This window comes from Bradyrhizobium sp. AZCC 1588, from assembly GCF_036924735.1.
In the GTDB taxonomy this organism is placed as follows: domain Bacteria; phylum Pseudomonadota; class Alphaproteobacteria; order Rhizobiales; family Xanthobacteraceae; genus Bradyrhizobium.
The window spans coordinates 4309445-4365953 of record NZ_JAZHSC010000001.1 but is presented as its reverse complement, the minus strand read 5'-3'; the positions used below and the strand labels follow the sequence as shown (position 1 = coordinate 4365953).

52 protein-coding genes and 1 pseudogene (1 of these 53 only partly in view) are annotated in these 56509 nt (G+C 64.1%); 28 read left to right on the top strand and 25 right to left on the bottom strand.

Features of this window, described 5'->3' with window-relative positions:
• Both V1277_RS20450 and V1277_RS20445 read left to right on the top strand, forming a co-directional pair.
• On the top strand, nucleotides 1–1217 hold the 3' portion of the coding sequence (locus tag V1277_RS20450; protein ID WP_334417840.1) for an EAL domain-containing protein. 256 nt of this gene lie to the left of the window's left edge; the window shows 1217 of its 1473 coding nt (coding positions 257–1473); the start codon falls outside the window, past its left edge; its stop codon occupies nucleotides 1215–1217.
• Between the two features lie 15 nt (nucleotides 1218–1232).
• The gene (locus V1277_RS20445; protein ID WP_334417839.1) at nucleotides 1233–2087 is read left to right on the top strand and encodes a TIGR01459 family HAD-type hydrolase; all 855 of its coding nucleotides are present in this window, start codon (nucleotides 1233–1235) and stop codon (nucleotides 2085–2087) included.
• 167 nt (nucleotides 2088–2254) lie between these two features.
• Here V1277_RS20445 and V1277_RS20440 read toward each other — a convergent pair whose 3' ends face one another.
• Nucleotides 2255–2650, bottom strand: a complete 396-nt coding sequence (locus V1277_RS20440; RefSeq protein WP_028350718.1) for a response regulator — start codon at nucleotides 2648–2650, stop codon at nucleotides 2255–2257.
• A gap of 212 nt (nucleotides 2651–2862) precedes the next feature.
• Between V1277_RS20440 and V1277_RS20435 the strand changes: the two genes are divergently transcribed.
• From V1277_RS20435 to arfB, 8 genes and pseudogenes are all read left to right on the top strand, one after another.
• Nucleotides 2863–3834 (top strand): bifunctional riboflavin kinase/FAD synthetase, encoded by a 972-nt coding sequence (locus V1277_RS20435; RefSeq protein WP_334417838.1) that lies wholly within the window; start codon nucleotides 2863–2865, stop codon nucleotides 3832–3834.
• Entirely contained in the window at nucleotides 3831–4385 is a 555-nt protein-coding gene (locus V1277_RS20430; RefSeq protein WP_334417837.1) for a sugar O-acetyltransferase, read from the top strand. The genes V1277_RS20435 and V1277_RS20430 overlap by 4 nt, the downstream gene beginning before the upstream one ends.
• Nucleotides 4386–4578: 193 nt before the next feature.
• Nucleotides 4579–7596, top strand: a pseudogene (gene ileS, locus V1277_RS20425) (isoleucine--tRNA ligase); the annotation flags it as partial.
• Nucleotides 7597–8130: 534 nt separating this feature from the next.
• The gene (lspA, locus tag V1277_RS20420; RefSeq protein WP_334420419.1) at nucleotides 8131–8628 is read left to right on the top strand and encodes a signal peptidase II; all 498 of its coding nucleotides are present in this window, start codon (nucleotides 8131–8133) and stop codon (nucleotides 8626–8628) included.
• A gap of 93 nt (nucleotides 8629–8721) precedes the next feature.
• Complete coding sequence (locus tag V1277_RS20415) at nucleotides 8722–9435, top strand: hypothetical protein (protein ID WP_334417836.1); 714 nt, start codon at nucleotides 8722–8724, stop codon at nucleotides 9433–9435.
• Between the two features lie 158 nt (nucleotides 9436–9593).
• Nucleotides 9594–10985 (top strand): M16 family metallopeptidase, encoded by a 1392-nt coding sequence (locus tag V1277_RS20410; RefSeq protein WP_442894504.1) that lies wholly within the window; start codon nucleotides 9594–9596, stop codon nucleotides 10983–10985.
• On the top strand, nucleotides 10907–12352 hold the full coding sequence (locus tag V1277_RS20405) for a M16 family metallopeptidase (protein ID WP_334417835.1): 1446 nt from the start codon (nucleotides 10907–10909) through the stop codon (nucleotides 12350–12352). The genes V1277_RS20410 and V1277_RS20405 overlap by 79 nt, the downstream gene beginning before the upstream one ends.
• 305 nt (nucleotides 12353–12657) lie before the next feature.
• Nucleotides 12658–13074 carry an alternative ribosome rescue aminoacyl-tRNA hydrolase ArfB gene (arfB, locus tag V1277_RS20400; RefSeq protein WP_334370203.1) on the top strand — a complete coding sequence of 139 codons (417 nt, stop codon included), beginning with the start codon at nucleotides 12658–12660 and terminating at the stop codon, nucleotides 13072–13074.
• 18 nt (nucleotides 13075–13092) lie between these two features.
• Here the strand turns inward: arfB and V1277_RS20395 are convergent, their stop codons facing one another.
• The 3 genes from V1277_RS20395 to V1277_RS20385 all read right to left on the bottom strand — a co-directional run bounded on the left by V1277_RS20395 (nucleotide 13093) and on the right by V1277_RS20385 (nucleotide 14311).
• Nucleotides 13093–13626 (bottom strand): RNA polymerase sigma factor, encoded by a 534-nt coding sequence (locus tag V1277_RS20395; RefSeq protein ID WP_334417834.1) that lies wholly within the window; start codon nucleotides 13624–13626, stop codon nucleotides 13093–13095.
• Nucleotides 13623–13847, bottom strand: coding sequence for a YgaP family membrane protein (locus V1277_RS20390; RefSeq protein WP_334417833.1), 225 nt, complete (start codon nucleotides 13845–13847; stop codon nucleotides 13623–13625). Before V1277_RS20390 ends, V1277_RS20395 begins: the two co-directional genes overlap by 4 nt.
• Before the next feature lie 176 nt (nucleotides 13848–14023).
• On the bottom strand, nucleotides 14024–14311 hold the full coding sequence (locus V1277_RS20385; protein WP_028350708.1) for a hypothetical protein: 288 nt from the start codon (nucleotides 14309–14311) through the stop codon (nucleotides 14024–14026).
• Nucleotides 14312–14614: 303 nt separating this feature from the next.
• On the opposite strand from V1277_RS20385, the gene mutL reads away from it, so the two are divergent.
• Nucleotides 14615–16420 carry a DNA mismatch repair endonuclease MutL gene (gene mutL / locus V1277_RS20380; protein WP_334417832.1) on the top strand — a complete coding sequence of 602 codons (1806 nt, stop codon included), beginning with the start codon at nucleotides 14615–14617 and terminating at the stop codon, nucleotides 16418–16420.
• Nucleotides 16421–16508: 88 nt separating this feature from the next.
• Here the strand turns inward: mutL and rsmD are convergent, their stop codons facing one another.
• Together rsmD and V1277_RS20370 are read right to left on the bottom strand one after the other, a co-directional pair.
• Nucleotides 16509–17069, bottom strand: a complete 561-nt coding sequence (gene rsmD, locus V1277_RS20375) for a 16S rRNA (guanine(966)-N(2))-methyltransferase RsmD (protein ID WP_334417831.1) — start codon at nucleotides 17067–17069, stop codon at nucleotides 16509–16511.
• 7 nt (nucleotides 17070–17076) lie between these two features.
• Nucleotides 17077–19131: a pseudouridine synthase gene (locus V1277_RS20370; protein WP_334417830.1), complete on the bottom strand. Its 2055-nt coding sequence runs from the start codon at nucleotides 19129–19131 to the stop codon at nucleotides 17077–17079.
• Nucleotides 19132–19296: 165 nt separating this feature from the next.
• Here V1277_RS20370 and V1277_RS20365 point away from each other — a divergent pair, with 165 nt between their 5' ends.
• Nucleotides 19297–19743 carry a nucleoside deaminase gene (locus tag V1277_RS20365; protein ID WP_334370209.1) on the top strand — a complete coding sequence of 149 codons (447 nt, stop codon included), beginning with the start codon at nucleotides 19297–19299 and terminating at the stop codon, nucleotides 19741–19743.
• A gap of 187 nt (nucleotides 19744–19930) precedes the next feature.
• Here the strand turns inward: V1277_RS20365 and V1277_RS20360 are convergent, their stop codons facing one another.
• Nucleotides 19931–20836, bottom strand: a complete 906-nt coding sequence (locus V1277_RS20360; protein WP_334417829.1) for an alpha/beta fold hydrolase — start codon at nucleotides 20834–20836, stop codon at nucleotides 19931–19933.
• A 153-nt stretch (nucleotides 20837–20989) separates the two neighbouring features.
• On the opposite strand from V1277_RS20360, the gene V1277_RS20355 reads away from it, so the two are divergent.
• Nucleotides 20990–22222 carry an acyl-CoA dehydrogenase family protein gene (locus V1277_RS20355; RefSeq protein ID WP_334417828.1) on the top strand — a complete coding sequence of 411 codons (1233 nt, stop codon included), beginning with the start codon at nucleotides 20990–20992 and terminating at the stop codon, nucleotides 22220–22222.
• A 100-nt stretch (nucleotides 22223–22322) separates the two neighbouring features.
• Here V1277_RS20355 and purD read toward each other — a convergent pair whose 3' ends face one another.
• A complete protein-coding gene (gene purD / locus V1277_RS20350; RefSeq protein ID WP_334417827.1) occupies nucleotides 22323–23606 on the bottom strand; it encodes a phosphoribosylamine--glycine ligase in 1284 nt (427 codons plus the stop codon).
• A gap of 169 nt (nucleotides 23607–23775) precedes the next feature.
• Between purD and xseA the strand changes: the two genes are divergently transcribed.
• A complete protein-coding gene (xseA, locus tag V1277_RS20345; RefSeq protein ID WP_334417826.1) occupies nucleotides 23776–25395 on the top strand; it encodes an exodeoxyribonuclease VII large subunit in 1620 nt (539 codons plus the stop codon).
• 1 nt (nucleotide 25396) lies between these two features.
• Here the strand turns inward: xseA and V1277_RS20340 are convergent, their stop codons facing one another.
• On the bottom strand, nucleotides 25397–26230 hold the full coding sequence (locus tag V1277_RS20340) for a dienelactone hydrolase family protein (RefSeq protein WP_334417825.1): 834 nt from the start codon (nucleotides 26228–26230) through the stop codon (nucleotides 25397–25399).
• 187 nt (nucleotides 26231–26417) lie between these two features.
• Between V1277_RS20340 and V1277_RS20335 the strand changes: the two genes are divergently transcribed.
• Nucleotides 26418–26645: a DUF2093 domain-containing protein gene (locus V1277_RS20335; RefSeq protein WP_057842324.1), complete on the top strand. Its 228-nt coding sequence runs from the start codon at nucleotides 26418–26420 to the stop codon at nucleotides 26643–26645.
• Between the two features lie 122 nt (nucleotides 26646–26767).
• On the opposite strand, the gene lpxK is transcribed toward V1277_RS20335, so the two are convergent.
• The 6 genes from lpxK to V1277_RS20305 all read right to left on the bottom strand — a co-directional run bounded on the left by lpxK (nucleotide 26768) and on the right by V1277_RS20305 (nucleotide 32301).
• Nucleotides 26768–27766 carry a tetraacyldisaccharide 4'-kinase gene (gene lpxK, locus V1277_RS20330; protein WP_334417824.1) on the bottom strand — a complete coding sequence of 333 codons (999 nt, stop codon included), beginning with the start codon at nucleotides 27764–27766 and terminating at the stop codon, nucleotides 26768–26770.
• Nucleotides 27759–29045, bottom strand: coding sequence for a 3-deoxy-D-manno-octulosonic acid transferase (locus tag V1277_RS20325; protein ID WP_334420418.1), 1287 nt, complete (start codon nucleotides 29043–29045; stop codon nucleotides 27759–27761). The genes lpxK and V1277_RS20325 overlap by 8 nt, the downstream gene beginning before the upstream one ends.
• Before the next feature lie 10 nt (nucleotides 29046–29055).
• Nucleotides 29056–29769: a lysophospholipid acyltransferase family protein gene (locus V1277_RS20320; protein WP_334370215.1), complete on the bottom strand. Its 714-nt coding sequence runs from the start codon at nucleotides 29767–29769 to the stop codon at nucleotides 29056–29058.
• Nucleotides 29766–30014 carry a DUF4170 domain-containing protein gene (locus V1277_RS20315; RefSeq protein WP_028351494.1) on the bottom strand — a complete coding sequence of 83 codons (249 nt, stop codon included), beginning with the start codon at nucleotides 30012–30014 and terminating at the stop codon, nucleotides 29766–29768. Before V1277_RS20315 ends, V1277_RS20320 begins: the two co-directional genes overlap by 4 nt.
• 93 nt (nucleotides 30015–30107) lie before the next feature.
• The gene (locus V1277_RS20310; protein ID WP_334417823.1) at nucleotides 30108–30914 is read right to left on the bottom strand and encodes an inositol monophosphatase family protein; all 807 of its coding nucleotides are present in this window, start codon (nucleotides 30912–30914) and stop codon (nucleotides 30108–30110) included.
• Nucleotides 30901–32301 carry a TldD/PmbA family protein gene (locus V1277_RS20305; protein WP_334417822.1) on the bottom strand — a complete coding sequence of 467 codons (1401 nt, stop codon included), beginning with the start codon at nucleotides 32299–32301 and terminating at the stop codon, nucleotides 30901–30903. Before V1277_RS20305 ends, V1277_RS20310 begins: the two co-directional genes overlap by 14 nt.
• Before the next feature lie 273 nt (nucleotides 32302–32574).
• On the opposite strand from V1277_RS20305, the gene V1277_RS20300 reads away from it, so the two are divergent.
• The gene (locus V1277_RS20300) at nucleotides 32575–33099 is read left to right on the top strand and encodes a DUF6101 family protein (protein WP_334417821.1); all 525 of its coding nucleotides are present in this window, start codon (nucleotides 32575–32577) and stop codon (nucleotides 33097–33099) included.
• A gap of 397 nt (nucleotides 33100–33496) precedes the next feature.
• Here V1277_RS20300 and ubiA read toward each other — a convergent pair whose 3' ends face one another.
• Both ubiA and V1277_RS20290 read right to left on the bottom strand, forming a co-directional pair.
• Nucleotides 33497–34432 (bottom strand): 4-hydroxybenzoate octaprenyltransferase, encoded by a 936-nt coding sequence (ubiA, locus tag V1277_RS20295; RefSeq protein ID WP_334417820.1) that lies wholly within the window; start codon nucleotides 34430–34432, stop codon nucleotides 33497–33499.
• Nucleotides 34433–34442: 10 nt separating this feature from the next.
• Entirely contained in the window at nucleotides 34443–35096 is a 654-nt protein-coding gene (locus tag V1277_RS20290; protein WP_334417819.1) for a hypothetical protein, read from the bottom strand.
• A gap of 209 nt (nucleotides 35097–35305) precedes the next feature.
• Here V1277_RS20290 and V1277_RS20285 point away from each other — a divergent pair, with 209 nt between their 5' ends.
• The 6 genes from V1277_RS20285 to V1277_RS20260 all read left to right on the top strand — a co-directional run bounded on the left by V1277_RS20285 (nucleotide 35306) and on the right by V1277_RS20260 (nucleotide 41495).
• Nucleotides 35306–36103 (top strand): 16S rRNA (uracil(1498)-N(3))-methyltransferase, encoded by a 798-nt coding sequence (locus V1277_RS20285; RefSeq protein WP_334417818.1) that lies wholly within the window; start codon nucleotides 35306–35308, stop codon nucleotides 36101–36103.
• Between the two features lie 344 nt (nucleotides 36104–36447).
• Nucleotides 36448–37614 carry an ATP phosphoribosyltransferase regulatory subunit gene (locus V1277_RS20280; RefSeq protein WP_334417817.1) on the top strand — a complete coding sequence of 389 codons (1167 nt, stop codon included), beginning with the start codon at nucleotides 36448–36450 and terminating at the stop codon, nucleotides 37612–37614.
• Nucleotides 37611–38588, top strand: a complete 978-nt coding sequence (hisG, locus tag V1277_RS20275; RefSeq protein WP_334417816.1) for an ATP phosphoribosyltransferase — start codon at nucleotides 37611–37613, stop codon at nucleotides 38586–38588. The genes V1277_RS20280 and hisG overlap by 4 nt, the downstream gene beginning before the upstream one ends.
• A 75-nt stretch (nucleotides 38589–38663) precedes the next feature.
• On the top strand, nucleotides 38664–39710 hold the full coding sequence (locus V1277_RS20270; RefSeq protein ID WP_334417815.1) for a glycosyltransferase family 2 protein: 1047 nt from the start codon (nucleotides 38664–38666) through the stop codon (nucleotides 39708–39710).
• Nucleotides 39707–40552: a ChbG/HpnK family deacetylase gene (locus V1277_RS20265; protein ID WP_334417814.1), complete on the top strand. Its 846-nt coding sequence runs from the start codon at nucleotides 39707–39709 to the stop codon at nucleotides 40550–40552. Before V1277_RS20270 ends, V1277_RS20265 begins: the two co-directional genes overlap by 4 nt.
• 145 nt (nucleotides 40553–40697) lie before the next feature.
• A complete protein-coding gene (locus tag V1277_RS20260) occupies nucleotides 40698–41495 on the top strand; it encodes a DUF2076 domain-containing protein (RefSeq protein WP_334417813.1) in 798 nt (265 codons plus the stop codon).
• A 230-nt stretch (nucleotides 41496–41725) separates the two neighbouring features.
• Here V1277_RS20260 and V1277_RS20255 read toward each other — a convergent pair whose 3' ends face one another.
• Both V1277_RS20255 and V1277_RS20250 read right to left on the bottom strand, forming a co-directional pair.
• Nucleotides 41726–43009 carry an IS4 family transposase gene (locus V1277_RS20255; RefSeq protein WP_334414870.1) on the bottom strand — a complete coding sequence of 428 codons (1284 nt, stop codon included), beginning with the start codon at nucleotides 43007–43009 and terminating at the stop codon, nucleotides 41726–41728.
• 232 nt (nucleotides 43010–43241) lie between these two features.
• Nucleotides 43242–44036: a L,D-transpeptidase gene (locus tag V1277_RS20250; protein WP_334417812.1), complete on the bottom strand. Its 795-nt coding sequence runs from the start codon at nucleotides 44034–44036 to the stop codon at nucleotides 43242–43244.
• Nucleotides 44037–44348: 312 nt separating this feature from the next.
• On the opposite strand from V1277_RS20250, the gene V1277_RS20245 reads away from it, so the two are divergent.
• Nucleotides 44349–45125, top strand: coding sequence for a protein phosphatase CheZ (locus V1277_RS20245; RefSeq protein ID WP_334370231.1), 777 nt, complete (start codon nucleotides 44349–44351; stop codon nucleotides 45123–45125).
• 160 nt (nucleotides 45126–45285) lie between these two features.
• On the opposite strand, the gene V1277_RS20240 is transcribed toward V1277_RS20245, so the two are convergent.
• Nucleotides 45286–45795: a hypothetical protein gene (locus V1277_RS20240; protein WP_334417811.1), complete on the bottom strand. Its 510-nt coding sequence runs from the start codon at nucleotides 45793–45795 to the stop codon at nucleotides 45286–45288.
• Nucleotides 45796–46136: 341 nt separating this feature from the next.
• Here V1277_RS20240 and V1277_RS20235 point away from each other — a divergent pair, with 341 nt between their 5' ends.
• The 3 genes from V1277_RS20235 to V1277_RS20225 all read left to right on the top strand — a co-directional run bounded on the left by V1277_RS20235 (nucleotide 46137) and on the right by V1277_RS20225 (nucleotide 49976).
• Entirely contained in the window at nucleotides 46137–46433 is a 297-nt protein-coding gene (locus V1277_RS20235; RefSeq protein WP_057842295.1) for a co-chaperone GroES, read from the top strand.
• A gap of 185 nt (nucleotides 46434–46618) precedes the next feature.
• Nucleotides 46619–48265 (top strand): chaperonin GroEL, encoded by a 1647-nt coding sequence (gene groL, locus V1277_RS20230; RefSeq protein WP_334417810.1) that lies wholly within the window; start codon nucleotides 46619–46621, stop codon nucleotides 48263–48265.
• 511 nt (nucleotides 48266–48776) lie between these two features.
• On the top strand, nucleotides 48777–49976 hold the full coding sequence (locus V1277_RS20225; protein WP_334417809.1) for a hypothetical protein: 1200 nt from the start codon (nucleotides 48777–48779) through the stop codon (nucleotides 49974–49976).
• Between the two features lie 114 nt (nucleotides 49977–50090).
• On the opposite strand, the gene V1277_RS20220 is transcribed toward V1277_RS20225, so the two are convergent.
• Both V1277_RS20220 and V1277_RS20215 read right to left on the bottom strand, forming a co-directional pair.
• Nucleotides 50091–50561: an SgcJ/EcaC family oxidoreductase gene (locus tag V1277_RS20220; protein WP_334417808.1), complete on the bottom strand. Its 471-nt coding sequence runs from the start codon at nucleotides 50559–50561 to the stop codon at nucleotides 50091–50093.
• A gap of 68 nt (nucleotides 50562–50629) precedes the next feature.
• Entirely contained in the window at nucleotides 50630–51088 is a 459-nt protein-coding gene (locus tag V1277_RS20215) for a cupin domain-containing protein (protein ID WP_334417807.1), read from the bottom strand.
• 341 nt (nucleotides 51089–51429) lie between these two features.
• On the opposite strand from V1277_RS20215, the gene V1277_RS20210 reads away from it, so the two are divergent.
• Entirely contained in the window at nucleotides 51430–52119 is a 690-nt protein-coding gene (locus V1277_RS20210; protein WP_334417806.1) for a hypothetical protein, read from the top strand.
• A 14-nt stretch (nucleotides 52120–52133) separates the two neighbouring features.
• Here V1277_RS20210 and V1277_RS20205 read toward each other — a convergent pair whose 3' ends face one another.
• Nucleotides 52134–52550 carry an META domain-containing protein gene (locus V1277_RS20205; protein ID WP_334417805.1) on the bottom strand — a complete coding sequence of 139 codons (417 nt, stop codon included), beginning with the start codon at nucleotides 52548–52550 and terminating at the stop codon, nucleotides 52134–52136.
• Nucleotides 52551–53042: 492 nt separating this feature from the next.
• On the opposite strand from V1277_RS20205, the gene V1277_RS20200 reads away from it, so the two are divergent.
• Nucleotides 53043–54785, top strand: coding sequence for an ABC transporter ATP-binding protein/permease (locus tag V1277_RS20200; protein ID WP_334417804.1), 1743 nt, complete (start codon nucleotides 53043–53045; stop codon nucleotides 54783–54785).
• Between the two features lie 16 nt (nucleotides 54786–54801).
• Here V1277_RS20200 and V1277_RS20195 read toward each other — a convergent pair whose 3' ends face one another.
• Both V1277_RS20195 and V1277_RS20190 read right to left on the bottom strand, forming a co-directional pair.
• Entirely contained in the window at nucleotides 54802–55314 is a 513-nt protein-coding gene (locus V1277_RS20195) for an HPP family protein (protein ID WP_334370239.1), read from the bottom strand.
• Between the two features lie 68 nt (nucleotides 55315–55382).
• A complete protein-coding gene (locus tag V1277_RS20190) occupies nucleotides 55383–56372 on the bottom strand; it encodes a TorF family putative porin (RefSeq protein ID WP_334417803.1) in 990 nt (329 codons plus the stop codon).
• Between the last annotated feature and the right edge of the window lie 137 nt (nucleotides 56373–56509).

The following is a 56509-nucleotide window of genomic DNA, read 5'->3' as shown; positions in this document are numbered from 1 at the left end:
GGCTCGCCGCCGTCGAGGGCCGCCTGGTGTCGGCGAACTCCGCAAGCTCCGATCGCATCCAGGCGGTGGTGGGCGAAATCAACGAGCTCGGCGTTCTGGTCAAGCAACTGGCCGTCTCGGTTGCGGGCCATGAGGACCTCTTGGCCCAGGGTGCGGTGGCCGCGGCCCCCGCCCCGGCGGGCCGCCCGGATCCCGAACCTCCGAGCGAACCGACGATTGCCGCGGAGCAAGCCGCGCCGATCGTCGCCAGGCCCGCACCGGCTGCTGCCGCAAGGCCGGCAGCGGCTGCGATTGCCGCGGAAGCCGCTCCGCCCTCGCGCAACCAGCCGCAACTGCTTGCCGCGGTGAAGAACGCCGTCGAGGAAAACCGGCTCGATATCTACCTGCAGCCGATGGTGACGCTGCCGCAGCGCAAGGTGCGCTTCTACGAGGCGGTGACGCGGCTGCGCGACGACAGGGATCAGATCCTCGCCGCCGATGATTTCATCCCCACCGCCGAAGCCGGCGGGCTGATCGGCAAGATCGATCACATGGTGATGCTGCGCTGTATCCAGGTGTTGCGCCGCCTGATGGTGCGCAACAAGGATGTCGGCGTATTCTGCAACGTCTCGGCGGCGACGCTCGGCAATGCCGCCAATTTCGCGCAATGCCTCGACTTCCTGGAGGCCAATCGGGCGCTGGCGCCCTCGTTCGTGCTCGAATTCAAGCAGGCGACGTTCCGCCAGCTCCGCCCGACCGAAATCGAGAATCTCGCGGCGCTGTCGCAGCGTGGTTACCGCTTCTCGATCGACCATGTCACCGACTTGCGGATCGAGCCGCGCGACCTCGCCGATCGCGGCGTCCGTTTCATCAAGGTGCCCGCGGCATTGCTGCTCGACCCCAAGCAGAGCTCGACCTCGGACATCCACCCTTCCGATCTTTCCGACCTGCTCGGCCGTTTCGGCATCGACCTGATCGCCGAGAAGATCGAGGGCGAGCGCGCGGTGGTGGACCTGCTCGACTACGACGTGCGGTTTGGACAGGGCTTTCTGTTTGCACCGCCGCGGCCGTTGCGGCCCGAGGGGGCATCTGCTACCGGCGGGGCGGTAGCGAACAAGGAATCCGGCAGCCCCAATGGCCCCAGCAACCCCGTCCCCATGGCCAGCCAGGCCGCAGAGCCCCCGATGCGCGCGACCGGCAATGCCGCGTTGGCGCGCCGTGCCGCGGGACCGGGCTAGCAGGCTTCCGACATCATGACCTCATTGCGGTTCGTCGAGCGGCTGCGCGACCTCGTGGACGGCGTCGAAGTCATCCTGTCCGACATCTGGGGCGTGGTGCACAATGGGCTGGAGTCCTTCCCCGAAGCCTGCGAGGCGCTGCACACCTGCCGCCAGCGCGGAGCTAGCGTCATCCTGATCACCAACGCGCCGCGGCCGGCCGATTCCGTGCAGCGCCAATTGCGCAAGCTCGGTGTCGCCGACGAAACCTACGACGCCATCGTCAGTTCCGGGGACCTGACCCGGAGTTTCGTCGCCGATCACCCCGGCAAGAAAATATTCTGGATCGGTCCGGAACGGGACTCCTCGATCCATCGCGGGCTGGACGCCGTGATGGCGCCGCTGGAGCAGGCTGACTACATCATCTGCACCGGCCTGTTCGACGACGAAACCGAATCGGCGGAAGACTATCGCGCGATGATGCTGCAGGCGCGCGAGCACAAGCTGCCGCTGATTTGCGCGAATCCCGACATCGTCGTCGAACGCGGCGACCGGTTGATCTATTGCGCGGGCGCGATCGCCGAACTTTATCGCGAGCTCGGCGGCGAGGCGATCTTCTACGGCAAGCCGCACCGGCCGATTTATGAACGCGCCATGGCGCTCGCCGCCGAGCGCCGCGGCCATTCGGCACCGCTCGACCGCGTGCTAGCCATCGGGGATTCGGTGCGGACCGATCTTACCGGCGCGCACGGCTTCGGAATCGATTGTCTTTTCCTCACCCGCGGCATCCATTCCGAGGAGTTCGAGGGCATCGACCAGCTCGACCCGGCCTCGGTGAAAGAGCTGTTCGGTCACCCGCCCCGCGCGCTGATGCGGGAGCTGCGGTGGTAGGTGCATCGCTGCACCGGACTCAAAATTGCGAAAACGACCCCATGCAAAGTAGGAATGGGCCTTACATCATCCGAAAACGCAAGACCTGGTAGGGTTCATGATAGCGCAGCATGCCCGGGATTGGGCCGGGCACCACGAGAATTGGAGCGAGCTGGAAACCAGGCGCCTTACGCCGTCGCCATGTCCGGGAAGACCGCTTCGATCTTGGTCTTCAGCGTCGCCGCATTGAACGGCTTGACGATGTAGTTGTTCACGCCGGCCTTCTTGGCAGCGATCACGTTCTCGGTCTTGGATTCCGCCGTGATCATGATGAAGGGGGTGGTGGCGAGATTGGGGTCGGCGCGGACTTCCTTGAGCAGGTCGTAGCCGGTCATCGGCTCCATGTTCCAGTCCGAGATCACCAGTCCGTATTTCTTGCTGCGCATCTTGTTCAGCGCGGCCGAGCCGTCGCTGGCGTCGTCGATGTTGTCGAAGCCGAGCTGCTTCAAAAGATTTCGGATGATGCGGATCATGGTGCTGTAGTCATCAACCACCAGAACCGGCATGGACAAATCAACCGCCATCTTTTCCCCCACTCGACGCGTTACGCCACAAAAAATCGACAGGCCTGCGGGACCCGCAGTCCTCCCCAAACCTCTAGCATCAGCCGTTAAACAGCCCGTTAACCGGACGACACCGGATTGCATCCGTTTTGATCCGCCCCGCCCGGCTTGACTTCGACGGCGGCGCCGCGTCACCGTCCGGCCGCCTTCACCGAGACCCACGAATCCCTGAAATGACAACTGGTTTTACCGTTATCCGAGACACCACCCCTGCCGCCGACATCCCCCGCGGGGCCGTGGTCGCCATGGGCAATTTCGACGGCGTCCATCTGGGCCACCGGGCCGTAATCGAGGCCGCCTTGCGGATGGGCCACGCCCACGGCAAGCCGGCGCTTGCCGTCACTTTCGAGCCGCATCCACGCAGCTTTTTCAGCCCGAACAGCCCCCAGTTCCGCCTCTCCGACGAGACCAACAAGCTTCGGCTGCTGGCCGGAACGGGGCTGAACGGCGCGGTCGTGATGACCTTCGACAAGACCCGCGCCGGAACCTCGGCGCAAGATTTCATTCACCATGATCTGATCGGGCGGCTCGGCGTCAGCGGCATTGCCGTCGGCTACGACTTTCATTTCGGCAAGGGCCGGGCCGGCTCGCCGAGCCTGTTGGTCAGCGAGGGGCCGCGGCTCGGCATCGAGGTCGACGTCCAGGCCCATGTCGATATCGAGGAGCGGCCGGTGTCCTCCAGCGCGATCCGCATGGCGCTGGCGGAGGGCCAGATCGACGAAGCCACCGCCATGCTGGGCGGGCCGTGGTTCGTCAGCGGCGCGGTGATCCATGGCGAGAAGCGCGGCCGCGATCTCGGATACCCCACCGCCAACATCCGCCTCGACAAGAATTGCAGCTTGAAACACGGCATCTATGCGGTGCGGGTAGGCCGCGGAGCCGAGCGCTTCGACGCCGTCGCAAGCTTCGGCCGCCGCCCGACTTTCGACAACGGCGCACCGCTGCTGGAAGTGTTCCTGTTCGATTTCAAGGGCGACCTCTATGGCATGGTGCTCGATGTCGCCTTCATCGGCTTCATCCGGGACGAACTTAAATTCGACTCGATCGACGCGTTGATCCGGCAGATGGACGACGACAGCGCGCGCGCCCGCGCGCGGCTGGCCGCCGCGCCCGATGCGTTTCCAAGGCTCGGAGTGATCGGTTGAGCAAGACCGAAAAAGAAAAGATGCTGGCGGGCGAACTCTATCGCCCCGGTGACCCCGAACTGCAGGCGGATGCCGCCGCCAACAAGGCCTGGCTCGCACGCTACAATGCGGCACTGGCTGCGCCTGTGTCCGAGCGGCATGCGCTGCTATCGGCCCATTTCGGCCATGTCGGCACCGGCGCCGTGATCCGGCCGCCGTTCTTTTGCGACTATGGCTACAACATCCGGCTCGGCGACGAGGTGTTTCTCAACTTCAATTGCGTCATCCTCGACGTGGTCGAAGTCACGATCGGCGACCGCACCCAGATCGGACCCGCGACACAAATCTACGCCGCCGATCACCCGCGCGACCCCGAGACGCGGCGAACCGGCCTCGAATTCGGCCGCCCGGTGCGGATCGGCAGCGACGTCTGGATCGGCGGCGGCGCCATCCTCCTGCCCGGTGTCACCATCGGCGATGGCGCGGTGATCGGCGCCGGCAGCGTGGTGACGCGGGACGTCGGCGCAGGCCAGACGGTCGCTGGAAACCCGGCGCGCCCGCGCCCGGGGTAAGCCGGCCCTGCATCCGCCGCCCTTTGCGATTTCCGCGGTTGGCTGCTATGGAAAGCCCATGTTTGCGCGGCGCACCATCAGCATTAGCGGCCCGGCTTCCGCCTGAGCTTTGGCTCGGCGCAAGACCGGGATTTCCCTGTTCACCCCGCGATATCCGCTTTTCAGCGCCGTCTTCGAGCCAACCAGAGCATTCATGTCCCAACAGCCGCAAAAGTCCGACGTATCAGATTATTCGAAAACCCTGTTCCTGCCGCAGACGGAATTCCCGATGCGCGCCGGTCTGCCGCAGCGCGAGCCGGAGATCCTCAAATACTGGAACGAGATCGACCTCTACGGAAAGCTGCGCGAGAGCGCGCAGGGCCGCGCCAAATTCGTGCTGCACGACGGGCCGCCCTACGCCAACGGCAACATCCATATCGGCCACGCGCTGAACAAGATCCTCAAGGACGTCGTGACCAAGAGCCAGCAGATGCTCGGCTTCGATTCCAACTACGTGCCGGGCTGGGACTGTCACGGCCTGCCGATCGAATGGAAGATCGAGGAAGAGAACTACCGCTCCAAGGGCAAGCCGAAGCCGGACTTCCGCGACTCCACCGCGATGGTGGCGTTCCGCAAGGAGTGCCGCGCCTATGCGACGCACTGGCTCAACGTACAGCGTGAGGAGTTCAAGCGGCTCGGCATCATCGGCGATTGGGACCACCCCTACGCCACCATGAGCTATCCGGCCGAAGCCCAGATCGCGCGCGAATTGATGAAGTTCGCTGCCAACGGCACGCTCTATCGCGGCTCCAAGCCCGTGATGTGGAGCGTGGTCGAGAAGACCGCTCTGGCCGAAGCCGAGGTCGAGTACGAGGACTACACCTCCGACATGGTGTGGGTGAAATTTCCGGTCACCTCGCCGGCGCATGGCGCGCTGGCCGAGGCTTCCGTCGTGATCTGGACCACGACGCCGTGGACGCTGCCCGGCAACCGCGCCGTCTCGTTCTCGCCGAAGATCGCCTACGGCCTCTACAAGGTCACCGATGCGCCTGCCGACAATTGGGCGAAGACCGGCGATCTTCTGATCCTCGCCGATGCGCTCGCAGCAGACGTATTCAAGCAGGCGCGCGTCACCGCTTATGAGAAGATGCGCGATCTGCCCGGCGACACGCTCGACGCCGTGGAATGCGCCCATCCGCTGAAGGGATTTGGCGGTGGCTACGAGTTCATGGTGCCGCTGTTGCCCGGCGACCATGTCACCGACGACACCGGTACCGGCTTCGTCCATACCGCGCCGGGCCATGGCCGCGAAGACTTCGACGTCTGGACGGCAAATGCGCGTGAGCTCGATCAACGCGGCATCAACACCGCCATCCCCTACACCGTCGACGAGAACGGTGCTTTCACCGATCACGCTCCTGGCTTCACCGGCAGGCGCGTCATCAACGACAAGGGCGAGAAGGGCGACGCCAACGATGCCGTCATCAAGGCGCTGGTCGAGGTCGGCAAGCTCCTGGCGCGCGGGCGGCTCAAGCATCAGTATCCGCATTCCTGGCGCTCGAAGAAGCCGGTGATCTTCCGCAACACGCCGCAATGGTTCATCGCGATGGATAAAGCAATCACTCCAAACAAGCTGGTTTGGGGCGGTGGTGTGAATACCCCCATGACGCTGGCCGGCGATGACACTTTGCGGAACCGGGCTCTGAAAGCTATCTCGGTGACGCAATGGGTGCCGCCCGCCGGCCAGAACCGCATCAACGGCATGATCGCGGGCCGCCCCGACTGGGTGATCTCGCGCCAGCGCGCCTGGGGCGTGCCGATCGCCGTGTTCGTGCGCGAGAGGGGCGACGGCTCGGCCGAAATCCTGCAGGACGACATCGTCAACCAGCGCATCGTCGAAGCCTTCATGGAGGAAGGCGCCGACGCCTGGTACATGGACGGCGCCCGTGAACGTTTCCTGGGCGAACGCGCCGGCGAAGACTGGAAGAAGATCGACGACATCCTGGACGTCTGGTTCGATTCCGGCTCGACGCATGCCTTCGTGCTGGAGGACCGCCAGAATTTTCCAAGCCTCGGCAACATCGTCCGCAAGGTCGATGGCGGCGAGGATACCGTGATGTATCTCGAAGGCAGCGACCAGCATCGCGGCTGGTTTCATTCCTCGCTGCTGGAAAGCTCGGGCACCCGCGGCCGCGCGCCCTATGACGTGGTGCTGACTCACGGCTTCACGCTGGACGAGAACGGCCGCAAGATGTCGAAATCGCTCGGCAACACCGTCGAGCCGCAAAAGGTGATGAAGGATTCTGGCGCGGATATCCTGCGGCTGTGGGTCTGCGCCACCGACTATGCCGACGACCAGCGCATCGGCCCCGAAATCCTCAAGAACACCATCGAGACCTATCGCAAGCTGCGCAACTCGATCCGCTGGATGCTCGGCACGTTGCATCATTTCGATCCGGCCGACGCGGTCGCCCACAGCGACATGCCCGAGCTGGAACGCCTGATGCTGCACGAACTGGCGAAACGTGCGACAACCGTGCGCCAGGCCTATGCCGAGTTCGACTACAAGACGGTGGTCGCGACGCTCGCGGCGTTCATGAACAGCGAATTGTCGGCGTTCTACTTCGACATCCGCAAGGACACCCTCTATTGCGATCCGCCGTCCTCGGTCGCGCGCAAGGCGGCGCTGACCGCGATCGACATCATCTGCGATGCGATCCTGCGATGGCTGGCGCCGGTGCTCAGCTTCACGACCGAAGAGGCGTGGCGGATGTACAAGCCGGACGCGGAAGCTTCGGTGCACCTGACGCTGTTCCCGGAAGGTTTTGACCAATTCCGCGACGAGAAGCTCGCCGCGAAGTGGGAGACCATTCGCGACGTCCGCCGTGTCGTCACCGGCGCGCTCGAAGTCGAACGCGCGGCCAAGAACATCGGCTCATCGCTCGAAGCCTCGCCGCTGGTCTATGTGTCGGACAAGAACATCTTCAACACGCTGCTCGACATCGATCTGGCCGAGGTCTGCATCACCTCGAACGCCATGGTGACCAATGACGATGCGCCGGCCAGCGCGTTCACGCTCGCCGACGTGCCCGGCGTCGCCGTCGTGGTCGAAAGGGCTGCGGGCACCAAATGCGCGCGGTCGTGGAAGATCCTGCCCACGGTTGGCGAAGACGCCGAGTATCCCGACGTCTCCCCGCGCGACGCGCAGGCCTTGCGGGAATGGAAGGCGCTTGCCGAAGGCCATAAGCCGGCCGATGCTGCCGTATCGGCTGCCAAGCCTGTCGCGTTGGTCGAGAAGCAACACGTGGAGCAAGAGCAGCAATCAAAGGAAACGCCCGGGCGAGCCAGTTCGGGAGATGTGCCGGCTGCCAGGCCAGACAAGAAGGTCAGGGCCAAGAAGACTTTGGAAAGCGCGGAGGCTGAGGGAGCCGAAAGACCGGTCAAGGCCAAGAAAGTCGCAGCGACCAAGAAGGCTGTCGAAGCCGAGAAAGCCATTGAAGCCGAAGCCGAGAAGCCCAAAGCCAAAAAGGCCAAGGCTAAGGCTAAGAAGGCCAAGAAAGCCATCGCCAAGAAAGCCAAGGCCAAGAAGGCTGCCAAATCCAAAAAAGCTGCTTCGGTAACGAAGAGGGCAAAAAAGGGAGCTAAGAAGAAGGCGGTAAAGAAGGCGGACAAGAAAAAGACTGCCAAGAAGACTGGAAGAAAGTCTGCGACCGCGTCGAAGAAGAAAAAGAAGAAGGCGAGATAAGTGTCCGGCAAGGAACGCTTCGTGACCCCTCACCTTCGCGCCGGCGCGGTTGCCGCGGTCGCGACGCTGGTGATTGACCAGGCCTCGAAGCTTTGGCTGCTCTACGTGTTCGACCTCGCCCATCGCGGCGCGGTCAGGGTCACGCCGTTCTTCGACCTGGTGCTCGCCTGGAATCTCGGGATCAGCTTTGGCTGGTTCCAGAGCGATAACCAGTTCGCCCAGCTCGCGCTGATGGCGATCAAGGCGATTGCGGTGATCGTGCTGGGGATCTGGATGGCGCGCTCCAGCACGCGTCTCGCGACGCTGGCGCTCGGCCTGATCATCGGCGGCGCGGTCGGCAACGGCATCGACCGATTCGTGCACGGCGCGGTGGTCGATTTCGCCCTGTTCCACATCGAGATCGGGGGAAAAACCTTCAATTGGTACGTGTTTAACCTTGCAGATGTGGCCATTGTTGCCGGGGTAGCGGGCCTATTGTATGACTCGTTCCTGGGGGTACCCGCCGCAAAAGCGCCCTGATCCCGGCCGATACGACCCCTGCGGTCTGGAGCCATTAGGCCCCTTAAGCCCGGCCCCCCGCGTGTTGCAGAAATTGTGAATGGGAACAGCGCGATGCGCGAGACCGAAGCCCGCTTCTGGATGATGCAGACCAGCTCGCTGACCCGGGCGCTGCGGTTCGCCGCCATCGCCCTCGGCATAGGTCTCGTGATGGCCGCTGGCCCCGTGCGCGCGGCCGACGACGAGGACGAAGACGACAAGACCTTCGAGGAAAAGATCATCGAAGGCATCATGCGCGGCCTCGGCGGCACCAACATGGAAAATCGCGGCATCGAATACCGCGAGCGCTCTCCTCTGGTCGTTCCACCCAAGCTCGATTTGCCGCCGCCGGCCGCGACCGCGGCCGACGCGAAGGCGCCGAACTGGCCAAAGGACCCCGACGAGCAGCGCCGCAAGGCGGCGATTGCGGCACGCAAGAAAGAGAACAAGGATCCGCGTGAAGCGGCCCGCATCCTGACGCCGGCCGAACTTGCGGTGGGCAAGACCGCGGCGCCCGCGCGCAAGGACAATGATCCGGTGCAGCCCGGCGCCTCGAACAACAATCCGATCCTGAGCCCGTCGCAGCTCGGCTATAGCGGCGGCTTCAGCGGCCTGTTCGGCGGCAACAAAACCGAGACGGCTCCCTTCAAAGGTGAGCCGACGCGGGAATCGCTGACCCAGCCTCCGCCCGGCTACCAGACGCCGTCGTCCAATTTTGCCTACGGCACCGGGCCGAAGGAATCGCTGAACAAGGAATACAATCCGTCCAAGGGCAAGTATGGCGATTAGTTAAGCTGATCTCTCGCCATCGTGACGATTGCCGGAACCGGGCGCGGTGTACGATGCCGCGGTTTGATCCCGGTTTTATCGGGTTACTTCTAACATTTGCGCGAATTCGTTTCGCAGGGCCAGTAGCCAGCTTTGCGGAAACAAGCGCCAGATAGGTCATGATGTCCTCACACCGTCTTGCCGTTTCTCTCGCTATAGCCCTCATCTCGACGTTTGCTTTCTCCGCCGGCAGTGCACTCGCCCAGACCACGGTCACGTCGGAACGTCCGGCCAGCTTCACCCTCGACAACGGCCTGCAAGTCGTCGTGATCCCGGATCACCGCACGCCCGTCGTCACGCAGATGATCTGGTACAAGGTCGGCTCCGCCGACGAGACGCCGGGCAAATCCGGACTGGCGCACTTCCTCGAACATCTGATGTTCAAGGGCACCGCGAAACATCCCGCCGGTGAATTTTCGCAGACCGTGCTGCGGATCGGCGGCAATGAGAACGCCTTCACGTCGCTCGACTACACCGGCTATTTCCAGCGCGTGCCGCGCGAGCAGCTGGCGAAAATGATGGAATTCGAGGCCGACCGCATGACCGGCCTCATCCTCAAGGATGAGAACGTACTTCCCGAGCGCGATGTCGTGCTCGAAGAATTCAACATGCGGGTCGCCAACAATCCGGACGCCCGGCTCACCGAGCAGATCATGGCGGCGCTGTATCTCAACCATCCCTATGGCCGTCCGGTGATCGGCTGGCGCCAGGAAATCGAGAAGCTCGACCGCGAGGATGCGCTGGCGTTCTACAAGCGCTTTTACGCACCGAACAACGCGATACTGGTGATCGCGGGCGACGTCGATGCCAAGGAAGTCCAAGCGATGGTCGAGAAGGCCTATGGCGGCATCCCGGCGCAGCCGGCCATTGCCGCGCAACGAATCCGCCCGCAGGAGCCGGTGCCGGCGGCACCGCGCACGGTGACGCTGTCCGATCCGCGCGTCGAACAGACCAGCCTGCGGCGCTATTATCTCGTCCCCTCTTCAACAACCGCTGCGGCCGGCGAAGGCCCGGCGCTCGACGTGCTCGCGCAACTGATGGGCGGCGGCTCCAACTCCTATCTCTATCGCGCACTGGTAATCGACCGTCAGCTCGCGATCAGCGCCGGCGCCGGTTACCAGGGCACCGCGCTGGATCCCTCGCAGTTCTCGATCTCGGTTTCGCCGAAGCCCGGCGTGGAATTTTCGCAGATCGAGCAGGTGATCGACGGCGTGATCGCGGAGGTCATCCAGAACCCGGCGCGCGCCGAGGATCTCGAGCGGGTCAAGACCCAGTTGATTGCGGAAGCGATCTACGCCCAGGACAACCAGGCCACGCTGGCGCGCTGGTATGGCGGCGCGCTGACCACGGGGCTTTCCATCGACGATATCAGGAGCTGGCCGGACCGGATTCGCGCCGTCACCGCCGAGCAGGTCCGTGACGCCGCGCAGAAATGGCTCGACAAGAAACGCTCGGTGACCGGCTATCTGATCAAGGATACCGCACAAAAACGCGAGGAGAAGCGCTCGTGATCCGTTTTTCGATTCCCGCGCAGCGCCTCGCATCCGCCCTGATCGCCGGCGCCGTACTGCTGTTGCTGGCGGCGAGCCCATCGCACGCCGCAGCAAAGATCCAGCGGCTGGTCTCGCCTGGCGGCATCGAGGCCTGGTTCGTGCAGGACGCCACCGTGCCGCTGATAGCGATGGAATACGCCTTCGCCGGCGGCGCCGCCCAGGATCCGGCCGGCAAGTCCGGCGTCGGCAACATGGTCGCCAGCCTGCTCGATGAAGGCTCGGGCGATCTCGATTCCAAAACCTTCCACGAGCGCCTCGAGCGCCGCGCCATCGAGCTGAGCTTTTCGTCGACCCGGGATTATTTCCGCGGCTCTCTGCGGATGCTCAAGGACAACAAGGACGAGGCTTTCGGCCTGCTCCATCTGGCGCTGACCTCGCCGCATTTCGACGCCGCCGACGTCGAGCGCATTCGCGCGCAGGTGCTCTCCGGGCTACGCCGCGACACCACCAATCCGACTTCGCTGGCGAGCCGCAAATTCCTGGAAGTCGCCTTTGGCGATCATCCCTACGGCCGACAGGCCAACGGCACGCTCGACAGCGTGCCGAAGATCGATGTCGCCGACATGAAGGATTACGTCCGCCGCATGATTGCGAAGGATAATTTGCGGATCGCCGTGGTCGGCGACGTCGATGCCGACACGCTCGGCAAGCTCCTGGACAAGACGTTCGGCGGCCTGCCGGCCAAGGCCAGCCTCACGCCGATCGCCGAGGTCGAGGCCACCAAGCCGCCGCAGCGCGCGTTCGTGCCTCTCGACGTGCCGCAGACGGTGGTGACGTTCGGCGGCCCTGGCATTCGCCGCCACGATCCGAATTTCATGGCCGCCTACGTCGTGAACCATATCCTCGGCGGCGGCAGCTTGTCGTCGCGGCTCTACAAGGAGGTGCGTGAAAAGCGCGGCCTCGCCTATTCGGTCTATGAATCCCTGCTCTGGATGGATCGCTCCGCGCTGTTCATCGGCAATACCGGCACCCGTGCCGACCGCGCCGGCGAGACGGTGGACGCGATCGAGAAGGAAATCCGCCGCATGGCCGAGGAAGGCCCGACCCAGAAGGAGCTGGACGAGGCCAAGTCGTACCTCAAGGGCTCGCAGATGCTGGCGCTCGACACCTCTTCGAAGCTGGCGCAGGCACTGCTGCAATACCAGCTCGACAAGCTGCCGATCGATTATATCGAGAAGCGCAATGCCCTCGTCGACGCGGTCACGCTGGACGACGCCAAAAAGGCGGCACAGAAGCTCTGGGGCCAGGGCCTGCTCACCGTGATCGTCGGCCGCGCCCCGCAGGCCGCCGTGCAGCCCGCTGCGGCGCCGCCGAAGGCGAACTGAGCCCAAACAAACACCGGACTCGCGGCCACCCCTCTCCCCAGCCCTCCCCCGCAAGGGGGGGGAGGGAGCGAACCGCCCGTGTGGTTGATGGTAGCCGCCGTCATTGCGAGCGACGGTGGCGCCGCATACTCGCTGTGTTCCCTCTCCCCTTGCGGGAGAGGGTTAGGGAGAGGGGTGGCCACGACGGCAGTGCTTGTGGGTGGTTTACCCTCCCCGTCCCTCCCGACGGAAAGAGCGCGGCAGAGCAACCTCAACACAAACCCGCTATTATGCCCTCGCCGATTCTCCTTTCCCCGGTGAACGCCATGCTGCGGGTTTCCCGCGATCTCACGATTGACGAAAACGACATCGAGATCGGCTTCGTCCGCGCCTCCGGCCCGGGCGGGCAGAATGTCAACAAGCTCGCGACCGCAGCGCAGCTCCGCTTCGACACGCGCAAGATCGCGCTGCCGGAGGATGCGGCCGCACGGCTGGTGCGGCTCGCCGGCCAGCGCATGACCAAGGAGGGTGTGATCGTGATCCACGCCCAGCGCTTCCGTACTCAGGAGCGCAACCGGGCCGACGCCATCGACCGTCTGCTCGAATTGGTGCGTGAGGCCCTGATCCGCCCGACGCCGCGCCGGCCGACCAAGCCGACCTTCGGATCGAAGCAGCGGCGGCTGGAAGGCAAGAAGCGGCGCAGCGACGTCAAGGCGAAACGCACGGCGCGCTTTGACGATTGAACCGCCAATCACAACGTCTCAATCGCGAACTAGATATTCTCGGATCATGATCCGCGCGCGGTGGATGCGCGCTTTGACGCTTTCGCGTGTCAGCCCAAGGACACCAGCGATCTCGTCGATCGACAACTCCTCGATATCGCGCAGCAGGATCACCTCGCGATAGTGGTCGGGCAGCGACTGGATGGCGCGGGAAAGATCGATGCGAATGTCTTCCGGCGCAAGATGTGCCAGGTGCGCCTCCGCATCGTCGGCCGGCGCCGCCGGTGCTCCAGTCGCCCGGCGCAGCAGACGAAGACAGGCGCGGCGCGCCACTGCAAACAGCCACGCCGAAAACGACGTCACCGCGCGCAACGTGCCGACCCGCCGGTACAACAGCAACAGCGTTTCCTGAACCGCGTCGTCGATATCGGCCGCACGGCAATTGCGTGCAGCATAGCGGCGGATATCGGGCTGAGCGGCTGCGATCAGCGACACCAACGCCTCGGTGTCGCCGCCGCGGGCGGCCTCGATCAGCGAGGGGCTCCAGCGCCCCGCTCGGGCCAACGCACTCATGACGAGGGAAGCCTGCGGCCAACCATGGCGCACATCGGACAAAAGCCGAAAAATCCGGTCGCGATTGCGACCGTGCCGGTGGCCGCGATCAGGTAGCCGGCCGTGGTGCCGGGCATGCTGAGCAGCCCGGGCATGCCGAAAAGCCCATAGGCGATCATCACAACGCCCCCGATCGTCCGCATCGCCCGCTCCCAGCCCGGCAAATTCTTGCGATAAAACATAACAGCTCCCTTCGATTGTGCGAAAGAACGTCAGCGCGTTCTCGTCAGATAGAGCCGCCGGGCCGAGCTTTCGGTTCGCGGATCGCCGGTCGAGGCACAAAAAAACTCCGGCCGCCGCACGGCCGGAGTTCTGTTGGAGAGCAACCCGTCGGAGGAGGCGGGTTTCCTCCAGGCACTTAGCGGCTACTTGCTGGAGGGGTCGCCGCTCCGCCCGTGGCCTTGGGCGGCGCTGCACTACCGCCCGCTCCGACGGTGCCTTTCGCGCCCGGCTTGGTGCCTGCCCTCTGGCCCGCGGCGCCCGCCGGCGCGTCTTCGTCCATGCTGCCCGACGCGCCGCCCTGCATCTGGGTGCCCTTTGCTCCGCCGCGGATCTGGGTGTCGGATGAGGCGCCTTGCGCCAGTACCGGACCGGCAAGCAGAGCCGAGATTGCAACCGCGATCGCCGAGGTTTTCACTAGCTTCATCCATTTCTCCAAGGTTTTGTCGACGACGAACAGTTCGGCTTCTTCAGGCACCGTTCACAACCCGAACATGTTCATCGCCGGATCAGTCGTTATCCGCGAACGGTGCGTTCGCCATGCAAGCCGCGCGATGTGGTGATCGTGCAGGGATTTCGAGGTCATTTTGCGAATCCTTGGCCACATGCAGACCGCATATTCGGCGCCTCCGCAGCGTCCGGAAAGTTCCGTAAAAATATTTTGAACACATGCATTTGACTCGGTAGCCGCGTAAAATCGCCATCCAGCCTCGAATCGATCCGAGACCTCATGCCCGTCCGCCAGCTCCCCGAACAGATCGTCAATCGCATCGCCGCCGGCGAAGTGGTCGAACGTCCCGCAAGCGTGGTCAAGGAACTGGTCGAAAACGCGATCGACGCCGGCGCCAGCCGCGTCGACATTTTCACCGATGGCGGCGGCAGGCGGCGGATCGGCATCACCGATGACGGCAGCGGAATGACCCACGGCGATCTCGCGCTCGCCGTCGACCGTCATGCCACCTCCAAGCTCGACGACGAGGATCTGTTACGCATTCGCACGCTGGGCTTTCGCGGCGAGGCCCTGCCCTCGATCGGCGCCGTGGCGAAGCTCGGTATCACCACGCGCCACACCAGCGAGCCTCATGCCTGGTCGCTATCGGTCGAAGGCGGTCTGAAATCGCAGATCATGCCGGCCGCGCTGTCGCAAGGCACCCGCGTCGAAGTCAGCGATCTCTTTTATGCAACGCCCGCCCGGCTGAAATTCCTCAAGACCGACCGCACCGAGGCCGAGGCGATCCGCGAAGTGGTGCGGCGCCTCGCGATGGCGCGGCCTGACATCGCCTTCACCTTGGCCGGCGAGGAACGCGCGCCGGTGACCTGGGCCGCGGCGCTGCCGGGTGCTGCGGGCCGGCTGACGCGGCTCGGCGACATCTTAGGTCACGATTTCCGCTCTTGCGCCATCGAAGTGCGCTCCGAGCGCGAAGGCGTCGTGGTCGAGGGCTTTGCCGCCGCCCCCTCGCTGACCCGCGCCAATGCGCTCGGGCAATATCTGTTCGTCAACGGCCGCCCGGTCCGCGACAAGCTCATCCTCGGCGCGGTGCGCGCAGCCTATTCCGACTATCTGCCGCGTGACCGTCATCCTGTTGTCGCGCTGTTCGTGACGCTGGCGCCGCAGGAGGTCGACGCCAACGTGCATCCGGCCAAGACCGAGGTGCGGTTTCGTAACGCCGGGCTCGTTCGCGCGCTGATCGTGCATGCGCTCAAGGACGGCCTCGCCCGCGAGGGCAGGCGCACCGCCGCCAATACCGACGGCGCGGCGCTGTCGGCGTTCCGCCCCTCCTTTGCGCCGCGCCCGACCAACTGGGACTGGCGGAGTTCGCCGGCCTATCCGGTCCGGCCTTCGTTCGAAGGCGTGGCGGCAACGGCGCTCGCCGAAGCCGGGCAAGCCGCGTTCGATGTCGGCGCGCCAACCGCCGACGTGCGCTTCGAGGCGCAGCCCTCCGCCGACCTGCTCGACCGTCCGCTCGGCGCGGCGCGGACGCAAATCCACGAGACCTATATCGTCTCGCAAACCCGCGACGGCTTGATCGTCGTGGATCAGCACGCCGCCCATGAGCGCATTGTCTACGAGAGGCTGAAGGCGTCGCTGGCGAAGAACGGCGTGCAGCGGCAGATTCTTCTGATCCCCGAGATCGTCGAACTCGATGAGGCTACCGTCGAGAAGCTGCTGGCGCGCGCCGAGGAACTCGCCTCCTTCGGACTTGCGATCGAATCTTTCGGCCCCGGCGCGGTGGCGGTGCGTGAGACGCCGTCGCTGCTCGGCAAGGCGAATGCCGCAGGGTTGCTGCGCGATCTCGCCGAGCACATGGCCGAATGGGACGAGGCACTGCCGCTGGAGCGCCGCCTGATGCATGTCGCGGCCACCATGGCCTGTCACGGCTCGGTCCGCGCCGGGAGACGCCTCAAGCCGGAAGAAATGAATGCGCTTCTGCGCGAGATGGAAGACACGCCGAATTCCGGCCAGTGTAACCACGGCCGCCCGACCTACGTGGAATTGAAGCTGAGCGACATCGAGAAGCTGTTCGGGCGGCGGTGAGGAAGTAGGGTGGGCAAAGCGAAGCGTGCCCACCATCACGAGCGGAGTGTGCGATGGTGGGCACGGCGCAAGCGCGCCTTTGCCCACCCTACGAGTTCGAGTTCTTTAGAAACACGAACTCCGTATCATCATACGTGCGCCGCTCCAGCTCCTCGAATCCATTGGGCACCGCGAACGCCGCAGCCTTCGCCTCCTCCACAACAAGCAGCGCACCGGGCGTCAGCCAGCCGCCATCGCGCAGCGAGACCAGCGCCTTCTCCGCGAGACTCTTGCCATAGGGCGGATCGAGGAACACCAGCGAGAACGGCTCGACCGGATGCGCCGGGCCGAGATTGGTGGCGTCGCGGCGATAGACTTTTGTCACGCCGCCGAGCCCCAGCGCCTCGACATTGTTGCGCAACAACGCGCGCGCTTCGGCGCCGTTGTCGACGAACAGCGTGAAGCTGGCTCCGCGCGACACCGCTTCGATGCCGAGCGCACCGGTACCAGCGAACAGGTCGAGCACGCGTGCGCCTTCGATCGGGCTGTCGTAAGCGTGGATCAGGATGTTGAACACGGACTCGCGCAAGCGATCCGCCGTCGGGCGAATGTCCCGCGACGAGGGCGAGGTGATATTACGGCCCTTCAATCGTCCGCCGACGACACGCATAGCCCAACTACTCGTCCCGCGGCTTCAGATCGCGCTTGCCGTGATAGCCCCGCTTCGGGCGGCGCGGCGGGCCGTAGCCATTGGCCTCATCCTCGTTGCGCGCGCGGGCTTCCTCGCTGCCGGTACGCTGCACCAGCACGCGGCGGCCCTTGCGATCGGCGATCAGCGCGCTCTTGCCCGCCGGCTTGAACGGCTTCTTGCTGCGCGGCACATCGTCTTCCTCATCGGATTTCTCGCCCGGCATCGGACGGTTGAAATCCGCGCCCGCGAGGGCAGCGATCTTCTCGCCGAGCTGCTCGCGCAGCACACGGGTCTTGACCTCCTCGACCTGGCCCTCGGCCAGTTCGCCGAGCTGGAACGGCCCGTAGGAGACGCGGATCAGCCGGTTCACCTCGAGGCCGAGATGCGCCATGACGTTGCGGACCTCGCGGTTCTTGCCTTCGCGGATCGCGAACACCAGCCAGACGTTGGCGCCCTGGTCGCGCTCCAGCGTCGCGTCGATCGAGCCGTATTTGACGCCGTCGACCTCGACGCCCTTTTTCAGCTCATCGAGCTGCGCCTGCGTGACCTCGCCGTGGGCGCGCACGCGATAGCGCCTGAGCCAACCGGTGTCGGGCAGCTCGAGCGCGCGTGCCAGGCCACCGTCATTGGTCAGCAGCAGCAGCCCCTCGGTGTTGAAATCGAGCCGGCCGACCGAGATCAGCCGCGGCAGGCCTTCGGGCAGATTGTCGAACACGGTCGGCCGCCCTTCGGGATCGGCATGCGTGGTCATCAGCCCGCGCGGCTTGTGATACATGAACAGTCGCGTGCGCTCGCGCGGCGGCAACACCTTGCCGTCGACGGCGATCACGTCATTGGCGGTGACGTCGAGCGCCGGCGAATTGATGACGCGGCCGTTGACGGTGACGCGGCCCTGCGTGATCCATTCCTCGGCATCGCGGCGCGAGGCAAGGCCCGCTCGGGCGACCACCTTGGCGATGCGCTCTCCGGCCTTCTTCGGCTTCGGCTCCGCGCGCGGCGCGCGCTTGTCGAAATCGGTCGGGCGCTCGCGATACGCGCCACGGCCCCCGAACGCCGGGCGTTTGGCAAAGATCCTGCTGTCGTCTTCATTGTCGCGGCGCGGACGGTCGTCGCGCGATTCGCTGCGCGGATGCTCCTGCCAGTCAGTGCGGCCTTCCGGCCTGTGGCGGGGACGGTCAAACTTCGGGCGATCCTCGCGCGAACGCGAAAACCGCGGACGCTCGTCGCCACCGCGATCATCGCGCGACCGATCAAAGCGCGGCTTGTCGAAGCTGCGCCCGCCTTCACGTGAAGGACGAGCGTCACGCCCTCCCCGATCATCGCGCTTCTGCCAGGGCTTCTCGTCACCCCGCTCGGGACGATCGCCAAAATCCTTGCGTGGACCGCGCGAAAATCGCTTCTCGCCATCGCGCGGCGGACGATCACCATAGGGCCGATCGCCACGCGGACGGTCGCTATCCTTCCGGAAACCTTCTCCGCGTGGCGTGTAAGGCCGCTTGTCGCCGAATTTCCTATCCTGAAAACGCCCGGCCGCACGGCCCTCTTCGCGGCCACCGGAGTCGCGCTTGCGATCCCGACGCGCGGGACGGTCGTCGCGATCATAGCTCGGCCGTTCGCCGCGCGGCTTGAACGAACGCTTGTCGCCATCGCGATCGTCCCGCGCGCGAAAATCCTTGCGCGGACCCCGCTCGGGGCGATCACCGCCGGAACGATCCTCCCGGTCAAATCTTGCCCGAGGCCGATCGCCAAAATCCCGGCGCGGCGGCCGATCATCGTCCCGGCGGAACGAAGCACCTTCCCGCTTGCCGGCGTAAGGCTTCTTGCCGAACGATTTTGCCCCCTCGGATTTCGCGGCATAGGGACGCCGCTCACCGCCGCGCTCGTCGCCATCCCTGGCGCCAAAGCCGCGCTTGGCAAACTTCTTCTCAGGCCCCCTCGCCGCTCCCGAGCGACCCTTGCCACCGCCGGCACGGCCCTTGCCGCCACCGGGACGGTCCCGCCGGCCGCGGGAATCGTTGTTTTTGTCGTTATCGCGGGGCATGAATGTTCTCTTGGGTCCGAATAAAATGGCCATCAGGCGGATCAGGATGGGCTGTCAAAGCGATAACGCGCGCGCACTTCGCTCAAGGCGCATTCTCACGCAAAACCGGCATCCACGTTTGCTGAAGGCGGCCCTCATAGCAGGTTTATTCCAATGATACGAGGCATGACTGCTCCTTCTTTCATGGATTTGGCGCTGAAAACGGCCGAAAACGCCGGAAAAGCCGGCGAAGTTCCGATCGGCTGCGTGATCGTGAGGGATTACGAGGTGATCGCCACCGCCGGCAACCGGACGCTGACTGACCGCGACCCGACCGCGCACGCCGAAATCCTAGCGATCCGGCAGGCGGCCGAGGCCATCGGCACCGAACGGCTGGTCGATTGCGACCTCTACGTCACGCTGGAGCCCTGCACGATGTGCGCCGGCGCGATCTCGTTTGCGCGGATCCGGCGGCTCTATTACGGCGCCGCCGATCCCAAGGGCGGCGCGGTGGATTCGGGCGTGCGGTTCTTTGCCCAGCCGACCTGCCATCACGTGCCGGAGGTTTATTCGGCGGTCGGCGAGAGCAAGGCCGCGGCGCTGTTGCGGGATTTTTTCAGGGAGCGGCGGTAAGTACAATCCCGCCATTCACCACCGTCGTCATCATCCGCGAAAGCGGATGATCCAGTATTCCAGAGACGATAGTGATTGACCGCGAGGCCGCGGCGTACTGGATACCCGCCGGAGCCTGTCATCGGGCGCGCATTCGCGCGACCCGTTGGCGGGTATGACGAGCTACTTGTGCGGCGTGATCTCCGCCTCACGCCGCCGTAAAAAACTCCCGCAGCAATTTCGCGGTCACGTCCGGATTCTCCTCCGTCAAAAAATGCCCGGAATCCACGGGCGCCCCCTCCACATTCGTCGCCCATTTCTTCCACGCATCGAGCGGCGTCGTTGCAGCAGGCGCGACGCCGGCATCGCCCCACAGCGCCAGCATTGGAATCGTGATCTTCTTTCCGGCCTCGAAATCGGCCTTGTCGATTTCATAGTCGGCATAGGCACCGGCGCGGTAGTCCTCGCACATCGCATGCACGCGGGCGGGATCGCGGAATGGCGCGAGATAATGTTCCAGCGCGCGTGGATCGATCGCGTCGAGCGTCTTCGATTTAGTCTGGCTCGCCATCTTGTACTTGAGGAAAAATTCTCCATTGTTGGCGATCAGCGTTTCCGGCAGCGGATAGGGCTGCGCCAGAAACGCCCAGTGGTAGATCTTCAGCGCCGAAAGCCGGTTCAACTTCTCCCAATAGTCATAGGTCGGCGCGATATCGAGCACCGCGAGCTTCGACAGCCGGCCGAGATGATCGAGCGCCAGCCGGTATGACACGCGACCGCCGCGGTCGTGACCGGCGAGCGCGAAATGCACATGGCCGAGTTGCTCCATCGCCTCCACCATCACTTTCGCCATCGCGCGCTTGGTGTAGGACGTATGGTTGTCATCGCTGCGGGGCATGTCCGACCAGCCATAGCCCGGCAGGTCAGCGATGATCAACGTGAACCGGTCCGCCAGTTGCGGCGCGACTTGGTGCCACATCACATGCGTCGACGAAAAACCATGCAGCAGCAATAGCGGCGGGCCGTTGCCGCCAACACGGGCAAAGATGCGGCCCGACGAGGTGTTGATCCATTCGGCCGCGTATCCGGGAAACAGATCGGCAAGATCGGGCATGGGCACTCCTCCATGGGCTGCACTGGATACCCCGCCTTCGCGGGGTATGACAGCACTTGCTTCAAACTTTGTTTGCCGTTGCCGCTGGCAGACCGCAGGTTTATGCCATCCCTCAAGTCCGACCAACAACAACAAGACGCGAGGAAACCAGCGATGTCGATCGATTTCGAAATTCCGGCCGAAGCCAAGGCGATCCGCGAGAAGGTCCGCAAATGGGTGCAGGAGGAATGCATCCCCGCGGAGAAGGAACTCGATACCAAGCCGCTCGCCGAAGTGCTCGGCCCCCTCCGCGCCAAGGCCCGCGCACGCGGCCTGTGGTGCCCATGGGTGCCGAAGGAATATGGCGGCATGGGGCTGGGCCCGCTCGCCAACGCGCTGGTGCAGATGGAGCTCGGCGAGAGCATGCTGGGCGCGCTGTCGATGAACACGCAGGGTCCCGACGACGCCTCGATGATGACGATCCTGGCCCACGGCACGGAATATCAGAAGGAGAAGTTCCTTAAACCCCTGCTCAACGGCGACAAGCGCATCTGCTTCTCGATGACTGAGAAGGCTGCCGGCGCCGACGCCACCGGCATGCAGACCACGGCGGTGAAGGACGGCAACGAGAACTACGTCCTGAACGGCGAGAAGTGGTTTTCCTCCTCCGCCAGCGTGGCCGACATGGCGCTGGTGATGGCCAAGACCGATCCGAACGCGCCACGGCACAAGCAGTATTCGACCTTCATCGTGGAGTTGCCGAACCCCGGCTACAAGATCAAGCGCAACGTCGCCAACATGGCGATCGAAGGGCCGCACGACGATATCCTGCACGGCGGCCACTCCGAAATCGAGATCAAGGATTTGAAGGTACCGGCCGACAATCTGCTCGGCGGCGAAGGCAATGGTTTTGCCATGGGCCAGCACCGCCTCGCCTATGGACGCCTTCGCCACGGCATGCACAACGTCGCCAAGGCGCAACGCGCGCTCGACATGGCGGTCGCCCACGTCACCAAGCGCTCGACCTTCGGCAAATTGCTCGCCGACCGCCAGGCGGTGCAGTTCATGCTCGCTGACTGCGCCAGCGAACTCTATATCGGCCGCCTGATGCTGCTGCACATCGCCTACAAGGCGGAGAAGGGTCTCGATATCAGGCAGGAGAACTCGATCGCAAAGATCTTCCATGCGCACATGGTGCACAAGGTGATCGACACCGCGATCCAGCTCCATGGCGCACTCGGCTTCAGCCAGGATACGCCGCTGGCGAAATGGTACACCCAGGTGCGCTCGCAGCGGCTGGTCGACGGTCCGGACGAAGTACACAAGTGGAAGATCGGCAAGAACGTCATCAAGGCGTTCCGCGAGCACGGCACCACAGCGAGTGCCGCGGGCGGGGATTTGCTATAGGTCTGGCCGTCATTGCGAGCGAAGCGAAGCAATCCACATCTCCGCACGGGGATAGATGGATTGCTTCGTCGCTTCGCTCCTCGCAATGACGGTGGAGCGGTTAGCGCCCGCCCTTCTCCGCCTCCACCGCCTGCCAGGCGATGTCGCGGCGGCAAAAACCATCCGGCCATTGGATGCGATCGACAGCCTGATAGGCACGCTCTCTCGCCTCCGTGACGGTCTTCCCCATCGCGCAGACGTTCAGCACGCGGCCGCCATTGGTGACAATGCCGCCGTCCTTCGCCGCCGTGCCGGCGTGAAATATCTCGACGCCCTCGATTCCGGCCGCGTCATCAAGGCCCTCAATCCGCGTGCCCTTCTTGTAGTCGCCGGGATAACCCTTCGCCGCCATCACCACGGTCAGCGCCGGATCGGGAAACCAGCGCAGGTCGAAATGCTTCAGTTCTCCGTCGCAGGACGCCAGAAACGCCGGCACGATGTCGGACATCATTCGCAGCATCAGCACCTGGCATTCGGGGTCGCCAAAGCGGACATTGAATTCGAACAGCTTTGGCCCCTGCTCCGTCAGCATGACGCCGGCATAGAGCACGCCGCGGAACGGTGTGCCGCGGCTCTTCATCCCGGCAACCGTCGGCAGGATGATCCGCGCCATGATCTGATCGTGAATTTCAGCCGTCACGAACGGCGTCGGCGAATAGGCGCCCATGCCGCCGGTGTTCGGTCCCTCGTCATGATCGAACACGCGCTTGTGGTCCTGCGCCGAGGCCAGCGGGATCGCGGTGTCGCCGTCGCATAGCGCAAAGAAGCTGATCTCGCGGCCAGCGAGGAATTCCTCGATCACGACTTCCGCTCCCGCCGCGCCGAACGCGCCGTCGAACATCATGGCGATGGCAGCTTCCGCTTCGGCCAACGTTTTGGCCACCACGACGCCTTTGCCGGCGGCCAACCCGTCGGCCTTGACCACGATCGGCGCGCCCTGCGTGCGCACATAGGCCAGCGCATCATCGGCGGTAGTGAAGCGGCCATAGGCGCCGGTCGGAATATCGAATTCGCGGCACAGGTCCTTCGTAAATCCCTTGGAGCCCTCGAGTTGCGCCGCCTGCTTGCTCGGACCGAACGCCTTGATGCCGGCTTTCGCGAGATCATCGACAATCCCGGCGGCAAGCGGCGTTTCCGGGCCGACCACGACGAGATCGACGGCGTTGCTTTTGCAGAACTCGATCACCGCGCCATGATTCGCAACGTCGAGCGCGACGCATTCAGCTTCGCGCGCGATGCCGGCATTGCCCGGCGCACACCACAATTTGGTCAGCAGCGGGGAAGCGGCAATCTTCCACGCCAGAGCGTGTTCGCGGCCGCCGGAACCGAGCAGGAGAATGTTCATTCGGAGTGCAGCCAAGTGGAGGGGTTGCCGGCCATTGCGCGACGGTTTAGCACGGCAGGAGCCCGCTGCAACAACGTGTCCATTCCCGTGTGGATATGTGCTCTGGCTCCCCCAACATGCCATCGGCACCTTGCGGAAGCGCCGGAAAAGGCCGATTCTACGCCCTGATATGCCAGCAGATAACCTGATCAACGCGCCCGAATTTACCGTCTCGGAACTGTCCTCCGCCCTGAAGCGGACGGTCGAGGACCGCTTTGGCCATGTCCGCGTGCGCGGCGAAATCTCTGGTTTCCGCGGGCCGCACTCCTCGGGCCATTGCTATTTCGCGCTGAAGGACGAGAGCGCCAAGATCGAGGCGGTGATCTGGAAGTTCGCCCACGCCCGGATGCGGTTCAAGCCGCAGGAGGGGCTCGAAGTCATCGCCACCGGCAAGCTCACGACTTATCCAAACTCCTCGAAATACCAGATCGTCATCGACTCGCTGGAGCCTGCCGGCATCGGCGCGCTGATGGCGCTGATGGAGGAGCGCAAGCGGAAGCTGGCCGCCGAGGGCCTGTTCGACGAGGCGCGCAAGCAGTTGCTGCCGTGGCTGCCGGAAGTGATCGGGGTCGTCACCTCGCCGACGGGCGCGGTCATCAGAGACATCCTGCATCGGCTGGAGGACCGCTTTCCCCGCCGCGTACTGGTGTGGCCGGTGAAGGTGCAGGGCGAAGGCTCCGCCGAGCAGGTTGCGGCGGCCATCCGCGGTTTCAATGCGCTACCCGAAGCGGGACGAATCCCGCGGCCCGATCTCCTGATCGTCGCGCGCGGCGGCGGCTCGCTGGAGGATCTGTGGTCGTTCAACGAGGAGATCGTGGTTCGCGCGGCCGCCGACAGCATTATTCCGCTGATCTCGGCCGTCGGCCACGAGACCGACATCACGCTGATCGATTTCGCCGCTGACAAGCGGGCGCCGACGCCGACGGCGGCGGCAGAAATGGCCGTTCCCGTGCGCAGCGAATTGTTTGCCGAGGTGGAAAGCCTGGCGCGACGCACGATGGTGTGCTGGCAGCGCGGTCAGGAGAGCCGCCGCAACGAATTGCGCGCCGCCGCCCGCGCGCTGCCGAGCTTGAGCGAACTGCTCGCGATCCCCAGGCAGCGGCTGGATCACCTCGGCGCCGCCCTACCCCGCGCATTGAAGGCCAATACGCACGCCCATCACCGCCGCTTTTCGCATCTCAGCGCCGGCCTGACGCTGAAGGTGTTGCGCGGACAGGTCGCGCAGGCCAGCCATCGTCTCACGGTGTCGGGCGAACGCATCAGGCTGTCCGCCCACGCCCTGCTGCGCAACCGGCGCGAACGTTTTGCCGGCTTGGAGATCAGGCTCAAGGCTTCAAAACTCTCCAACGCCCAGGCGCAGCGCAATGCCATTGCGCGCGAACGCGAACGTACGCAACGGCTGGCCGATCGCGCCCGCCGTGCGCTCGCGATCGCGATGCAGCGGCTCGACGCGCGGGTCGCCCACAGCGGGCAATTATTGTCGGCGCTGTCCTATCGCGGCGTGCTCGCGCGCGGCTTTGCCCTGGTGCGCGACGAGCACGGCCACGCCGTCCATGCCGCCGCCGCGGTCGGGCCGAGCGCGCGTCTCTCTGTCGAATTCGCCGACGGCCACGTTGGCGCCACCGCGGATGCGGACCGGCCGGCCGCGACGACTGCCCCCGCGAGCCCTGCCAGACCGGCTCCGCGCGAGACCAAGCCCGCCGCGCCGAAGCGCGTGCCAAAGCCGGTCGATCAGGGAAGCCTGTTCTAGTTTAGCGCGCCAGCCACTCCGCGACGCGCGCTTGCGCATCCTTTCGCGCATCCGCGTCGGTGCCGATATGGCCGTGTTCGGGCAATGCCGCGTCAGCCCCCGCGATCGCCCGCAGCGGAAGGTTGGCGCGGTCGAAATCGTGAGCCGCCCCGGGATAGACCACGATTCGCGCCAGCGCGCTGCGGCCGCGGGCACCCTCCACCATCTGACGGCAGGCCGACGGTGAACTGACGTCGTCCTTCGCGCCAATCAACAGCAGCGTCGGCACCCGCGCGCTCCAGCCGAGGCCGGAGGAGATCCGGCAGTCCGGATAGAACGCGATGGCGGAGCGGAAATCCGGTCCAGTCCCGCGCGACGATGATTGCGGGCGTACCGCCCACAGCACCGCGCTGGCGCCGTTGGCCCATCCGATCAGGCTAATGCGGTCACGCGCGACCCAGGGCTGCTGCAACAGCCATTGCCGCGACGCGTTGACATCGGCCACCCGCTCGCGGCGGGCAAGCACGCGGCGCTCCTTGACGCGGCATTGCGGGTCGAGCTCGCGCGAACCGTGACTGTCCGGCAACAGCACAGCATGGCCGGACTTCAGGAGTTGTTCCGCCCAGTCACGGTAGCGCGGCAGCACCGGCTCGGATTGCCCGCTCAGTCCGCCGCAGCCATGCAGCGCGATTACCGTGGGAAATGGGCCGTCACCATCAGGCTTATAGAGCTGCGCGTGCAGGGTCAGTCCGGTCGCCGGGATATCGACCTGGCGCGGGGCCGGCAACGGCGCCGCGCCGGCGGTGGAGGCCGCAGCAAGGAGCGTCAGGAATAGCGTTGCTGACAACAGGCGCATCGGTCTCTGTCGGGTCGGTGTGACGCTGCGGGCACGATGAAACTCACGCTATCATGCAGGTGGGCGCAAAATCATCACAAGTAGGTCAGTTTGCGGGGCGGACAGTACGACCTATTTATGATAGATCCAATTTGGAAAATACACTTGACGCCGGCCCGCGCGGGCCGGCCCATCGGAGAGTTTGGCGGTGCTCAATAAATTCGGCCCCTCGGGCCATGGCGAAGCGCAGGTGCAATATCTGGACGGCGATTTCCGCGTGATCTCGCCGGGGACCTATGTGCGCTGCGCCGTCACCGACGTGCGGATTCCGCTCGACGAATTGAAGTACTGGAGCGTCGATCTGCAGGAGGCCTATTCGGTTCCGGGCGCCGTGCTGCAGCGGCACTTTCCCGGCGCGCTGAAGACGCAGGGTTAATTGTAGGGTGGGCAAAGGCGCAACGCGCCGTGCCCACCATCCTTGCACAGCTTATGACAGTGGTGGGCACGCGGAGCCTGTCATCGGGCGCGCGTTCGCGCGACCCGTTGGCTTTGCCCACCCTACTCTTTCCTCTCGCGCGCCTTGAATAGCCGGTCGGCGACGAATTTTCGCAGGCGCGCAGGATCGTCGAACTCTAGCGTTACCGCGAACGGCACGATGTGCTGCGCCGGATCGCGCAGCCGCGCCAGGTCCTTTTCCGTCGTCACCAATGTCAGCCCGTCGCGCCGAGCCTCGGTAATCAAGCCTTCGATCTCAGTCTGTGAATACGGATGATGATCGGCGAAGGCCTGCTGCCTGACGACATCGATGCCGCTTAAGCGCAGCGTGTTGAAAAAACGCACGGGATCGCCGATACCGGCAAATGCCAGCACGCGCTTGCCGCGAAGCGCGGCGACCGGCGCGTCATCCGGCTTCAGATGCGCGCGCAGTACCGGCTTGCCCTGTGCGGCAATCTCGACGGCCACCGGCTCGGCAGCGGTGCCGTTGCCGACAATGATCAGCGCGTCGGTGCGCGCCAGTTGCGGCCGCAGCGGCGCGCGCAGCGGACCGGCAGGAAATACCTTCCCGTTACCAAGTCCGCGTTCGCTGTCGATCACGATCAGGCATGCGTCCTTGATGATCGACGGATTCTGGAAACCGTCGTCCATCAGGATCACGGTCGCGCCTTGCGAGCGCGCCAACGGCACGCCCTCGGCACGTTTGCGCGACACCACGACCGGCAAATGGCCTGCCAGCATCAGCGGTTCGTCGCCGACATCGGCCGCCGCGTGCCGCTCAGGATCGACCCGGACCGGCCCGCGCAATTCGCCGCCATAGCCGCGGCTGAGCACGATCGGCGTCTCGCCGAGGTCGCGCATGAGCTTCGCCAGCGCCAGCACGGTCGGCGTCTTGCCGGCGCCGCCGACGTGGTAATTGCCGACGCAGAGCACCGGGATGCCGGCATTCAATCCCTTGCGCCGCAGGCGCTGTGCGGCGATGGCGCCATAGAGCGCGCCGAGCGGTTTCAACAGATGCGAGTTGAGCGAGGACGGGCCGTGCCAGAAGCCCGGCTCACGCATTGCCGGTTCCCATCTCGATCCGCAACTGCAGCAGATACGGCTCGAGGGCAGAGAGCGTTCGCTCCAGGGCGCCGCCGAGCTGACCGACCACGCGCTCGGATGCGGTGAGCACGGCTTCGCGCGCCTTGGAATCGGCGAGCATCTGCCCGAACTGCTTGACCAGCGCTTCCTGCGTATCGGCCCGCCGCGCGCCGCCCGCTGAATCGAGGGCTTCGTAGACGTCGGTGAAGTTGAAGACGTGAGGGCCGTGGACGATCGAGGCGCCGAGCTTGATCGCCTCGATCGGATTCTGCCCACCATGCTCGACCAGCGATCCGCCCATGAATACGATCGGCGCCAGCCTGTAGAACAGTCCCAGCTCGCCCATGGTGTCGGCGACATAGATGTCGGTCGTGGCGGTGGGCAAGTCCTCGTGCGAGCGCAGGGTCGGATTAAGGCCGGAAGCTGCGATCATGCGCGCGATGGCCTCGCCGCGATCGGGGTGCCGGGGCACAATCACCGTCAGCAGCCCCGGGAAGAATCCGGCGAGCGTCCGGTGAGTCGCCGTCACGATTTCTTCTTCGCCCGGGTGCGTGGAGGCCGCGACCACCACCGGGCGGCCACGTGTCATCGACATCAGCATGTCCAGCTTGTTGGCGTCGGCCGGTGGCGCGGGAACGTCGAGCTTGAGATTTCCCGTGACCATGACGTTGCGGCTGCCCAGCGCGGCAAAGCGATCCGCATCGGTCTGCGACTGCGCCAGGCAGATGTCGAACTTGTCGAGCAGCGCGGAGATGGTGCCGGCGACACGGCGCCAGCGCGGAAACGAGCGCTGCGACATCCGTCCATTGATCAGCACCATCGGCAGCTGCCGCGCAGCGCTCGACAGGATCAGGTTCGGCCAAAGATCGGACTCGATGAAGAGCGCCAGCGACGGACGCCAATGATCGAGGAATCGCGCGACGTAGCGCGGCGAGTCATAGGGGACATATTGATGGATGACGTCCGGGGGGAACCGCTTGGCGACGATCGCAGCCGAAGTCACCGTGCCCGACGTCAGGAGGATGCGCAGGTCCAGGGCCCGCAGCCGCTCGATCAGCGCAGCCGCCGCCAGTACTTCGCCGACGCTGGCGCCGTGAATCCACACCAGCGGCCCTGCGGGGCGAACATCAGCGCTCATGCCGCGGCGCTCGCCGACCCGCGCCGGGTCCTCCTTGCCCAGCCTCAACCGCCGGCTGATCAACGCAGGCGACAATGGCACCACGGCAGACGAAAGACTCCGGTAGACACGCAACGTCATCGGCAGCGAATTAGCCAAGAGCGGCCTCCGGACGCCCGACCGCCTTGTAGGCACGACGGGTCGCTTCGTTCAGATAAGATTCTACCTGAAGACGCAGCTTTTCCATAGTCTCGGCATCGGCATCCGGCGGTACGTGCACCGGCTCGATGCCGACCACCGCACCGCGCCCGAATGGCAAATTGATGGTGGTGGAGTCCCAGTTTTTCAACCGGATGAACCGGCTGGTCACCATCGCAAACGGCATGATCGGCCGGCCGGACTCCCGCGCCAGCATGATGACGCCGAGCCCGCTCACGCGGGCGCGCTTGGGCACGTCGGCGGTGGTCGCGACGTTCCAGCCATCTTCCAGCGCCTGCAGCATCTCGCGGAAGGCGCCGACGCCGCCCTTGCGGTGAAAGGCGCCGCCATGATCGCCGGAACCCCTGATGGTTCCGATGCCGAGCCGCTCGGCGGCGATGGCATTGAATTCGCCGTCGCGGTGCCGCGAGATCAGGACCTTGGCGCGGTGGCTCTCCTTGGTCTTGATGAACGGCGTCATGAAATGCTGGCCGTGCCAGAACGCGAAGATCGCCGGCTGTTCCGGTTCGACGATGTCGTAGACGTTGGCGGGGTCGTAGCTGAAGCGGTTGGTCAGCCAGACCAGCCGCAAATATTCGGCCGCGAGCACACCCAGCGCGCGCTGAACCCAGGTGCTGCGCAGCAAATCGCGAAGGAGGCGTTTCAACTGGAGGACTTCGTGTCTTGACCTGGATCGAGCAGCCGGTGGAGGTGAACCACGAAGTAGCGCATGTGGGCATTATCGACGGTCTGCTGCGCCTTCGCCTTCCAGGCCGCGTAAGCGGATGCGTAATTGGGGTAGACGCCGACGATATCGACCTGGTCGAGGTCCTTGAACGTGACATGTTCGAGATCGGTCAACTCGCCGCCGATGACGAGATGCAGCAATTGCTGCGGGGCACTATCTGGCATGATGGTCTTTCCTAACGAGGTGCCCGGCGAGCAAGATCGATAATGTGAATCGCGGTATGAACGGGATGATGTGTGGCACGGATTTCGACCGATTCAGGGCAACCGATCCCGGAAATGCTCGACAATGCGCGCATGCCGATCGTGTCCCGCTGCCACCAGCATCCCGTGCACCACCTCCCGTCGATTATACTCAATCGCATCCCCCGAGAGCGCAGTCATTCTACCATTCGCTTCCTGCACGATCAAATTCGCCGCGGCAAGATCCCAATCGCGGCTTTGGCCGCCTGCAAAAGCGGCATCGAGACTGCCGTCCGCAACCCGGCACAGCCGCAGCGCCAGCGATCCGATTCGCGGATGCAGCGTGATGTCGTCCGGTGACGAGCTCAGCCGCTGCACCAGCGGTTTTGGGCCGGCCATACGGGAAAAATCGAGCTCCGTTCCTGCGGATGCACGGACCCGCTTCTCGTTCAGCATGGTGCCCTTGCCTCGCATCGCGAAGAAGAATTCGTCGCTGGCGGGCGCGAACACCGCCGCCAGTACCGGCGTTGAACCCGAAATCAGCGCCACACTCACGCACCAGTCTTCACGATGCGCGAGGTAGGCGCGGGTGCCGTCGATCGGATCGACGATCCAGACCAGTTCCTTGCCGAGCCGTGTGTCGTCATCGACGCTTTCCTCGGACAGCCAGCCATAATCCGGCGTCGCCGCGCGCAGCCGCCGTTCGACGAGGTCGTTGACGGCGATGTCGGCCTCGGAGACCGGCGAGGAAACGCCCTTGGTCCAGTTCTTCAATTCGGTGCGAAACAGCGACAGCGCCAGCGCGCCGGCTTCGCGCACGGTGTCCTTCAGCAGCGCGGCATCGCGCGCCCAGATCCGCTCGGCGGTATCAGCGTCCGCCAAGCGTCAGGCCCTCGATGCGCAGCGTCGGCGCGTTGACGCCGTAGCGGAATTCCAGATCGTTGGCGGGAACGAGCGACTTGAACATCGCCAGCAGATGGCCCGCGATCGTCACCTCGCTGACGGGGTAAGTGAGCTCGCCGTTCTCGATCCAGAAACCCGAGGCGCCGCGGCTGTAATCGCCGGTCACGCCGTTGACGCCGGAGCCGATCAGGTCGGTGACGTAAAAGCCCTGCTTGATGTCGGAGATCAGTTCCTTCGGCGTCATCGCGCCGGGTTCGAGATGCAGATTGTACGACCCCGGCGACGGCGACGACGAGACGCCGCGATGGGCATGTCCAGTCGTGACCATCCCGAGCTCGCGCGCGGTCGCACAGTCCAGCAGCCACGTGGTCAGCACGCCCTCGTCGATGAGCGCGAGCTTCTTCACTCTGACGCCCTCGGCGTCAAAAGTCTGCGAGCGCAGGCCTCGCACGCGTAAGGGGTCGTCGATGATGCGGATGTCCTTTGAAAACAACTGCTCGCCGAGCTTGTCCTTGAGGAAGCTGGTCTTGCGCGCAATCGAAGCGCCGTTGATGGCACCGACCAGATGGCCGACCAGCGACCCCGAGGCCCGGGGATCGTAGACCACCGGCACCTTGCAGGTCTCGACCTTGCGCGGGTTGGCGCGCGCGACGGTACGCTCGCCTGCCCGGCGGCCGACGCTTTCGGGAGCATCGAGGTCGGACGCGTGCGGGGCCGAGGTGAAGTCGTAATCACGCTCCATGCTGGTGCCTTCGCCCGAGATCGCGGTCATCGAGATGCCGTGGCTGGAGCGCAAATATGAGCCGTGGAAGCCGGTCGAAGTCACCAGCACCATGCCGCCGATGCCGCTCGAGGCGGACGCGCCGCTCGATTTGGTCACGCCCTTGACCGCAAGGCCCGCGGCTTCCGCCTCGCAGGCACGCCGCTCCAGTTCGCTCGTGGTCGGAATATTGCGGTCGAGCAGATCGAGCTCGGCGAACTCGCGCGCGAGCAGCGAGGGATCGGCGAGGCCGACATATTTGTCGTCGGGCGCGACGCGGGCCATTGCGACCGCCCGCTCGGCGAGCTTCGCAACGCCGTCGCCGGAAATATCGGTGGTCGAGACCACCGCCTGACGCTGGCCGACCAGCACGCGCAATCCGACGTCGTCGCCTTCGGAACGCTCGGATTCCTCGACCCGGCCATCGCGCACCTCGACGCCCTGCGAAACCCCGCGCACCGCGACGGCATCCGCGGCATCCGCGCCGGCGCGCTTGGCGGCCTCCACCAGCCGCTGCGCCAGCGTCGAGAGCGCCGATTGATCGAACAGGTCGGAAGTTGCGGGGGCCTTCGAAAGCGGCGAAGCCGTGGATGGTGAAGAGTTCACAAACAAAATCCCTGACATTGAAGGGTTCGGACGCCGGCCGGCAAGGCCCTGAGATGTGCCCGATTCACAGGGATTTCAAGCATTTTGCGACGCCAAATACCAAACATTTTCGGCATCGCCGCAAGGTCTCGTCAATCATGCGAGCCAAGGTCTTGTCAATCATGCTGGCGGGTGACTTTGGATTAACCAGGCTTTTTAAGGCGAAACGGAAATCGCTCGGCTAAGGTCTCGCGTATCGACCGGGAACATAATCCCGGCGGGGAGATGAGAGCCGTGAGGCGTCAAACAGCAATAAGCGGGATCAATCCCGCCGGGTCGAGCCGTTCACTGCGGCTCGACCCTCTTTCTCTGCCGCTCAGCTTCCATGCGCACGACACCCGTGCGGACGGCGGCGTGCGCAGGATCGAACTTCATCGCGAGCGCGTCGTGCTGCACCGTGCCGTCAAGGGCATGCGGATGGCGATCAACGTCCGCGTCAGCGACTTTCTCGGCGTTGCACTGCGTGGTCTCGACGACGCACAGATGCTGGTGCTGGCGCATCGCGACCCGTCCTTAAACATTCCCTTGTGTGTTAGTTCCGACCACGAGGAGATCGCCTCCGCCTGGCAGATGTGGAGCGACATCTTCGCGCTGCCGCTGTTGACCGAGGACGATGATCGCGAACCGGCGGCCCGCCGCCGCCGCCACAACACCATCCGCGCCCGCCGCCCGAAATTTTTGGTGCGCCGCCGTCGCGGCAATCTCATCAATACCGAGACCGTTCATCGCGACGAGCGCGAGATCATCGCGCGGGATTGAGTTTGCTTTAGCAGAACTCTCGCCAAGCAACTGCTGTCGTCCCTGCGAACGCAGGGACCCATACTCCGCGGCCGTTGCTATCGGAAAAGACCAAGCAACAACGACCCCATAAAGCAATTGCGGGCCGGTGGTTATGGGTCTCTGCTTTCGCAGGGGCAACGGAGGAGCTTTCGGATTCAATTCTCAAACGCCGGCACACCTTCGCGATCTCGCGGCGAAGTACGCCCGAGTTTGTTTTAAGAACTTCCTGCCCTCTCATTCAGAGCAACCGTGGCGTACGCGGCAAATCAGTTCGCGGACACGTATGTACAGGGTGGGCAAAGCGAAAGCGTGCCTACCATCACGAAGCGTGCTCGATGATAGATGGTGGGCACGTCGCTACGCGCCTTTGCCCACCCTACGAGACCGAACGCATCACCGCGTCAATCAGCAGTCCCGCAAACAGCAACAGACCTGCATCGCGGTTCGACTTGAACAGGCGCAGGCACAGCGCGGGATTGCTTATGTCGAGCGTCTTTATTTGCCAGGCCAGATGCGCGGCGAACGCCACGAGCCCGATCCATGCCGGCCAGTGCGCGCCGCCCAGCACCAGCGCGACACCGATCAAAGCCACGGCGAGCGAGTACAATACCGAGAGCGCAAGATGGGTGCGCGCGCCGAACAGGCGCGCCGTCGATTTGATGCCGATCAGCGCGTCGTCCTCGGCGTCCTGATGGGCGTAGATCGTGTCGTAGCCGATCACCCAGGCGATCGAGCCGGCATAGAGCACGAGCGCGGTGAGATCGATGCGGCCGAGCGTGACCGCAAATCCCATCAGCGCGCCCCAGGAGAACGCCAGCCCCAGCACGACCTGCGGCCACCAGGTGATGCGTTTCATGAAGGGATAGACCGCGACGATGACGAGCGAGGCGACGCCGGTCAGGATTGCAAAGCGGTTGAACTGCAAGAGCACCGCAAGCCCAATCAGCGCCTGCAGGACCAGGAAGGCGAACGCCTGCGTCACGCTGATCTGGCCCGCGGGCAGCGGCCGCGACCGCGTGCGCTCGACGCTGGCGTCAAGGTCGCGGTCGGTGATGTCGTTCCAGGCGCAGCCAGCACCGCGCATGACGAAGGCGCCGATGAAGAACAGCACGATCACGAGCGGCAATTGCGAGATGTCACGCGCGATTCCGGCGGCCAGCGCCGCCGACCACCAGCACGGCATCAGCAACAGCCACGAGCCGATCGGACGGTCGTAACGGGAAAGCCGCAAATAGGGCCGCGACCAGGACGGCGCGCGCGTATCGACCCAGTTGCCGGTCGCATCGGCAACGCGGGTAGTCGCGTCGCTCATCGGGTCGGGGTCATCGCGCGAGAACGTTGCCGTTCAGCGTATCGAAGGTGCTACCGCCCTTCCTGACCGTCTGCGCCTCAGGGAGCGCCGCCGACGAGCCGAGCACCTCGCTGAGACTGGGGCCAGCCGGCCTGGCAGCCGCCGCCTGCTGCGCGACGGCACAGACCTGATTCTGCATCTTCTCGGTGTTCTTGTGGCCGTTCCTGAGCTGGTCGGCGATCTGCGGCGGAATTCCGCACTGGGCCGAGTTGGTCTCGACATATTTGATCATCTTCATTTCGGCCTGGCCGAAATTTTTGATCAGTTTGCAGGCTTCATCGGGCGGCGCCTTGCGGTCGCTTGCGGCCTTGATCAGCTTGCCGCGCTTCTCGGCTTCCTCGCGCAGGGGAACGAAGCCTTTCATGCAGGCGTCCGCCGAACCGCTCGCTTGCGGCGGCGGACCACTGAATCCCCTGGAAACCGGGGCAGCGCCCTGCGAGGGGAACGGCGACGGAGCGCCGACCGAGGCCGATGGCGCCGCGCCATTCACCGGCGGAAACGGCGAATTCGCAGGCGCGGCGCTCTGGTTCGGCAACGGCGCCGGGAACGCGCCCTGCGCGAAGGCTTGGCCCGCGTGAACGGTCACGACGGCAGCGGTCAGCGGCACAATCAGGCGGCGGATCATCAAGGCTGTATCTCCGGCTAGGTCCAGGCAACCCCAGCGTCTTCGAAAACGAAGCGAATTTGCGGTGGGCACTTTTTACGATTCCTGCCGACGCTTAACAACCCGTTGATTGGGGCAGCAGCGCGGCGCAGGGGCGTCCCGGAAGTTAAAAATAGCGTCCGGATTCTAGCGCTTTAGGCTAAAAGCGGCGCGGAAACGGAATATTACGGATGCCTGACCTCGATTTTCGCGCCCCGCGCCTGTTCGTCGACGCCCCCTTGCGGGAGGGCGAAAGAATCGCGCTGGAGCGCAACCAGAGCAATTATCTGGGCAACGTGCTGCGGCTCTCGGCCGGCGAAACCATTTTGGTGTTCAACGGCCGCGACGGCGAATGGCAGGCGGCAATCGAGGGCCGCAAGCGGCCCGACGGCTTGAGCATTGTCGCGCAGACGCGGCCGCAGGACCGCCTGCCCGACATCGTCTATGTCTTTGCGCCGCTGAAACACGCTCGCCTCGACTACATGGTGCAGAAGGCGGTCGAGATGGGAGCCTCAAGCCTGCAGCCGGTGCTGACGCGGCACACCCAGGTCTCGCGGGTGAACGGCGAGCGGATGCGCGCCAATGTCATCGAGGCCGCCGAGCAATGCGGAATCCTGAGCCTTGCGCACGTCGCCGAGCCGATCGCGCTCGACCGCTTTCTCGACAAGCGCGAAGCCAGCCGCCTGCTGGTGTTCTGCGACGAGGCGAGCGACGTCGGCGGTCCCGTGCAAGCGCTGCAAGCGGCGCAGGCCGCGAGCTCCGGCATCGACGTATTGATCGGCCCCGAGGGCGGCTTTGCCGGAGAGGAACGTGAGCTTCTGTTGCGCCAGCCGAGCATCCTCAGGCTGTCGTTGGGCCCACGGATTCTGCGGGCCGATACGGCAGCCGTGGCCGCACTGGCGCTGGTGCAGGCGGCGCTGGGTGATTGGCGGAATAGTGAGGGACGCACCGGCGGACGGGTTCCCTCCCCCCTTGCGGGGGAGGGTTAGGGAGAGGGGTATCGCTTGCTCCGCTGTCAGACGGTCCGCTTGTGGACCGCGCAGTGGTCCACCCAATCCCTTCGTTCGGGTGCGCGGCTTACCCCTCTCCCCAGCCCTCCCCCGCAAGGGGGAGGGAGCCTGGAGAGCGTGCTCACCTCACATTGCGTTACGGGCTCACCTCCCCACCCAGCTCACTGCCGAGCAGTCCCGGGCACCCCCCATTAATTCAATTGGCCAATCCCTGTCGAAACGCCGCCCGGGCCGTGCTAAGGCCTGCGCCAACGAGGCCCCCGGAACCCGGCGGAGCCCCAAACGAACCTGGAACCCGGTTTTTCCGGATATTTGGACGCAAAATGACCGCGACCGCTGCCGTCAGAGGTGCTGCCGGGTCCGCCGCCTGGGCGGACGCGCTGCTATTGTCGTTTGCACAAGGCGGCTACGTCCAGGCTCACCCTGATATCCTGCAGCCGGCCGACCCGTTCCTCGACCTCTCCGGCGAGGACATCCGCAGGAGCCTTTATCTCACGACCGACGCCTCCGGCGAGGAACTCTGCCTGCGCCCTGACCTCACCATTCCGGTGGCGCGCGATTACCTCGCCTCGGAACGCGCCGGCCAGCCGGCGGGCTTCAGCTATCTCGGGCCGGTGTTCCGCTATCGCGGCGGCCGTCCCAGCGAATTTTTGCAGGCCGGCATCGAGTCCTTCGGCCGGCAGGACCGCGCCGCGGCGGATGCCGAAATGCTGGCGCTGGCGCTGGGAGCGACCTCCGCCTTCGGATTGAAGGATGTCGAAATACGCACCGGCGACGTCGCGCTGTTCACTGCGCTGATCGATGCGCTCGATCTCTATCCGGTGTGGCGGCGGCGGCTGATCAAGGATTTCAACCGCAAGGTCAGCCTCGCCGAGGACATCGAGCGGCTGACGCTTGCGACTGCGCCCGGCCGCAACGAATATGAGGGCGTGCTGGCGGCGCTCGCCGGCTCCGACCGCAAGGCGGCGCTGGCGCTGGTCACCGACCTGATGTCGATCGCCGGCACCACCAATGTCGGCGGACGCACGGTCGACGAAATCGCCGATCGCTTCCTCGAACAATCGACGCTGAAGGGCGGTGCACTGCCGCGCGACGCGCTCGATACCATCAAGCGCTTCCTGGCGATTGCGGGCGATCCCGATGAATCGGTTAAGCAACTGCGCGCGCTGGCATCAGATGCCAAGCTCGACCTGACCGCGGCGATCGACCAGCTCGAAAGCCGTGTCGGCTTCATGGCCGCGCGCGGCATCGACACCAAGCTGACGCGCTTCTCCACCTCGTTCGGGCGCGGCCTCGATTATTACACCGGCTTTGAATTCGAGCTGCATGCCAGGGGTAATGACGTCGAGCCGCTGGTCGCTGGCGGGCGCTACGATGGCCTGATGACGCAACTCGGCTCGGCCTCGCCGATCCCGGCGGTCGGATTCTCGGTGTGGATCGAGGCGCTGACACAACTCGGCCAGTCCAACGCGCAAGGGAGCGTCGCATGACCGCCCCCTTCGTCCTCGCCGTTCCCTCCAAGGGCCGCCTGCAGGAAAACACTGAGGCGTTTTTCACGCGCGCGGGGCTTGCGCTGGCAAAACCGCGCGGCGCGCGCGACTATCGCGGCACCATTACAGGCCTCGACAATGTCGAGATCGCCTATCTCTCGGCGAGCGAAATCGCTTCCCAACTTGCGCGCGGCATGGTGCATCTTGGCGTCACCGGCGAAGATCTGTTGCGCGAAAGTATCCCCGATGCCGACAAACGCGTGCTGCTGATCGACAGCCTCGGCTTCGGCAGCGCCAATGTCGTCGTCGCAGTGCCGCAGGCCTGGATCGACGTCCGCACCATGGCCGATCTCGACGACGTCACGACAGGCTTCCGCGCCCAGCATAACCGGCGGATGCGGGTTGCGACCAAATACATCAACCTGACGCGCAACTTCTTCGCCGCCCACGGCGTGGTCGACTATCGCATCGTCGAAAGCGCCGGCGCCACCGAAGGCGCGCCCGCCGTCGGCACCGCCGAGATGATTGTCGATATCACGACGACAGGCGCGACGCTCGCCGCCAACGGGCTGAAGGTGCTCGACGACGGCGTGATCCTGCGCAGCCAGGCCAACCTCGTCGCCTCCCGCGATGCCGACTGGTCGACTGAAGCCCGCGAGACCGCGCGCATCATCCTCGATCACATCGCAGCTCGAGCCCGGGCCAGCAAATATCGCGAGGTGCGCACACGTTTCGCCGGCTGCAACGAGGCGTTGCTAAGCGAGGCGCATAACCGCTTTGGCGTGGTGGCGCCGTTCGGCGGGCCGACCTCGTCCGGCATGCTCACGCTGCACTGCCCGCCGATGCATCTTTACGCGCTCGGCAGCTTCCTGCGCGAGCATGGCGCCGACACGGTCTCGATTGCCTCGCTCGACTATGTGCTCGACCGCGAAAACCCGTTATTTGCCAGGCTCGAGACGTTCCTGCGGCAATAAGGCTGCCGTTTCGTTCATCGTTGCGACAGCATCTTGCGGGTAACATATGTGGTTGGATAATTTGGGACCTGATTGATGACGCTCGGCTCTGACGTTTCCCGCCTGACGACGACCGCAGCCAGCGCGGCGGCGAAAGGCTTGTCGATTGTCGTGCCGCTGTACAACGAGGCGGTAGGGCTCGCTTTGCTGCACGAGCGATTGATCGGGCTCGCCAAGACGCTGAAGGCGCGCCACGGCCTCACCTGCGAAGTGGTCTATGTCGACGACGGCAGCGCCGACAACACGCTGGCGATCGCGCGTTCGCTGGCCGCCGATGCGCTCGACGTGCAGGTCGTCTCGCTGTCGCGCAATTTCGGCAAGGAGGCAGCGCTGATGGCGGGGCTCGATCATGCCCGCCGCGGCGCTATCCTGTTCATGGACGGCGACGGCCAGCATCCGCCGAGCCTAGTCGAAAAGCTCGTCGCGCACTGGATCGATGACGGCTACGACGTAGTCTATACGGCGAAGGCGCATCGCGACAATGAATCGTTCCTGCGCCGCCAGGCCGTGCACAGCTTCTACGCGCTGATCAATTGGGGCGCGCGGCAGAAGATCCCCGAGGACGCCGGCGATTTCCGCCTGCTGTCGCCACGCGCGGCGGCCGCGCTGCGGCAGCTTCCCGAACGCAACCGCTTCTTCAAGGGCCTGTCGAACTGGATCGGCTTCCGCCAGATCCGCGTCGATTACGAGCCGGCGCCGCGCGCGCACGGCGTCACCACGTTCAGCCCGGGCCGGCTGATCGGCCTGTCGATCGAGGGATTGACCTCGTTCTCGGTGGCGCCGCTGCGCTTTGCCAGCCTGCTCGGCGTGCTCCTTGCCATCAGCGCCTTCCTGTTCGGCCTCACCATTCTCTGGGAAGTCTGGACCACCGGCAAGCAGGTCCCCGGCTATCCCTCGCTGATGATCGGCATGATGACGATCGGCGGCGTGCAGCTCATCATGATCGGCATTGTCGGCGAATATATCGGCAAGATCCTCTCCGAGCTGAAGGCGCGTCCGATCTATTTCGTCGCCGAGCACAATGAGAAGCGCGCCGATGGCGAGGCGACGGCCAGCGCCAGCGAACGGACCGCCGCCGAATGAACGATGCCGCGCCGCCGCGCCGGATCTGGCTATGCGCCGACGATTACGGGCTGGCCGAAGGCGTCAACCGCGCCATCCGCGATTTGATCGGCCGCGGCCGTCTCAATGCCACCTCGGTGATGGTGGTCGGCGCCGCGATCGGGCGCACCGAAGTCGCCGCGTTGCAGGAAGTTGCGGCGGCGAGCCCACGCTGCGCGATCGGACTGCATGCGACGCTGACTGCGCCGTTTCGTCCGCTGACGATGCACTTCAGGCCGGTCGACGGCGGCTTGTTCCTGCCGTTTCCGAAGCTGCTGCGCGCGGGCCTGCTGCGGCGGCTCGATTCCGAGATGATCGAAGACGAACTCGCAGCCCAGCTTGCAGTCTTCAAGGACCTGTTCGGCCGCGCGCCCGATTTCGTCGACGGCCATCAGCACGCGCAACTCTTCCCTGGGGTGCGCGACGCTTTTCTGCGCGCGGTCAAAGAGGCGGCCCCCAGCGCCTGGGTTCGCCAGGGCGGACGCCTCAAGCCGTTGGGCCAACGGCTTAGCGAGCCGAAGGCTTTGGTGCTCGACGTTCTCAGCGCGCAATTTCGCAAGCGCGCCGTCGATGCGAAAATCCCGTTCAACCCCGTCTTCGCCGGCGCCTATGATTTTTCGAAAGAGCCCGATTTCGGCTTGCTGATGCGACAGTTCCTCGAAGGGCTGCCGGAAGACGGGCTGGTGATGTGCCACCCCGGCTTTGTCGACGAAACGCTCGAGGGCCTCGATCCCCTGACCACCCAGCGCGAGGCGGAACACGCATTTCTGGCCAGCGATCGATTCCCGACATTGCTGGCGGCGAATAAAGTCACATTGAGTTGACAGATATCTGCGAAAGCTATCTGCGAAAGCCGCTTGGCGTTTTGTCGCATACCAAAATTTAATTCGGCCGCCCACTACTTGCGACACAAAGGCTTCCTTACATCCTTGGGCGCGTCGATCACGATTCGACGCGAGGGAGAGGGCCATGACACCGCAAGAACGCCAACTGATTGACGATCTTTTCGACCGGCTCGCCAAGCTGGAGAGCGCCAAGCGCGATCCGGAGGCCATGTCCGCAATCATGGAGGGCCTGCGCAACGCGCCCAACGCGGTCTATGCGCTGGTGCAAACCGCGCTTGTGCAGGACGAGGCACTGAAGCGCGCCGACATGCGCATCCAGGAATTGGAAGCGGCGGCGGGCCAGCAAACCCAATCCGGCGGCTTCCTCGATTCGATGCGCGACGCGATCTTCGGACAGAATCAGCAGCACGGCTCGGTGCCCAACGTTCGCGCGCCCGACATGGGCGGCCGCCCGACGTGGAACAGCGGCCAGGTGCTGCAGCAGACGCCGCCGCCCGGGCAATATAACCAGCCGACCTACGGCCAGCCCTATGGCGCGCAGCAGCCGCAGCCCGGCGGCGGTGGCGGCTCATTCCTCGGCACGGCGGCGGCAGCCGCAGCCGGCGTGGTCGGCGGATCGCTGCTGCTCAACAGCATTCGAGGGATGATGGGCGGCGGCAATCATCAAGCGTTCGGCGACACGGCGAACCACAGCGGCGGCGTCGAAGACCGCAGGCCGTGGGGCGATCAGTCCGGCGGCGACCTCGCGCGCGATGCCGGAGTCAACGACATCGGGTCGTCGAGCCGACGCGCCGACAACAATGACGACAGTGGTTCGCGGCAGGGATTCTTTGATCAAGCCTCGCACGACGAGGACAACGACATGGATCATGATGCCGACGGCTTTGACGGCGACGACGGCGGCGATGGCGATTACGCCTGACGCGCGTCGGCGATGAAAACGCAAACGGCCGCCCGATCGGGCGGCCTTTTTTGTTTTCCTCTGCCGTCGTCCCTGACAAGCCAACGGGTCGCGAATGCGCGCCCGATGACAGGCTCCGCGCGATCAGGGACCCATAACCACAGGCGGGTGTTGTGGCAGAGACTCGAGCTGCTATCTCGCGCTACAACGAACAGTGGTGGTTATGGGTCCCTGCGTTCGCACTAGGGTTTCTACGCATTTTCGAGGGCTCTGCCAGCGACGATGATTTGGAAGCGAGCCATTCCGTTGTGGAAGGTGATTGGTCCGGGTGGCCGATGCGAGGCGTAGCCGGTCCATCCGCCGAGCTTGGCGATGATCCATGCCGCCCACTGAAGAGTGTAGGGGTGATGCGGGTTCTTCTGAAGCTCGGTCCTGCCTTTCATGGTTCTGTTGATGGCGGCAAGTGTTTCGATTTCTTCTGGCGTGAAGGCGCATTTGACCGGCAATTGTCCACCACCATTGCGGGCCTGAACGAGCTGAATGACGATACATGCTGCTTTAGTGGCGATCGCCACGAGCTTGATCAGGGCTTCGGCGCTTTCGAGCTGACTGTCCTCGATACGCAGACCCTGGTTCTTCAGCGAGCGAAACAACTGTTCGATGATCCAGCGCTGCTTGTACCAGGAGACGATCCGCCAGGCATCGGCCGCATTGGCGATCGAATGAGTGGTCAAGAGCAGCCAATGAACGGGCTCAGCCCCCTTCGGGGGGTGCAACTCGACGACTTCCACGAAGCTGACTTCGACACGCTCCGGCAGGTCCTTCACGCCGGGGCGCGCCGGCCGCTTGAGCACGATGGTTCCGAAGCGCAGCGAGAGGTGGGCTTGGCGACCGCGACGATCCATCCGCTGCGGCAGATCGATCACCGCCTTGTTGCAGAAGCGGGCTCGCTCCACCGCTTGATAAAGTGTTCTGCCGTCGGCCAGCGCATGATCATGCATGGCCCGCGTCAGCAGGTGGACGTTGTCGCCGGGCGTCAACGCCCAGTGCGCAAAGAACTCCCCCTCACGGTCATTGATGACAGTGATCATGCGCGCTGCAGCCAAAACCTCGCAGCCCTGCTCGGCCGTCGTCACCCAGCGCGCCGATTCCTTGTTGGCCAACTCACGCTCGTCGTGAGGGGTCTTAACCGTGCCCCTGCGCGTCCACACCTTGCCGCCGGTGAGGCCGAGGCAGGCCCCGCTGTCGGCATCGACCGCCATCATGGCATGCAGCAACACGCCGCGGGCATTGCCTTTGCCGACTTTGCCCAGTCTACGCCGACGTCCCTGCCGCGTTTGAAACTTGACCTCGCTGGTGTCCTGGATCGCCAGCACATGACGCCCGCTGACCACGGTCGCCGTCTGCCTGCTCCAGCCTTCAATCAGTTGATCGGTCGTGACTTGCGGATTGTTCACGAACCGCCAGTACGCCATGTACGCGGCCCAGTCACCCTGCGCCATCTGGCGCAAGCAGACGCTGCGCGTGCAAAGCATAGCCTGAACAAACGCCGCCCCCTTTTATCGAGGCGAACGTCGCCAAACTCGCCAAGTGATAAATCCGGCTCTCGCTGCATCTCCGACGCTCCTTCGAATCAAAGCGTCAGAAACAGAATCATACAAACCGCAAAGCGGGATAACATCATGACGCACCGAGTCAATCTGTCGCGCCAGACGTGTAGAAACCCTAGTGCGTTCGCAGGGACGACACTATTTTTGCGGCTCGGAATCAGATCACCACCACTTTCGCGCCGACGCCGACGCGGCCGTAGAGATCGATCACGTCCTCATTGCGCATGCGGATGCAGCCGGACGAGACATTGGTGCCGATGGTCCAGGGCTCGTTGGAGCCGTGAATGCGATAGAGCGACGATCCCAGATACATCGCGCGCGCGCCGAGCGGATTTTGCGGACCGCCTTCCATGTACCGTGGCAGATCGGGCCGGCGCGCCAGCATTTCCGGTGGCGGCGTCCAGGCCGGCCATTCCTTCTTCGCCGAGATCGTCTTGACGCCCGACCAGGTGAAGCCGGGGCGGCCGACGCCAACGCCATAACGCAGGGCCTTGCCGTCGCCCTGCACCAGGAACAGGAACTTGTTCGGCGTGTCGATCACGATGGTGCCCGGGCTTTCCTTGCCGTGATACTCGACCACCTGCTTTTCATATTTCGGATCGAGCCGGTGCTGCGCGGGGTCGAATGCTTCCTCCTCCTCGCGCCGCATCGACTGGTGCGGATCCATCGGCGGCAGCAACGCGCGCCGCCCGCCATAGCCGTAATCCGGCTGCTGCTGATAGGCCGGCGCTTGTTGATAGCGCCCGCCCTGCGGCGCATCGCCGAACAGGAATTCGATGAAGCCGCCGCCCATGTTGGAGCGTTCGGCAGAAGCCATGCGCACCGGCGCCGGTTGGCGGGCGTAGATCACGGCGGGCTCAGTCGATGATGAGGCGTCGATCGCTGCAGCCTCACTGGCGAAGCAAAGGCAAGACACGCTCGCGAAGAGCGCAACAAGGATTTTTCCGGACATCGACGTACTCTGTACTGTTCGTCACTGCGGGGGGCGGCTAGCGCAACGGCGCGACAAACGCCGCTGCGCGCGATCAATACAAATCAAAACCTAATCGGTTTGGTAAACAGCAGCCGCGTTTCGATTCACCACGTCGGCAAGCGCGCGCGGATTTGTCCGGTAGCGTTTATTTTGCGTGAACGCGGGCCCCTCATGGTTAATCGGTGGTGTGCGCCCGCATGCAAAGCGCCGACACGCGATATTGCGCCGTGAACCTGACGTTAAATCGCCATGGTTTAAAACACCCGGGCAATGAAGGGGTGGGAAAAACTCATGTCGGTAAGTCGCAAACGTTTTCGTATCGAACAAGCCATTCTGGGCGATGCGCCAATTGTAATGCCTGCCGTTGAAGGCGGCGAGATCGGCCCGATGCATCGCGAGATCATGGCCGAGTTGCGCTCGATCCGCGCACAGATGGCGGCCTTCGGCCACACTCGCCCCGCAGCGGTCGAGGCCACAGACGTTGCGCGCGGGGTTGCCGAGAACCATGCGCTGCTGGAAACCTATCGCGCCCAGATCGAGCAGTGCGAGAAGCTGAAGGTCGAGCTCGACCTCATTCACGACGCCATCAGCCGCACCAAGCGCGAAATCGCCGTGCTGCACGGCAACAGCTTCAACGGCGAAGAAATGGCCAAGGTCAATGGCGAACTCGGCGCCGTCGTCGGCGGCACCGAACAGGCCACCCAGCAAATTCTCGAAGCCACCGAAGCGATCGACCAGGCGGCGACCGCGCTTTCCAAGAACATTTCTCCGGACCAGCAGAAGCTGCTCAGCGAGGAGATCCAGGAACGCGTCGTCTCGATCTTCGAGGCCTGCAATTTCCAGGACCTCACCGGCCAGCGCATCAGCAAGGTGATGAACACGATGAGGTTCATCGAACAGCACATCGTCGAGATGATGGAAATCTGGGGTGGCGTCGATGCCATCAAGGCGCACGCCCCCCCGATCGTCGATACCCGCGAAGGCGATGCCAAGCTGCTGAACGGTCCGAAGCTGGACGGCGACGACGGTCACGCCTCGCAGAACGACATCGACGCCCTGTTCGATTGATCGGGCTGGTTAACGCGGACTAAACAAAACGCCGGCAGCGATGCCGGCGTTTTTTGCTATTTCTCACACCGTCATTCCGGGATGGTGCGCTAGCACCAGACCCGGAATCTCGAGATTCCGGGTTCGATGCTTCGCATCGCCCCGGAATGACGCGTTCTAATCACGCCCGCGGCGCGCAGCGGACATAGACCATGTTGCCGTAACGGACCGCGGCATCCTTTTCGATGAAGCGGGTGACCATGATGCGACCGTCGAACGAGACGATCTCGCGGTCCTGGTCGCCGCCGGCCGGGCCGGGCGGGCCGATATAGTTCTTGCCGCTCGGACTGCCTTTGAGGCGCAGTTCCTGCGGCGTCGCCTGATCGGCCAAATGCATGACCACGCCACCATTGGCGCCGGCGCCGATCACGTAGGGCTGCTTGCACTGCCCGCGCGCCGCGGCTTCGGTGCGGGCACGGTCATTGGGATTCTGGAACGAGGCAAGGCCCCAGCGGCCGACGATCTCGTCGGCGCGGACGGTTGCCGGCATTTCCGGCGCGACTTCAGGCTCGGGCGGCGGACTGGATGACAGCGACGGCAGGCTCATGCTGCTGCACGCCGCCAGCAAGATCGAAAGCGCCGACGCGATCGCCAGATTGGCAACCGTACGCGCATTACGTGAGCTGATCATCGCATTCCCCCGAGCAATCACTTGGCCGCTCCCGTCAGCAGCCAACCGCAAAAAGCCTGCCGGAGCAATGACGTCGGTTGAAATTACGCCGCTGCACCGATTTGGTTTCCGAAGCACCATCCTATATTGGCCTCACCAAGGCTTTAATCTCCTTGTTTGCTTGACAGGATCGGCGCCAAGCCATATTCCCCGGCTCCACGTTTAGCACTCAAATACAACGATTGCTAAGGGTTGTGCTACCCCGCCCGGGGCGGCGTCGAATACCCGGCATTCCCAGCCATTTTCGAGTGGTACAGACCCGAAACCCCAGGCCTCCCAGAGGAACTTCAAGAGGAGACGTCATGGCCAAAACCAAATTCCGTCCACTGCACGACCGCGTCGTGGTCAAGCGCATCGATGCCGAGGAGAAGACCAAGGGCGGCATCATCATTCCCGACAGCGCCAAGGAAAAGCCGTCGCAGGGCGAAATCACCGCCGTGGGCCCGGGCGGCCGCGACGAGGCCGGCAAGCTGATTCCGATCGACGTCAAGGTCGGCGACCGCGTGCTGTTCGGCAAATGGTCGGGCACCGAGGTCAAGCTCGATGGCGAGGAACTCCTGATCATGAAGGAGTCCGACATCATGGGCGTGCTGACGTAATTCGATAGATCCGAGCGCTTGCCGCGCTCTCAGGTGTCATGCCCGGACTTGATCCGGGCATCCATCATTCTTCGAAGAGGATGGATTGCCGGTCACTAATCACGAAGACGCACTTCGTGCTTTAGCCCGGCAATGACGAATGAATAGAGCAGCGGCTGTTTACCCAATTTCAAGGAGCAACTCACATGGCTGCCAAAGACGTTAAATTTTCCGGCGACGCCCGCGACCGCATGCTGCGCGGCGTCGACGTTCTTGCCAATGCGGTGAAGGTGACGCTCGGTCCGAAGGGCCGCAACGTCGTGATCGAGAAGAGCTTCGGCGCTCCCCGCATCACCAAGGACGGTGTCACCGTCGCCAAGGAAATCGAGCTCGAGGACAAGTTCGAGAACATGGGCGCGCAGATGCTGCGCGAAGTCGCCTCCAAGACCAACGACACCGCGGGCGACGGCACCACCACCGCCACCGTGCTGGCGCAGGCGATCGTGCGCGAGGGCGGCAAGGCGGTCGCCGCCGGCATGAACCCGATGGACCTCAAGCGCGGCATCGATATCGCGGTTCACGCCGTGGTCAAGGACCTCGAGAAGCGCTCCAAGCCGGTCGCCGCCTCCTCCGAGGTCGCCCAGATCGGCACCATCTCGGCCAATGGCGACACCGCGATCGGCAAGATGATCGCGCAGGCGATGCAGAAGGTCGGCAATGAAGGCGTGATCACGGTTGAGGAAAACAAGTCGCTCGAGACCGAAGTGGACATCGTCGAGGGCATGAAGTTCGACCGCGGCTACCTGTCGCCCTACTTCATCACCAACGCCGAGAAGATGACCGCCGAGTTGGAAGACGTCTACGTGCTCTTGCACGAGAAGAAGCTGTCCGGCCTGCAGTCGATGCTGCCGGTGCTGGAGGCCGTGGTGCAGTCCGGTCGTCCGCTCCTGATCATCGCCGAGGACGTCGAGGGCGAGGCGCTGGCGACGCTGGTGGTCAACCGCCTGCGCGGCGGACTGAAGGTCGCCGCCGTCAAGGCGCCGGGCTTTGGCGATCGCCGCAAGGCGATGCTGGAAGACATCGCGATCCTGACCGGCGGTCAGCTCATCTCCGAAGAACTCGGCATGAAGCTCGAAAGCGTCACCATCAACATGCTCGGCCGCGCCGGCAAGGTGGTGATCGACAAGGAAAACACCACGATCGTCAAGGGCGCCGGCAAGAAGAAGGACATCGAGGCCCGCGTCACCCAGATCAAGGCGCAGATCGAGGACACCACCTCGGACTACGACCGCGAGAAGCTGCAGGAGCGCCTTGCAAAGCTCGCCGGAGGCGTCGCGGTGATCAAGGTCGGCGGCGCGACCGAGGTCGAGGTCAAGGAGAAGAAGGATCGCGTCGAGGACGCCCTCAACGCGACCCGCGCGGCTGTGCAGGAAGGCATCGTGCCGGGCGGCGGCGTGGCGCTGCTCCGCGCCAAGAAGGCGGTCGGCCGCATCAACAACGACAATTCCGACGTTCAGGCCGGTATCAACATCGTGCTGAAGGCGCTGGAAGCTCCGGTTCGCCAGATCTCGGAAAACGCCGGCGTCGAAGGCTCGATCGTGGTCGGCAAGATCCTGGAGAACAAGTCGGAGACCTTCGGCTTCGACGCCCAGACCGAGGAATATGTCGATATGGTCGACAAGGGCATCATCGATCCGGCCAAGGTGGTGCGCACCGCACTGCAGGACGCTTCGTCGGTGGCCGGCCTTTTGGTGACCACCGAAGCCATGGTCGCCGAGCTGCCGAAGGAGCCCGCCCCGGCGATGCCCGGCGGTGGCGGCGGCATGGGCGGAATGGGCGGCATGGGCTTCTGAGCCCGGCCCCTTCTCACGCCAACCAATCGAAGGCCGCCTCCGGGCGGCCTTTTTTGGCTGCACCAAAGCCTGCGAACAACACAGGCCGGAAGCATCGGCGTTCAAGGGAAACTGTGATCGCATGTAAGGCGAGCAAGCTGGCAGGGCTCCCTCCCCCCTTGCGGGGGAGGGTTGGGGAGAGGGGTAAGCCGCGCACTCGAATGAAGAGATCGGGCTGACCTGTGCCAACCATTGCATGCCAAACAAGCTGAGAGCTTTGTGTCGCGCTATGTCTCACAGCGGAACAAGCGGCCCCCTCTCCCTAACCCTCCCCCGCAAGGGGGGAGGGAACCCTTCCGCCGGTACGTCCCTCACTAATCAGCCGTTACGCGGGAGGTGAGCACGCGTCAACCTCCCTCCCCTTGCCGGATACAAGGCGCGCAAGCCTCCTCACGGCCTTCTTTTTGGCCGAAGCTACTGAGGTTTGCTACCTAGGGCGTCTTTCCGATTCTGTGGTCTCAGGGAATTTCACATGCGCGTGCTCCCCCTTCTCCTGCTCGGTCTGGTGATGGCCTCCCCGAACTTCGCCGTCGCTCAGATGAAACTGCAGCCCAAGACGGCGCCGGGCGCGGCCGAAACGCGCTATTTCACCGCGATCGACGGGCTGATGGACGGCAATGCCGATGTCATTCTGAAGGAAACCCGCCAGGGCAAGAACGTCACCGCTGCTACCCTCGACGTCTGCTACCCCGCCGCAAAGGGCGCGGACCGCAAGGACCGCTTCGTCGCCAACCTCGCCGTCAGCGGCCAGAACCTGACCGGCACCACGCAGAGCCTCGGCGACAAGTTGCCGGTTACCGTCAAGCTGTTGCGCAAGCCTGTCGGCGATACCTTCGAATTCCGCGGCCAGATCAGCATCGGCCAGACCGTGACCGAAGTGACCTCGACCGACAATTCCGATCTCAGCGAGAAGGAATTTCTGGACAATCAGACCAGCGACGACGGCATCACTCCGGCGCCAAAGGATTTTACCGACGTCTCGCCGGAAGCGATCGGCGTGCGGGTCAAGCTCGACGCCGCGCTGGATTTCCTCAAGAGCCTGAAGGGCGAGGCCGTCGAGGTCGGGCTTTCCAGCCTTTCGATCTCCTGCGATGCGCTGCGCGCCGGCGAGCAGACCATCAACCTCACGGCCGATCCGGAGCGCGCCACAGCGCTGGTCGCGAAGGCCAAGGCGGCACCAGGCGTGGTCGCCGCGGGATGGACCAGCGGCAGCATCGAAATGGACCGCACCATCCGCTTTGCCGCTGCCGAGTGGCGCGACGGCGACAAGATCAACAGGGACAAGATCGCGGCCGCCATTTCAGGCGTGCTCGCGAAAACGCTTGCCGCCAAGGCCGCAGGCGCCGAGTGGGACGCCAACACCGGAAAACTGACGCTGAGCTTCAAGCGGCCGAGCCCGATCTATCCCGCGCTCGCGCTGACTGAAACTGTCGAGGTCACCGCGCTGGTCTCGCCGGACAAACCGGGCGCCACCGATCGGCTGATGCTGTGGATCTCAAGCCCGGTGATCACGACCGCCGATGAAGGCGCCGGCCCAAAATTGCTTTTGTCGGAAGAATCCACCGGCGACGAGGAAGGCGGTGAGCCGAAGGACGACAACGGCTCGCTCGAAGCGCTGGCGAAAGAGTTCAAGGGCCAGCGCTGGGACGCCGACAAGTCGGTGTGGAAGTAGGGCGGTGCCGAGTATCAGAAGTGCGCGACGGTATTAGCCGCTTCACGCCCCAGTAACGATGATTTCGCGCCGTAGCTGAGCCCCTACGGGCGTCACCGCTCGAAATCTAGCCAGCTACCTCGAGGTTGATGGCATGGCCGAGGAATGGTGGTCGACGATCAGCCAACGCTGACCGTTCTTGACATAGGTGAAGCTGTAGCGCGCGGGCAAGGTCTTCATCTCGCCATCCTTCACATAAGAAAACGTGTAGTAGCCGGTATTGACTGCTGCATTCCCGTACACGCGGATGAGTTGATCGCCGAAGGTTACCTTGAGGCTGGGCAGAACCTTGAAGGCGCCCACGAAATAGTCTCGTAGCGCCGCCCGGTCGGAGCGCACGGTCGGCGACAGTGTGCCCCAGAGCACGGCATCGTCCGAATAGAGCGGCAACACCTTTTCGGGATCGCCTTCGCCAAGAGCCTGCCCCCATCCCGAAGTCGCCGCCGCCACTTCCGCTTTCGGCTCGGCCAAGGCACTGGAGCCAAACGACAACACCACCATGCACAGGGCAAGTGCTGCGCTCGCCAATTTTGGAGAAGATTGCATGACATCCTCCCTTGCGAATACCGTGCAGACGAGTGTCCGCTTGAGACGGCCTCTTGCAATGCAAGCGGCTACTGTTTGCGCGGATCGTCAGCCGGATTGATGTAATCGATGCCACCAGGGCCGATAAATTGGACTTGAAGTACCCCTTCCTCGTTTCCGGTCCAGGCGTAGTGCGGGTGTGTTGCGGGGTACACCCATAGCGAGCCTGGCTTCAGGAGATCACCCTTCTTTTCGAATTTTTCACCATGGCTGCTGCCGACCTCACCGCTTATGACTGTAACAACTTCGGAATAGGGATGCGTATGCGGAGGCATCTGGAAGTTAGGTGGAAACTTGATGCGCAAGACGACAACCTCGCCCGCTTTCGTCGGATCACCGACCAGGGTCGCAATCTGAACGCCCTTCGGAAAGGCTGGATTATCCTTCCAGGTGAGCGTATCGGGCATCACCCGGACCTCAGTATTTTGGGCCGTTGCCGGAATGGAGAGCGCAATCAAACCGGTCGCCGTTAGCAGCAACTTTTTCATGCGAGTCCTCCCAAGCTGTATGCAGCAAGAGACGCAAATCGCAATGGGCGGTCAGGTATGGGGACTGGAGTGAAGCCTCGCGCCACAATGTTGCGTGCGTCACACGAGAAAAACTACATCATCAGCGAAGAGCGAACCACAAGTCAGAGATGCTGACTTAATAGGTTGCCAAAGAGGTCGGTGTCCGCTTTGGGTCCTTCGCATCGTACGGTTCGACGCCAATGACCCAGACGAACATCTTTCCTGTCAACCGAGCTCGCTGCAGCACTTCGTTCGCCAGGTTGTTAAGACTCGATTCAGTTTAAAGGAACATCATCGGCTAGCTGAACTTGGGTCACACCATGCAAGACCGCGAGCCGAGTACCTTTGAGAGCATCTGGTCGGGGAATGTGGTTGACGGCCGAGGGCCGGAGCAGCCGACGAGTTCGTGGGATTTCCTCAGGCCCGATCGCGATGACATATTGGTGGTGCGGGAGTCATTTCGCGACCGGGCGCGCAACGCGTTGCTGGTCACCGTGGCAGTGGCGGCAAGCTTTGGGCTCGGATGGGCCGGCGGCCTGAGTTGGCCCGAGTTGGCAGGCACGCTCGGCCTTGAAGCCGTGGCGCAGAAGGAAGCGCCCTCGCCGCGCATTGCTGAAGCACGGTCGAGCGGCAAGATTGAAGGCACCCGGAAGACCGCATCCACCTCAGACTCGCCCGCCATTGTCGGAAGCATTCCCAAGCCGTCCGCCGTGTTGTCGGCCAGCGCACGCCCGTCTGCGGGCCTGGCCTCCCAGGCAAATGCGAGCCCCTCGGCGATTGCGATGCGGCCGCAGCCTTTGGTGGCGGCGCCGGAAACGAAGCCGACCACCATTTCCGGCTGGACGGTTGTCGATGTTCGGGATGGCACCGCCGTTCTCGAAGGTCCCGACGGTATCAGGATGGCCGCGCGCGGCGACACCATTCCCGGAATCGGACGCGTCGAATCGATAGTGCGCTGGGGCGGCCGCTGGGTCGTTGCCACCGCCAGCGGCCTGATTGCGACGCCTTAACCGAACTTCACGTTCTAATTTGTGTTGATGCGGAAGCGCAGCGTTTTCGCGCCGACGAACGACACGAAATCGCCCTGCCGCTTCCAGGTGCCCGCCTCGGCCAGCGCCGCGATCAGTTCGTCATCCTGCTGCGCGCGATCCGGCGGACAGGTCCGGTTTTCCATCGCGCCGGGAACGAAAATCACGGTGTTGCCGGCCACCGAGAACTGGCCGCTGCCGCCCTTGCACCAGAGTTCGAGCACCACCTCGCCCTTGTCCCCGATCTCGAGATTGGGAATCCGCTTCGACCCGCGCTGACGATCCACGTCGAGTGTCATTTCGGAGCCGAACGGAAAACCGTCATCGGCGAGCGCCGGGCTGAAGTGCAGTGTGGTGGCCATCAGCAAGAGCGAAGCGGCGCCTGCACGGGCCGTACGTACGAATGAAATCATGTCCCCTCTCAAAAATACCCGACCTACCGCGCCGCGCGCCGTTCTATTGAACGGCGAGGTAATTGGCTAGGGCGGGATGTCACCGCCAGACACATCGAAAGCCGGCCCATCCTGCGACAGGTCGGTGTTCTTAACTGGTCGTGCCGCAACGTGACGCGATCCGTGGGACAAGTGAGGTCAGCACGCTGGTAAGGCTCCCTCCCCGTCGGTACGCCCCTGACAAATCGTGCGGCCTAAGGGTTGATCGGTCAGCGGGAACAACCTTGGAAAATCGGGGTTTGGGCAGCCTTGGCACTGGGCAGCCTTGGCACCGCCAACGCTCACAACCTCGCGAAGTTCGATGGCCGCCGCCCCTCGCCCTCACAGCCATGCTAGGGTCTAGCCGAGGTGCGACAAGCCGCCGCAGGCAGGCGAAATCCATAACCTAGTAGTAGGCCCTGGTTCCTCCATCCTTTCAGTGCGTTAGACCCCATTTTCCGGAGACGGTGATCTGTGAACAATATCCGCTCGACGCTCGCTACCGTGTGGCGCATCTCCGCCCCCTATTTCCGCTCTGAAGACAAATGGGCCGGCCGTGGCCTGCTGGCCGCGGTGATCGCGATCGAGCTTGCGATCGTCGGCATCAACGTTCTGATCAATCAATGGAATGCCCGCTTCTACAACGCGCTGCAGGATCGCAACTGGGACTCCTTCGTCAGCGAGATCATCTATTTCTGCGTCGTTGTCAGCATCTTTGTCGTGCTGGCGGTCTATCAGCTCTATCTCAATCAATGGCTGCAGATCCGCTGGCGGCGCTGGATGACCGCGCAGTATCTCGGTGACTGGCTGCATCAGGCCAATCATTATCGGATGCAGCTTCAGGGCGACGCGGCCGACAACCCCGACCAGCGCATGACCGACGACGTCAAGCTGTTCGTCGATCGCACACTCAACATTGGCCTGGGATTGCTGAACTCGATCGTTACGCTGGCATCCTTTGTCGGCATACTCTGGGTACTTTCGAACGCCGCGCCGCTGCATCTGTTTGGTCAGGACTTTGCGATCCCAGGCTACCTGGTCTGGGGCGCATTGATCTATTCGGTGCTCGGTACCATCCTGACGCATCTGATCGGCTGGCCGCTGGTGGGCCTCGATTTCCGGCAGCAGCAATATGAAGCGGATTTTCGGTTCAACCTGGTGCGCGTGCGCGAAAATTCCGAGCAGATCGCGCTGCTGCACGGTGAGCAGGCCGAGCGTGAGCGCCTGCTCGTTCGCTTCAGACGCGTGGTGGAGAACTGGCTCGCCATCATGAGCCGGACCAAGAAGATAACGGCGTTCACGGCGAGCTACAATCAGGCTTCAGTGGTCTTTCCCTATGTGCTGGTGGCACCGGCCTATTTCGCGGAGAAGATTCAACTCGGCGGCATGATGCAAACCGCATCGGCGTTTTCGAACGTGCAGGGCGCACTGTCGTTCTTCATCACCATCTATCGCCAGTTGGCGGAGTGGCAGGCCGTGGTCAACCGTCTCGACGGGTTCGAGGCCGGGATCGTGGCGGCGGGCGAACTGGCCACCCGCGACGACCGGATTCACGTCACCAAGGCGGGCGAAGGCGCCATCGACCTCAAGGCCCTGACGCTGCGTCTGCCGAACGGAACGCCGCTGGTGAACGCAGATGGATTCAGCCTTCGCCAGGGCGAGCGCACGCTGGTGACCGGCCCGTCCGGCTCCGGTAAATCCACGCTGTTCCGCGCCATCGCCGGCATCTGGCCGTTCGGCTCCGGCTCGATCGCAGTGCCTGCCGGGGCAACCTTGATGATGCTGCCGCAGCGGCCCTATTTTCCGACCGGAACGCTACGGGCGGCGGTCGAATATCCGGCCAAGGAAGGGGCGTTCACGAGCGGCCAGATCAGCCAGACGCTCGAATTGGTTGGGTTGCCGAAGCTCGCGTCGCAACTCGATGAACACGGCCATTGGAATCGGACGCTGTCGCTCGGCGAGCAGCAGCGACTTGGATTGGCGCGGGCGCTGTTGCATGTGCCGCAATACCTGTTCCTTGACGAGGCGACGGCGTCGCTCGACGAACCTTCGGAAGCGACGCTGTATCGCCTGCTCGAGGCGAAATTGCCGGCGACCACCATCATCTCGATCGGCCATCGTTCGACGCTCGATGTCTTCCATGATCGCAATGTCGTGCTTGCCCGAGCGGGAGATGGATTCGCGCTTCAGGACAGCAAGCGCGCCGCTGTGTCGTAGCCATGTAGCCCGTTTCCTACAGCCAGCGCCGCGGCCATGGCTGGCGGCGCACCCAGCGGTGCCAAACCCAGGAGAAGGCGGTCAACAGCAGCGCGCCGGCCAGCACCGGCGCGAGCAGGAACGTCCAGGGCAGATTGCCTGAGACCACCAGCAGCGGATTGATGCCTGCCGGCGGGTGAAAGGTCCCGGTGACGTACATCGCCAGAATCGAAAGGCCGACGGCGGCGGCCGCTGCCCAGGCCTGCGGTCCCGTCAGCTTCAGCACGGCGAGGCCGACCAGGGCCGACACCACATGACCGCCGATCAGGGCGCGCGGCTGCGCCGGCGCCACGTCAGGCGATCCGATCACCAGCACGATCGAGGTGGCGAACGGAATGACCGCAAGCGGATAATGCGCGGCGAACGAAAACCACTCCATGACGCCGATCGCAATCGCGCCGCCGAGGCCCGCGACCGCGCCGGCGAGAATGTTGCGGTGATCGTTGCGGGAGATCGCCCGATACGCCGCGCGCCGCCAATCCCGTTTCATCTGCGCCACCAAAAAAAGAAAGGGGCGGCAGATCGCTCTGCCGCCCCCTCGTCTTCGACAGGAAAATCTTACTTCAGGTTGGTCATCGCGGTCAGGTCAGCCGAGAGCTTGACGATGCCGGCGGCGCCGCACCACTTGGAGCCGACGCCAGTCGGATTGATTGGCGTGAAGCTGCCGTTGAACGTCGCGGTATGGTCGCTCGTGAAGGCGTTACAATCACCCTGCGACAGGTTGGTGTCGGAGTAGCGGAAGTCCAGCGTGAAGACCTTGTAGGTGAAGCCGATGCCGATGTTCCAGGTGTTGTAGTCGGCATAGTTGATGCCGTTCGGGAACGCGGCCACGCCATAGAAGGAGTCGGAGGTACCGAGCCACTGACGGCCGAACTCACCCGACACATACATGCCGATGCCGCTGGCGCCGAACCAGGCGCTCGGCGCGATCGCCTTGCCGACGATCGAGGCATAGGTGCCTTCGGCGCCGGTGTTCAGGAAGCTCGGCGTATAATAGACGTTACCGCCGAGCGAGAAGTTGTCGTTGAAAGTGTAGTTCACCTTGCCATAGACCTCGAAGAAGCTGAGGTCTTTCTTGATGACGTTGCCGTTGAGCAGGGCATTCGTCTGGCATTCGAGGCTGAGCGGGACGCCTGCCGTGTCAGTTGCCGCACCGTAGTGGCAGGTGCCACCCGGATAGATGTAGCCCCAAGCACCGACGTCGAAGGCGAAGGCACCCAACGTCGCGCGGACACCGCCGTAAGCGTCAACTTCAGCCGCGGCACGGTTGGGGAAGGAGATGCTCGCAGCGCCGAGGCCAACATAGAGCTGGACGTCCTTGGTGACGTTGAAGCGCGGTTCGAAATAGGCGTTGACCGACGGCTTGTGGTTGGACTGGGTGATGCCACGGAAAATGTAGTCGTTGGTAATCCCGGCGCCGAAGGCGATATCCCAGGGATCGAACGCGACCGGCGGCGGCGCCTTGACGGCCTTCACCCGCAGATCCGCGGCGAGAGCCGAACCCGACACCATTGCCAGCGCCGTTGCTAACAAAGCCACTTTCTTCATATCGATCCCCATCACCCTTCTTGACAGTCCGGTTCCAGGCCCCCCGGGCAAGCGATAACCGACTGCGGCCAAATGTCTTAACGTGGTCACAGAGTGGGCCGCGGCGTCATGGTCGTGAAGCAAAAAAGTCAAGCACG

Bases quoted from the DNA above. Each gene is read 5' to 3' on its own strand.
- V1277_RS20445 (WP_334417839.1), top strand. From the start codon at position 1,233: ATGACCTCATTGCGGTTCGTCGAGCGGCTGCGCGACCTCGTGGACGGC.
- V1277_RS20440 (WP_028350718.1), bottom strand. From the start codon at position 2,650: ATGGCGGTTGATTTGTCCATGCCGGTTCTGGTGGTTGATGACTACAGC.
- V1277_RS20435 (WP_334417838.1), top strand. From the start codon at position 2,863: ATGACAACTGGTTTTACCGTTATCCGAGACACCACCCCTGCCGCCGAC.
- V1277_RS20415 (WP_334417836.1), top strand. From the start codon at position 8,722: ATGCGCGAGACCGAAGCCCGCTTCTGGATGATGCAGACCAGCTCGCTG.
- V1277_RS20410 (WP_442894504.1), top strand. From the start codon at position 9,594: ATGATGTCCTCACACCGTCTTGCCGTTTCTCTCGCTATAGCCCTCATC.
- V1277_RS20405 (WP_334417835.1), top strand. From the start codon at position 10,907: ATGGCTCGACAAGAAACGCTCGGTGACCGGCTATCTGATCAAGGATAC.
- arfB (WP_334370203.1), top strand. From the start codon at position 12,658: ATGCTGCGGGTTTCCCGCGATCTCACGATTGACGAAAACGACATCGAG.
- V1277_RS20395 (WP_334417834.1), bottom strand. From the start codon at position 13,626: ATGAGTGCGTTGGCCCGAGCGGGGCGCTGGAGCCCCTCGCTGATCGAG.
- V1277_RS20390 (WP_334417833.1), bottom strand. From the start codon at position 13,847: ATGTTTTATCGCAAGAATTTGCCGGGCTGGGAGCGGGCGATGCGGACG.
- V1277_RS20385 (WP_028350708.1), bottom strand. From the start codon at position 14,311: ATGAAGCTAGTGAAAACCTCGGCGATCGCGGTTGCAATCTCGGCTCTG.
- mutL (WP_334417832.1), top strand. From the start codon at position 14,615: ATGCCCGTCCGCCAGCTCCCCGAACAGATCGTCAATCGCATCGCCGCC.
- rsmD (WP_334417831.1), bottom strand. From the start codon at position 17,069: ATGCGTGTCGTCGGCGGACGATTGAAGGGCCGTAATATCACCTCGCCC.
- V1277_RS20370 (WP_334417830.1), bottom strand. From the start codon at position 19,131: ATGCCCCGCGATAACGACAAAAACAACGATTCCCGCGGCCGGCGGGAC.
- V1277_RS20365 (WP_334370209.1), top strand. From the start codon at position 19,297: ATGACTGCTCCTTCTTTCATGGATTTGGCGCTGAAAACGGCCGAAAAC.
- V1277_RS20360 (WP_334417829.1), bottom strand. From the start codon at position 20,836: ATGCCCGATCTTGCCGATCTGTTTCCCGGATACGCGGCCGAATGGATC.
- V1277_RS20355 (WP_334417828.1), top strand. From the start codon at position 20,990: ATGTCGATCGATTTCGAAATTCCGGCCGAAGCCAAGGCGATCCGCGAG.
- purD (WP_334417827.1), bottom strand. From the start codon at position 23,606: ATGAACATTCTCCTGCTCGGTTCCGGCGGCCGCGAACACGCTCTGGCG.
- xseA (WP_334417826.1), top strand. From the start codon at position 23,776: ATGCCAGCAGATAACCTGATCAACGCGCCCGAATTTACCGTCTCGGAA.
- V1277_RS20340 (WP_334417825.1), bottom strand. From the start codon at position 26,230: ATGCGCCTGTTGTCAGCAACGCTATTCCTGACGCTCCTTGCTGCGGCC.
- lpxK (WP_334417824.1), bottom strand. From the start codon at position 27,766: ATGCGTGAGCCGGGCTTCTGGCACGGCCCGTCCTCGCTCAACTCGCAT.
- V1277_RS20325 (WP_334420418.1), bottom strand. From the start codon at position 29,045: ATGACGTTGCGTGTCTACCGGAGTCTTTCGTCTGCCGTGGTGCCATTG.
- V1277_RS20315 (WP_028351494.1), bottom strand. From the start codon at position 30,014: ATGCCAGATAGTGCCCCGCAGCAATTGCTGCATCTCGTCATCGGCGGC.
- ubiA (WP_334417820.1), bottom strand. From the start codon at position 34,432: ATGAGCGACGCGACTACCCGCGTTGCCGATGCGACCGGCAACTGGGTC.
- V1277_RS20290 (WP_334417819.1), bottom strand. From the start codon at position 35,096: ATGATCCGCCGCCTGATTGTGCCGCTGACCGCTGCCGTCGTGACCGTT.
- V1277_RS20285 (WP_334417818.1), top strand. From the start codon at position 35,306: ATGCCTGACCTCGATTTTCGCGCCCCGCGCCTGTTCGTCGACGCCCCC.
- V1277_RS20280 (WP_334417817.1), top strand. From the start codon at position 36,448: ATGACCGCGACCGCTGCCGTCAGAGGTGCTGCCGGGTCCGCCGCCTGG.
- hisG (WP_334417816.1), top strand. From the start codon at position 37,611: ATGACCGCCCCCTTCGTCCTCGCCGTTCCCTCCAAGGGCCGCCTGCAG.
- V1277_RS20270 (WP_334417815.1), top strand. From the start codon at position 38,664: ATGACGCTCGGCTCTGACGTTTCCCGCCTGACGACGACCGCAGCCAGC.
- V1277_RS20265 (WP_334417814.1), top strand. From the start codon at position 39,707: ATGAACGATGCCGCGCCGCCGCGCCGGATCTGGCTATGCGCCGACGAT.
- V1277_RS20260 (WP_334417813.1), top strand. From the start codon at position 40,698: ATGACACCGCAAGAACGCCAACTGATTGACGATCTTTTCGACCGGCTC.
- V1277_RS20255 (WP_334414870.1), bottom strand. From the start codon at position 43,009: ATGCTTTGCACGCGCAGCGTCTGCTTGCGCCAGATGGCGCAGGGTGAC.
- V1277_RS20250 (WP_334417812.1), bottom strand. From the start codon at position 44,036: ATGTCCGGAAAAATCCTTGTTGCGCTCTTCGCGAGCGTGTCTTGCCTT.
- V1277_RS20245 (WP_334370231.1), top strand. From the start codon at position 44,349: ATGTCGGTAAGTCGCAAACGTTTTCGTATCGAACAAGCCATTCTGGGC.
- V1277_RS20240 (WP_334417811.1), bottom strand. From the start codon at position 45,795: ATGATCAGCTCACGTAATGCGCGTACGGTTGCCAATCTGGCGATCGCG.
- V1277_RS20235 (WP_057842295.1), top strand. From the start codon at position 46,137: ATGGCCAAAACCAAATTCCGTCCACTGCACGACCGCGTCGTGGTCAAG.
- groL (WP_334417810.1), top strand. From the start codon at position 46,619: ATGGCTGCCAAAGACGTTAAATTTTCCGGCGACGCCCGCGACCGCATG.
- V1277_RS20225 (WP_334417809.1), top strand. From the start codon at position 48,777: ATGCGCGTGCTCCCCCTTCTCCTGCTCGGTCTGGTGATGGCCTCCCCG.
- V1277_RS20220 (WP_334417808.1), bottom strand. From the start codon at position 50,561: ATGCAATCTTCTCCAAAATTGGCGAGCGCAGCACTTGCCCTGTGCATG.
- V1277_RS20215 (WP_334417807.1), bottom strand. From the start codon at position 51,088: ATGAAAAAGTTGCTGCTAACGGCGACCGGTTTGATTGCGCTCTCCATT.
- V1277_RS20210 (WP_334417806.1), top strand. From the start codon at position 51,430: ATGCAAGACCGCGAGCCGAGTACCTTTGAGAGCATCTGGTCGGGGAAT.
- V1277_RS20205 (WP_334417805.1), bottom strand. From the start codon at position 52,550: ATGATTTCATTCGTACGTACGGCCCGTGCAGGCGCCGCTTCGCTCTTG.
- V1277_RS20195 (WP_334370239.1), bottom strand. From the start codon at position 55,314: ATGAAACGGGATTGGCGGCGCGCGGCGTATCGGGCGATCTCCCGCAAC.
- V1277_RS20190 (WP_334417803.1), bottom strand. From the start codon at position 56,372: ATGAAGAAAGTGGCTTTGTTAGCAACGGCGCTGGCAATGGTGTCGGGT.